56 protein-coding genes, 3 tRNA genes and 1 pseudogene (1 of these 60 only partly in view) are annotated in these 56802 nt (G+C 54.1%); 31 read left to right on the top strand and 29 right to left on the bottom strand.

Features of this window, described 5'->3' with window-relative positions:
- The 3 genes from ACMZ66_RS22430 to ACMZ66_RS22420 all read right to left on the bottom strand — a co-directional run.
- Positions 1 to 20, bottom strand: the 5' end (the start) of a protein-coding gene (locus tag ACMZ66_RS22430) for a MipA/OmpV family protein (RefSeq protein WP_416940824.1). It extends 835 nt beyond the left edge of the window; only the first 20 of its 855 coding nucleotides appear in the window; its start codon is at positions 18 to 20; its stop codon lies off the left edge, out of view.
- A 126-nt stretch (positions 21 to 146) separates the two neighbouring features.
- Positions 147 to 1358, bottom strand: a complete 1212-nt coding sequence (locus tag ACMZ66_RS22425) for a helix-turn-helix domain-containing protein (protein WP_416940822.1) — start codon at positions 1356 to 1358, stop codon at positions 147 to 149.
- A gap of 30 nt (positions 1359 to 1388) precedes the next feature.
- Complete coding sequence (locus tag ACMZ66_RS22420; RefSeq protein WP_416940820.1) at positions 1389 to 2591, bottom strand: helix-turn-helix domain-containing protein; 1203 nt, start codon at positions 2589 to 2591, stop codon at positions 1389 to 1391.
- 488 nt (positions 2592 to 3079) lie between these two features.
- Here ACMZ66_RS22420 and ACMZ66_RS22415 point away from each other — a divergent pair, with 488 nt between their 5' ends.
- From ACMZ66_RS22415 to ACMZ66_RS22390, 6 genes and pseudogenes are all read left to right on the top strand, one after another.
- Positions 3080 to 4714 (top strand): peptide ABC transporter substrate-binding protein, encoded by a 1635-nt coding sequence (locus ACMZ66_RS22415; protein WP_416940819.1) that lies wholly within the window; start codon positions 3080 to 3082, stop codon positions 4712 to 4714.
- Between the two features lie 80 nt (positions 4715 to 4794).
- On the top strand, positions 4795 to 5718 hold the full coding sequence (gene oppB / locus ACMZ66_RS22410; protein ID WP_416940818.1) for an oligopeptide ABC transporter permease OppB: 924 nt from the start codon (positions 4795 to 4797) through the stop codon (positions 5716 to 5718).
- Between the two features lie 25 nt (positions 5719 to 5743).
- On the top strand, positions 5744 to 6625 hold the full coding sequence (gene oppC / locus ACMZ66_RS22405) for an oligopeptide ABC transporter permease OppC (RefSeq protein WP_416940841.1): 882 nt from the start codon (positions 5744 to 5746) through the stop codon (positions 6623 to 6625).
- A gap of 20 nt (positions 6626 to 6645) precedes the next feature.
- A pseudogene (locus tag ACMZ66_RS22400) lies at positions 6646 to 7443 on the top strand (ABC transporter ATP-binding protein); the annotation flags it as partial.
- Complete coding sequence (locus tag ACMZ66_RS22395) at positions 7442 to 7621, top strand: oligopeptide/dipeptide ABC transporter ATP-binding protein (protein ID WP_416940816.1); 180 nt, start codon at positions 7442 to 7444, stop codon at positions 7619 to 7621. The pseudogene ACMZ66_RS22400 and the gene ACMZ66_RS22395, both read left to right, overlap by 2 nt.
- Positions 7618 to 8634, top strand: coding sequence for an ABC transporter ATP-binding protein (locus ACMZ66_RS22390; protein WP_416940814.1), 1017 nt, complete (start codon positions 7618 to 7620; stop codon positions 8632 to 8634). The genes ACMZ66_RS22395 and ACMZ66_RS22390 overlap by 4 nt, the downstream gene beginning before the upstream one ends.
- Positions 8635 to 8719: 85 nt before the next feature.
- Here ACMZ66_RS22390 and ACMZ66_RS22385 read toward each other — a convergent pair whose 3' ends face one another.
- A complete protein-coding gene (locus ACMZ66_RS22385) occupies positions 8720 to 10438 on the bottom strand; it encodes an HD domain-containing phosphohydrolase (protein ID WP_416940812.1) in 1719 nt (572 codons plus the stop codon).
- A 324-nt stretch (positions 10439 to 10762) separates the two neighbouring features.
- On the opposite strand from ACMZ66_RS22385, the gene purB reads away from it, so the two are divergent.
- The gene (gene purB / locus ACMZ66_RS22380; RefSeq protein ID WP_416940810.1) at positions 10763 to 12073 is read left to right on the top strand and encodes an adenylosuccinate lyase; all 1311 of its coding nucleotides are present in this window, start codon (positions 10763 to 10765) and stop codon (positions 12071 to 12073) included.
- Between the two features lie 60 nt (positions 12074 to 12133).
- Here the strand turns inward: purB and ACMZ66_RS22375 are convergent, their stop codons facing one another.
- A complete protein-coding gene (locus tag ACMZ66_RS22375) occupies positions 12134 to 13042 on the bottom strand; it encodes a LysR substrate-binding domain-containing protein (protein ID WP_416940808.1) in 909 nt (302 codons plus the stop codon).
- Between the two features lie 99 nt (positions 13043 to 13141).
- Between ACMZ66_RS22375 and ACMZ66_RS22370 the strand changes: the two genes are divergently transcribed.
- Positions 13142 to 14059: a DMT family transporter gene (locus tag ACMZ66_RS22370; protein ID WP_416940806.1), complete on the top strand. Its 918-nt coding sequence runs from the start codon at positions 13142 to 13144 to the stop codon at positions 14057 to 14059.
- A 92-nt stretch (positions 14060 to 14151) separates the two neighbouring features.
- Here ACMZ66_RS22370 and ACMZ66_RS22365 read toward each other — a convergent pair whose 3' ends face one another.
- The 4 genes from ACMZ66_RS22365 to ACMZ66_RS22350 form a co-directional block, all read right to left on the bottom strand.
- Positions 14152 to 14862 carry a glutamine amidotransferase-related protein gene (locus tag ACMZ66_RS22365; protein WP_416940804.1) on the bottom strand — a complete coding sequence of 237 codons (711 nt, stop codon included), beginning with the start codon at positions 14860 to 14862 and terminating at the stop codon, positions 14152 to 14154.
- Between the two features lie 120 nt (positions 14863 to 14982).
- Positions 14983 to 15315 carry a response regulator transcription factor gene (locus ACMZ66_RS22360; protein WP_416940802.1) on the bottom strand — a complete coding sequence of 111 codons (333 nt, stop codon included), beginning with the start codon at positions 15313 to 15315 and terminating at the stop codon, positions 14983 to 14985.
- Between the two features lie 117 nt (positions 15316 to 15432).
- The gene (locus ACMZ66_RS22355) at positions 15433 to 15660 is read right to left on the bottom strand and encodes a response regulator (RefSeq protein ID WP_416940800.1); all 228 of its coding nucleotides are present in this window, start codon (positions 15658 to 15660) and stop codon (positions 15433 to 15435) included.
- Positions 15661 to 15834: 174 nt separating this feature from the next.
- Positions 15835 to 16152, bottom strand: coding sequence for a DUF1476 domain-containing protein (locus tag ACMZ66_RS22350; RefSeq protein WP_416940798.1), 318 nt, complete (start codon positions 16150 to 16152; stop codon positions 15835 to 15837).
- Between the two features lie 164 nt (positions 16153 to 16316).
- On the opposite strand from ACMZ66_RS22350, the gene ACMZ66_RS22345 reads away from it, so the two are divergent.
- From ACMZ66_RS22345 to purL, 5 genes are all read left to right on the top strand, one after another.
- Entirely contained in the window at positions 16317 to 17096 is a 780-nt protein-coding gene (locus ACMZ66_RS22345; RefSeq protein ID WP_416940796.1) for an NRDE family protein, read from the top strand.
- Between the two features lie 222 nt (positions 17097 to 17318).
- Positions 17319 to 18083, top strand: coding sequence for a phosphoribosylaminoimidazolesuccinocarboxamide synthase (gene purC, locus ACMZ66_RS22340; RefSeq protein WP_416940794.1), 765 nt, complete (start codon positions 17319 to 17321; stop codon positions 18081 to 18083).
- 124 nt (positions 18084 to 18207) lie between these two features.
- Positions 18208 to 18447, top strand: a complete 240-nt coding sequence (purS, locus tag ACMZ66_RS22335) for a phosphoribosylformylglycinamidine synthase subunit PurS (RefSeq protein WP_008891731.1) — start codon at positions 18208 to 18210, stop codon at positions 18445 to 18447.
- Positions 18448 to 18528: 81 nt separating this feature from the next.
- Positions 18529 to 19218, top strand: a complete 690-nt coding sequence (purQ, locus tag ACMZ66_RS22330; protein ID WP_416940791.1) for a phosphoribosylformylglycinamidine synthase subunit PurQ — start codon at positions 18529 to 18531, stop codon at positions 19216 to 19218.
- On the top strand, positions 19212 to 21428 hold the full coding sequence (gene purL, locus ACMZ66_RS22325) for a phosphoribosylformylglycinamidine synthase subunit PurL (RefSeq protein WP_416940840.1): 2217 nt from the start codon (positions 19212 to 19214) through the stop codon (positions 21426 to 21428). The genes purQ and purL overlap by 7 nt, the downstream gene beginning before the upstream one ends.
- A gap of 55 nt (positions 21429 to 21483) precedes the next feature.
- Here the strand turns inward: purL and ACMZ66_RS22320 are convergent, their stop codons facing one another.
- Positions 21484 to 22284, bottom strand: a complete 801-nt coding sequence (locus ACMZ66_RS22320; RefSeq protein ID WP_416940789.1) for a helix-turn-helix domain-containing protein — start codon at positions 22282 to 22284, stop codon at positions 21484 to 21486.
- Between the two features lie 135 nt (positions 22285 to 22419).
- Here ACMZ66_RS22320 and ACMZ66_RS22315 point away from each other — a divergent pair, with 135 nt between their 5' ends.
- Complete coding sequence (locus ACMZ66_RS22315) at positions 22420 to 22824, top strand: hypothetical protein (RefSeq protein ID WP_416940787.1); 405 nt, start codon at positions 22420 to 22422, stop codon at positions 22822 to 22824.
- 57 nt (positions 22825 to 22881) lie between these two features.
- Here ACMZ66_RS22315 and ACMZ66_RS22310 read toward each other — a convergent pair whose 3' ends face one another.
- Positions 22882 to 24057 carry an Mrp/NBP35 family ATP-binding protein gene (locus ACMZ66_RS22310; RefSeq protein WP_416940785.1) on the bottom strand — a complete coding sequence of 392 codons (1176 nt, stop codon included), beginning with the start codon at positions 24055 to 24057 and terminating at the stop codon, positions 22882 to 22884.
- Between the two features lie 402 nt (positions 24058 to 24459).
- Here ACMZ66_RS22310 and hflK point away from each other — a divergent pair, with 402 nt between their 5' ends.
- From hflK to ACMZ66_RS22290, 4 genes are all read left to right on the top strand, one after another.
- Positions 24460 to 25593: an FtsH protease activity modulator HflK gene (hflK, locus tag ACMZ66_RS22305; RefSeq protein WP_416940783.1), complete on the top strand. Its 1134-nt coding sequence runs from the start codon at positions 24460 to 24462 to the stop codon at positions 25591 to 25593.
- Positions 25593 to 26465, top strand: a complete 873-nt coding sequence (gene hflC / locus ACMZ66_RS22300) for a protease modulator HflC (protein WP_416940781.1) — start codon at positions 25593 to 25595, stop codon at positions 26463 to 26465. The genes hflK and hflC overlap by 1 nt, the downstream gene beginning before the upstream one ends.
- Before the next feature lie 116 nt (positions 26466 to 26581).
- Positions 26582 to 26773, top strand: coding sequence for a DUF2065 domain-containing protein (locus ACMZ66_RS22295; protein ID WP_416940779.1), 192 nt, complete (start codon positions 26582 to 26584; stop codon positions 26771 to 26773).
- Between the two features lie 199 nt (positions 26774 to 26972).
- The gene (locus ACMZ66_RS22290) at positions 26973 to 28466 is read left to right on the top strand and encodes a DegQ family serine endoprotease (RefSeq protein WP_416940777.1); all 1494 of its coding nucleotides are present in this window, start codon (positions 26973 to 26975) and stop codon (positions 28464 to 28466) included.
- A 71-nt stretch (positions 28467 to 28537) separates the two neighbouring features.
- On the opposite strand, the gene serB is transcribed toward ACMZ66_RS22290, so the two are convergent.
- On the bottom strand, positions 28538 to 29428 hold the full coding sequence (gene serB, locus ACMZ66_RS22285; protein ID WP_416940775.1) for a phosphoserine phosphatase SerB: 891 nt from the start codon (positions 29426 to 29428) through the stop codon (positions 28538 to 28540).
- A 206-nt stretch (positions 29429 to 29634) separates the two neighbouring features.
- Here serB and miaA point away from each other — a divergent pair, with 206 nt between their 5' ends.
- The 4 genes from miaA to ilvC all read left to right on the top strand — a co-directional run bounded on the left by miaA (position 29635) and on the right by ilvC (position 34270).
- Positions 29635 to 30603 (top strand): tRNA (adenosine(37)-N6)-dimethylallyltransferase MiaA, encoded by a 969-nt coding sequence (gene miaA, locus ACMZ66_RS22280; protein ID WP_416940773.1) that lies wholly within the window; start codon positions 29635 to 29637, stop codon positions 30601 to 30603.
- A 152-nt stretch (positions 30604 to 30755) separates the two neighbouring features.
- Positions 30756 to 32519: an acetolactate synthase 3 large subunit gene (locus ACMZ66_RS22275; RefSeq protein ID WP_416940771.1), complete on the top strand. Its 1764-nt coding sequence runs from the start codon at positions 30756 to 30758 to the stop codon at positions 32517 to 32519.
- Between the two features lie 104 nt (positions 32520 to 32623).
- Positions 32624 to 33133 (top strand): acetolactate synthase small subunit, encoded by a 510-nt coding sequence (gene ilvN, locus ACMZ66_RS22270; protein WP_416940769.1) that lies wholly within the window; start codon positions 32624 to 32626, stop codon positions 33131 to 33133.
- A gap of 117 nt (positions 33134 to 33250) precedes the next feature.
- Positions 33251 to 34270, top strand: coding sequence for a ketol-acid reductoisomerase (gene ilvC / locus ACMZ66_RS22265; protein WP_416940767.1), 1020 nt, complete (start codon positions 33251 to 33253; stop codon positions 34268 to 34270).
- An 82-nt stretch (positions 34271 to 34352) separates the two neighbouring features.
- Here ilvC and ACMZ66_RS22260 read toward each other — a convergent pair whose 3' ends face one another.
- Positions 34353 to 35576, bottom strand: a complete 1224-nt coding sequence (locus tag ACMZ66_RS22260) for an MFS transporter (RefSeq protein WP_416940766.1) — start codon at positions 35574 to 35576, stop codon at positions 34353 to 34355.
- A 201-nt stretch (positions 35577 to 35777) separates the two neighbouring features.
- Here ACMZ66_RS22260 and ACMZ66_RS22255 point away from each other — a divergent pair, with 201 nt between their 5' ends.
- A complete protein-coding gene (locus tag ACMZ66_RS22255; RefSeq protein ID WP_416940764.1) occupies positions 35778 to 36686 on the top strand; it encodes a pseudouridine-5'-phosphate glycosidase in 909 nt (302 codons plus the stop codon).
- Positions 36687 to 36756: 70 nt separating this feature from the next.
- Here the strand turns inward: ACMZ66_RS22255 and ACMZ66_RS22250 are convergent, their stop codons facing one another.
- Positions 36757 to 37431, bottom strand: a complete 675-nt coding sequence (locus ACMZ66_RS22250; protein ID WP_416940762.1) for a pyridoxamine 5'-phosphate oxidase family protein — start codon at positions 37429 to 37431, stop codon at positions 36757 to 36759.
- Positions 37432 to 37558: 127 nt separating this feature from the next.
- Here ACMZ66_RS22250 and ACMZ66_RS22245 point away from each other — a divergent pair, with 127 nt between their 5' ends.
- Together ACMZ66_RS22245 and ACMZ66_RS22240 are read left to right on the top strand one after the other, a co-directional pair.
- A complete protein-coding gene (locus ACMZ66_RS22245) occupies positions 37559 to 39073 on the top strand; it encodes a PLP-dependent aminotransferase family protein (protein WP_416940760.1) in 1515 nt (504 codons plus the stop codon).
- Positions 39074 to 39202: 129 nt separating this feature from the next.
- The gene (locus tag ACMZ66_RS22240) at positions 39203 to 40675 is read left to right on the top strand and encodes a cryptochrome/photolyase family protein (protein ID WP_416940758.1); all 1473 of its coding nucleotides are present in this window, start codon (positions 39203 to 39205) and stop codon (positions 40673 to 40675) included.
- 23 nt (positions 40676 to 40698) lie between these two features.
- Here ACMZ66_RS22240 and ACMZ66_RS22235 read toward each other — a convergent pair whose 3' ends face one another.
- On the bottom strand, positions 40699 to 42246 hold the full coding sequence (locus tag ACMZ66_RS22235; RefSeq protein WP_416940756.1) for a CHAD domain-containing protein: 1548 nt from the start codon (positions 42244 to 42246) through the stop codon (positions 40699 to 40701).
- A gap of 400 nt (positions 42247 to 42646) precedes the next feature.
- Here ACMZ66_RS22235 and ACMZ66_RS22230 point away from each other — a divergent pair, with 400 nt between their 5' ends.
- Positions 42647 to 43087, top strand: a complete 441-nt coding sequence (locus ACMZ66_RS22230; protein WP_416940754.1) for a hypothetical protein — start codon at positions 42647 to 42649, stop codon at positions 43085 to 43087.
- 71 nt (positions 43088 to 43158) lie between these two features.
- Here ACMZ66_RS22230 and ACMZ66_RS22225 read toward each other — a convergent pair.
- The 5 genes from ACMZ66_RS22225 to infA form a co-directional block, all read right to left on the bottom strand.
- A tRNA-Phe gene (locus tag ACMZ66_RS22225) sits at positions 43159 to 43234 on the bottom strand.
- A gap of 117 nt (positions 43235 to 43351) precedes the next feature.
- Positions 43352 to 43552: a DNA gyrase inhibitor YacG gene (locus tag ACMZ66_RS22220; protein ID WP_416940752.1), complete on the bottom strand. Its 201-nt coding sequence runs from the start codon at positions 43550 to 43552 to the stop codon at positions 43352 to 43354.
- A gap of 1 nt (position 43553) precedes the next feature.
- Complete coding sequence (locus ACMZ66_RS22215; protein ID WP_416940750.1) at positions 43554 to 44969, bottom strand: ribonuclease E/G; 1416 nt, start codon at positions 44967 to 44969, stop codon at positions 43554 to 43556.
- A 2-nt stretch (positions 44970 to 44971) separates the two neighbouring features.
- Positions 44972 to 45553, bottom strand: a complete 582-nt coding sequence (locus ACMZ66_RS22210; protein WP_416940748.1) for a Maf family protein — start codon at positions 45551 to 45553, stop codon at positions 44972 to 44974.
- 145 nt (positions 45554 to 45698) lie between these two features.
- Complete coding sequence (gene infA / locus ACMZ66_RS22205; RefSeq protein ID WP_007092059.1) at positions 45699 to 45917, bottom strand: translation initiation factor IF-1; 219 nt, start codon at positions 45915 to 45917, stop codon at positions 45699 to 45701.
- 264 nt (positions 45918 to 46181) lie between these two features.
- On the opposite strand from infA, the gene ACMZ66_RS22200 reads away from it, so the two are divergent.
- A complete protein-coding gene (locus ACMZ66_RS22200; RefSeq protein ID WP_416940746.1) occupies positions 46182 to 46673 on the top strand; it encodes a GNAT family N-acetyltransferase in 492 nt (163 codons plus the stop codon).
- 12 nt (positions 46674 to 46685) lie between these two features.
- On the opposite strand, the gene ACMZ66_RS22195 is transcribed toward ACMZ66_RS22200, so the two are convergent.
- The 7 genes from ACMZ66_RS22195 to ACMZ66_RS22165 form a co-directional block, all read right to left on the bottom strand.
- A complete protein-coding gene (locus ACMZ66_RS22195; protein ID WP_416940744.1) occupies positions 46686 to 47132 on the bottom strand; it encodes a low molecular weight phosphatase family protein in 447 nt (148 codons plus the stop codon).
- Positions 47133 to 47138: 6 nt separating this feature from the next.
- Positions 47139 to 47615, bottom strand: a complete 477-nt coding sequence (locus tag ACMZ66_RS22190; RefSeq protein ID WP_416940742.1) for a UPF0262 family protein — start codon at positions 47613 to 47615, stop codon at positions 47139 to 47141.
- A gap of 43 nt (positions 47616 to 47658) precedes the next feature.
- Positions 47659 to 48954: a histidinol dehydrogenase gene (hisD, locus tag ACMZ66_RS22185; RefSeq protein ID WP_416940740.1), complete on the bottom strand. Its 1296-nt coding sequence runs from the start codon at positions 48952 to 48954 to the stop codon at positions 47659 to 47661.
- Positions 48944 to 49603, bottom strand: coding sequence for an ATP phosphoribosyltransferase (gene hisG / locus ACMZ66_RS22180; RefSeq protein WP_416940738.1), 660 nt, complete (start codon positions 49601 to 49603; stop codon positions 48944 to 48946). The genes hisD and hisG overlap by 11 nt, the downstream gene beginning before the upstream one ends.
- A 60-nt stretch (positions 49604 to 49663) precedes the next feature.
- Positions 49664 to 50956 (bottom strand): UDP-N-acetylglucosamine 1-carboxyvinyltransferase, encoded by a 1293-nt coding sequence (gene murA, locus ACMZ66_RS22175; protein WP_416940736.1) that lies wholly within the window; start codon positions 50954 to 50956, stop codon positions 49664 to 49666.
- An 83-nt stretch (positions 50957 to 51039) separates the two neighbouring features.
- A complete protein-coding gene (gene dcd, locus ACMZ66_RS22170; RefSeq protein WP_416940734.1) occupies positions 51040 to 51594 on the bottom strand; it encodes a dCTP deaminase in 555 nt (184 codons plus the stop codon).
- 147 nt (positions 51595 to 51741) lie between these two features.
- Complete coding sequence (locus tag ACMZ66_RS22165) at positions 51742 to 51924, bottom strand: hypothetical protein (RefSeq protein ID WP_416940732.1); 183 nt, start codon at positions 51922 to 51924, stop codon at positions 51742 to 51744.
- A gap of 201 nt (positions 51925 to 52125) precedes the next feature.
- Here ACMZ66_RS22165 and ACMZ66_RS22160 point away from each other — a divergent pair.
- Positions 52126 to 52200: transfer RNA gene (locus tag ACMZ66_RS22160), tRNA-Thr, on the top strand.
- A gap of 28 nt (positions 52201 to 52228) precedes the next feature.
- Positions 52229 to 52303: transfer RNA gene (locus tag ACMZ66_RS22155), tRNA-Thr, on the top strand.
- A gap of 98 nt (positions 52304 to 52401) precedes the next feature.
- Here the strand turns inward: ACMZ66_RS22155 and ACMZ66_RS22150 are convergent.
- Together ACMZ66_RS22150 and ACMZ66_RS22145 are read right to left on the bottom strand one after the other, a co-directional pair.
- Entirely contained in the window at positions 52402 to 53688 is a 1287-nt protein-coding gene (locus tag ACMZ66_RS22150; RefSeq protein WP_416940730.1) for an oligosaccharide flippase family protein, read from the bottom strand.
- Positions 53689 to 53694: 6 nt separating this feature from the next.
- Positions 53695 to 54726 carry an NAD-dependent epimerase gene (locus tag ACMZ66_RS22145; RefSeq protein WP_416940728.1) on the bottom strand — a complete coding sequence of 344 codons (1032 nt, stop codon included), beginning with the start codon at positions 54724 to 54726 and terminating at the stop codon, positions 53695 to 53697.
- Between the two features lie 209 nt (positions 54727 to 54935).
- On the opposite strand from ACMZ66_RS22145, the gene ACMZ66_RS22140 reads away from it, so the two are divergent.
- Together ACMZ66_RS22140 and ACMZ66_RS22135 are read left to right on the top strand one after the other, a co-directional pair.
- On the top strand, positions 54936 to 55682 hold the full coding sequence (locus ACMZ66_RS22140) for a putative metalloprotease CJM1_0395 family protein (RefSeq protein ID WP_416940726.1): 747 nt from the start codon (positions 54936 to 54938) through the stop codon (positions 55680 to 55682).
- A gap of 285 nt (positions 55683 to 55967) precedes the next feature.
- Positions 55968 to 56621: a response regulator gene (locus ACMZ66_RS22135; RefSeq protein WP_416940724.1), complete on the top strand. Its 654-nt coding sequence runs from the start codon at positions 55968 to 55970 to the stop codon at positions 56619 to 56621.
- Positions 56622 to 56802: the final 181 nt, after the last annotated feature.

Genomic DNA, 56802 nt, shown 5'->3' with positions numbered 1-56802 from the left:
AAAACGTATGAAACAGACATTTATCGAAACACCTTGAAATGATTAGGTGCGCCGAACATGCCCTGTGCCGGAATTACTGGCGTCCGGTTCTATAGTATCGAACCGATAGATCGCGCATTCGCGGTACGAATGATCATTCACACGCGCTAAGCATCTGATTTTTCTAAAAACTCATTGCGATAGACACTGGGCGTCCGACCGGTGATTTTTTTGAAAGCCAGATTGAATGTGGACTTGGAGTTAAAGCCAACACTGGTCGCGATATCCAGAATTGTCCGATCAGGTTCCTCGATCAGAAGCCGGGATGCTTCGCGTGTGCGCACTTCATTGACGAAATCAAAGAAGCTTTTGCCAAGATGCTGATTAAGAACATGCGACAACTGATTGGGTGTTGCGCCGATAGTATTGGCAAGCTTTGGCATTGATAATAGTGGATCAAACAGAATTTCGGTTTCATCCACCACCCGGTCAAGCCGTGCTGCAATCCGTTCGACATCCTCATCATCAAGGAACGCACGCGCGCCGTTTGATGGCTCCGGGCATTCCGCGTTCGTGTTGCGAACGTTCGGTTGCTCGTCCGCCTCATCCTCGGACGCCCAATCCGCCTGAACAAACAGCGCCGGATTGAGCGCCAAAAGATGCGACAGTCGGAAGAACACCAGTGCAAACGCGCCCTGAACAATCGTGGTCAGCCAGTCGCTGTCACCAATAAAGATATCAATCATCGATGTTGCGGTGAAAATCACGAAGATGAAGCTGACCCCGATCAGGATTTCACGGATCCAGCGACGCAGCGCATGTTGATCCGCCCCCAGTTGTTCGCTTGCCTGACGTAAATAGGCAATCGCCACCCGCCAAATTTTGATCATGTAGGTAATCAGCTGCGCATACATCGACACAAACACCACAAGCAACATGATGGTCAGCGGCAAATGCACGTCCAATTCGATATCAATCTCGACCGTCGAACTGGTGGCGGGGTCTGGCATGAAGTTATTCAGGATGATCCACACCGCAGCTGCACTTAAACCTGCCATCGGCACAAGAATGGCGAAATGCCAAAGCGGATGGCGCACCGGTCTATCGGCAACTTCACAGAAATACAGATAAATTGACGGCACGAAAGCGAATGTCGACAGGATGAAAAACGGGGCCAGATACAACGCCATTTGCGCACTAAGAACGACGTCAGAAATATCTTCGATAAAAGACAAACACGCCGCCCCGGCAAATACCATCAGCCACCGATTGGCGCGAAATGCCCGTTTGCCTTCGTGCCGCAACAGCAGCATCAAGAAGACAGCCTGGGCAAGGCCAACAACAGCTATGAGCAAAAGAACGATTTGGGGCGCTTCCATTCTTCATCCTGGCGGTGACGGAATTTGATTTCAGGCGGTTGTGGCAGTGCGTTGGGTAAACGTTTGGTCAGCATCAACAAATTCACCGGCCGGTGAAGTCCGATAGTTGCTGGGTGTTGTACCGGTTGCGCGCTTGAAGGCAAGATTGAATGTCGATTTTGAATTGAATCCAACTGCAATGGCAATATCAAGAATTGTACGCTCCTGATCTTCGCACAGTAACCGGGCCGCTTCGCGCACCCGCACAGTATTCACAAATTCAAAGAATGACTGCCCCAACGCATTGTTCAGCGTATGGGAAAGTTGATTGGGTGTAACGCCGATCTTTGCAGCCAGTTTCGGCATGGTCAAAAGCGGATCAAATAGGGTCGTTTTGTCTGCAACCACATCATCAAGCTTTGCGCAGATCATTGCGGATTGTTCATCCACGACAACTGACTTCGCCGGACTTGCCGAGCCGGTTGCCACTGGCTTGGCATTGCGCCCCCCCATGCGAAATGGTTGACTAGCCAAAAGGAAGCTCAGGCGTAGCAAGGTCAATACAAAGCCCGCATTGACCAGAATGTTTGACCAATGCATGTCGCTTGCCGCCATTTGCAGAACTTGCGACAGGACAAAGCCACACAAAACAACATGTAAACACAAAAGAACGCTCAGCACCCAGCGACGGCGTGCCAAGCTTTCAACATCCCCCTTTGCCCGCAAACGCCAGCAATAGACATAGGCCGTTTTGCTAAAGGCAATGTGATAGGTGATGACAAACACAAACAGGCCAAATAACAGGCCGCACGCAATCACACTAAGCGCAAAGTCGCTTTCAAACGTGATCCGCAATGGCGCACCGCCCAGCAACACGTCGCCATATTTCCAGAACACCATCGCAATCATGAACCCGGCGCAAATCACCACGCCCACGACGGGATAAAGATGACGGATCGGGTTGCGTGCCGGGTTGCCAGACATTTCGCGCAGATAAAGATAGATCGACGGACCCAGTGCGAAATAGGCAGCAAACAGAAACGGCTCGACCATCAAGGCCACCGCAGTTCCGCCAAACAACAAAATGATATCGCGCAGGAACGACAAGGATAACGCCAGCAGGAAAATGCTCATCCAGCGATTGGTTTGCCAGGCACTTACGCCTTCATTGCGCAAAACCATGAAAAGAAATGCCGCCTGCAGCAGCCCCATCACGGAAATCACCACTGAAAGCACATCGATATACTGGAACATTTTATCCGGCGCTTTTTATTCGTTAACTCCCCTAGGCAATAACCCGTAGCGCCTGAAAGCCGAATTCTCAACGGCTAATACAGAGATCCATCAAATATTAACAATCGCGATTTTGACCCCGGATTGATCTTTTCCCCGCGATCCCTTGCCGATTCGGACCAAACGCAGGATCTGCCAAACCGTTGAATGTGAACTGTTTCACAACGATCAACACAACCTCGGCGCGTCAATCCGCACAACACTTATCGCCTGCGCGCTTTTCACTGCCTCAAGATGGCGTTTTGCGCCACCCGCAGAAAATCAGACTTATTTGCTAATACTCGCAAAATTCAACCACCAATTACCCAAATTGACGCAAATTTCGACTAATTGTGTCGCTTCGGTGAAATCTGGCTTGCAGTATGCGCATGGCAGCCTCAGTATTTTTGCGTACGTACTTTCAGGGAGTGCGTCACGACAAATCATAATTGTTGAGGGAGACATCTCAAATGTCAGACAACGCGATGACCGCAAAAGGTCTCGTGAATGGACTGCTAAAGTCCTCACGTGCTTTTGTGCTTGGTACCGCCTTGATTGCCGGCTCGATGACGATGTTGTCGACCACCCATGCGCAGGCTGAAAAGATCCTGCGTATCGGTAACGACGGCGAACCGCAGTCAATGGATCCGCATTTCATCTCTACCGTTCAGACCAGCCGTATCTCCGATGATATGTCGCTGGGTCTTCTGACCTATGGCCCGGATGGCCAGCCGGTTGCCGGTGCCGCAGAAAACTGGACCGTTTCCGAAGACGGGATGACTTACACCTTCAAGATCCGCGACCATAACTGGTCGGACGGCACCCCGGTCACCGCACAAGACTTCATCGCAGGTTGGGAACGCCTTCTTGATCCGGAACTGGGTGCTGAATATGCATCCCTGCTCTACATCATCGAAGGTGCCGAGGGCGTTAACACCGGCAAAGAAGGCGCGAAACTCGCAGCCAAAGCCGTTGATGACCACACCCTTGAAGTCAAACTGACTGCACCGGCCCCTTACTTCCTGGCACAGTTGACCCACCAGACCGCTTTCGCCATTCCGCGTCACACGGTTGAAAAATACGGCAAGGATTGGGTTAAGCCGGAAAACATCGTCGTAAACGGCGCCTACAAGCTTGTTGAATGGCTGCCGAACGTCCACACCAAGCTGGTCAAGAACGAAGAGTTCTATGACGCAGCAAACGTTCCGATCGACGAAGTCATCTATTACACCTACGAAGATCGCACCGCGATGCAGAACCGTTTCCGTGCAGACGAACTTGACGTCGCGCGTGACATTGCATCCGAACAGATTTCCTGGCTGCGCGACAACCTGTCTGACAGCCTGCGCATAGCACCTTATGCCGGTATCTATTACTACACCGTGCGTACCGACAAAGATAAGTTCAAGGACGCCAATGTTCGTAAGGCTCTCTCACTTGCGATCAACCGCGAAGCCATCACCGATGCGGTTCTGAAAACCGGCGAACTTCCTGCTTATTCCTTCGTTCCGCCGGGAACCGGTAACTACACCGAACCTGCATATGTTTCCTGGAAAGACCTGTCTTACGGTGACAAGGTCGCAGAAGCCAAGAAGCTGATGGCAGCAGCCGGTTACACCGCTGACAACCCGCTGAAATTCACCCTGCGTTACAACACCTCGGAAAACCACAAGCGTATCGCAATCGCGATCCAGAACATGTGGAAACAGATCGGCGTTGAAGCAGAACTGTTTAACTCCGAAGGCAAAATCCACTATGCCGACCTCAAAGTTGGTGACTTTGAAGTCGCTCGCGCTGGCTGGATTGCCGACTATAACGACGCTCAGAACTTCCTGTTCCTGGGTGAAGAACGCACCGGTCCGCTGAACTATTCAGCGTTCGACAACCCGCGTTACAACGAACTGATGCTTGCTGCTGAAAATGAGGGCGACCTCAAGAAACGTGCAGAACTGATGCACAGCGCAGAAGCCATCATGATGGAGGCACAGTCCTACATCCCGATTTACTACTATGTCTCGAAACAGCTTGTCTCGCCGAAGATCAAGGGCTGGATCGATAACGCCCCGGATCGTCACCTGACCCGCTGGCTCGACATCGCCGAGTAAATCCTGCCTTCGTGTCGCAGGCTGTGTGGTGTTCCTCCCGCCCGCCGCCTGTGGCCACCCCGACGGGGATGAGAGAAAAAATGTTATCTTACGCCATTCGGCGCCTTCTGATCGCGATCCCGACATTGTTCATCGTGATCACAGTGGCCTTTTTCATGATGCGTATCGCACCGGGCGGCCCGTTCGATCAGGAACGCGCGTTACCGCCTGAAATCGAAAAGAACATCAAGGCAGCCTATGACCTTGATAAGCCGCTGATCGAACAATATGCGATCTATATCGGCAAGCTTTTCCAGGGCGATTTCGGTCCATCCATCAAGATCCGTGATTTTTCCGTTGCTGAACTGATCATGGCTGGCGCACCTGCCTCTATGCAGCTTGGCTTAACGGCCATAGCCATCGCACTTGTCTTCGGGGTCGGGTTTGGCACCTATGCCGCCCTTCGACAAAACAGCATGGTTGATTTTGTCGTGATGGGTGTCGCAATGATCGGCATCGCCATTCCGAACTTTGTTATGGCACCGCTGCTGTCACTGGTGTTCGGGCTTTATCTGTCGATCCTGCCAACAGCAGGTTGGGGAGATGGCGAAATCCAGTACAAAATTCTGCCGATCATTGCCCTTGCCCTGCCCCAGATCGCCTATATCGCGCGTCTGACACGTGGCTCGATGGTCGAAGTTCTTCATTCCAATTACATCCGCACCGCACGCGCAAAAGGCCTTCGTGAAACGCTTGTGGTTAATCGCCACGCGATCAAGGGCGCGTTGCTGCCGGTTGTTTCCTATCTTGGCCCGGCGACAGCGGCGGTTATGACCGGCTCGGTCGTGATTGAAAGCATCTTTGGCGTGCCCGGTATTGGCACCTACTTTGTAAAGGCCGCACTGAACCGCGACTATCCGTTGGTGATGGGTGTGGTGATTGTCTATGCCGTGATGATCATCATGCTGAATTTCCTCGTCGATATGGTCTATGGCCTTCTTGATCCCAAACTGAAGTCACGCTGATGATGAACAAATCTGAAAAACAGCTCTGCTGCAATCAGCCAGCGCGACCGAGGAAATCGAAGGTCGCAGCCTTTGGCGCGATGCCCGTATTCGCCTGTTTAGGAACAAGGCGGCCGTGGGCTCCATGATCATTCTGGGCATGATCACATTGCTTGCGGTTTTTGCCCCCTTGCTCAGCCCCTTTGCCTATGACCAGATCGACTGGGGCTACATCCAGGAAGGCCCGAACTGGGAAAACGGCCATATCTTTGGCACTGATGGCAATGGCCGTGATCTGTTTATCCGTGTGCTGTATGGCGCGCGCGTATCGCTTGCGGTTGGCCTTCTGGCAACCACGGTGTCGTTGATTATCGGTGTGACCTATGGCGCGGTTGCCGGCTATTTCGGCGGCAAGGTCGACAGCATCATGATGCGGTTTGTCGATGTGCTTTATTCCCTGCCCTTCATGTTCTTTGTCATCATGTTGATGGTGGTGTTTGGCCGAAATATCTTCCTGATCTTTGTCGCCCTTGGTGCGGTTGAATGGCTGACCATGGCGCGTATTGTTCGTGGTCAGACCCTGTCACTGCGTCGGCGCGAATTTATCGAAGCAGCCCATGCAACGGGTGTTTCGAACTTCAAGATCATTTTCCGCCACATCATTCCCAACGTTCTGGGACCGGTCATTGTCTATATGACGCTGACCATCCCGCAGGTCATCCTGACAGAAAGCTTCCTGTCCTTCCTTGGACTTGGCGTGCAGGAGCCGCTGACCAGTTGGGGCGTTCTGATTTCTGAAGGTGCCAAAGTGATCGAGGCATCGACATGGATGCTAATCTATCCGGCAGTATTCCTGGCACTCACCCTGTTCTGTTTCAACTTCATCGGTGACGGTCTGCGCGATGCGCTTGATCCGAAGGACAGGTAAGGGAAGGCAAGGAAAACATCATGACGACAAATCATATTCTGACCGTTGAAAACCTGACCACCCGCTTTCAGACCCCTGATGGCGAGGTCGAGGCCGTCAACAACGTCAATTTCCATATCGATCCGGGCGAAACGCTTGGCGTGGTGGGTGAGTCCGGTTCGGGCAAGACGCAAATCTTCCTGTCCCTGATGGGGTTGCTCGCCAAGAACGGGAAATCGACCGGGTCTGTGCGTTACAAGGATCGGGAAATCCTGAACCTTCCGGCGCGTGAGCTTAACAAGATACGTGGTGTATCGATGTCGATGATCTTTCAGGATCCGATGACATCGCTTAACCCGTATCTGAAAATCTCGCGCCAGATGACCGAGGTGCTGGTTGAACATCGCGGGATGTCCGAGGCCGATGCGCTTAAACGCGCCATCACGCTTCTGGACCGTGTGGGTATTCCCGGTGCAGCACAGCGTGTTCACATGTATCCGCATGAATTTTCCGGTGGCATGCGCCAACGCGTGATGATTGCCATGGCGCTTTTGTGCGATCCGGAAGTTCTGGTTGCCGATGAACCGACCACCGCCCTTGATGTCACCGTGCAGGCCCAGATCCTTGATCTGCTGCGCGACCTGCAAAAGGACTTCAACACTGCCACCGTCATGATCACCCATGATCTTGGCGTGGTTGCCGGTCTGTGTGATCGGGTGATGGTGATGTATGGCGGTCGTGTTGTCGAAACCGGGTCGGTGCGTGACATTTATTATGACAGCCATCATCCCTATACCGAAGGTCTTCTGAAATCGATGCCCCGCATTGATCACGCCAATGAAGAAAGCCTGTTTGCGATTTCCCGGTCAGCCGCCCAACCTGCAAAACCTGCCAAAGGGCTGTGCTTATCAGGAACGCTGCGCCTATGTGTCGGATCGTTGCTGTTTGGAAAGACCGATGCTCAAGGGTTTCGGTGACGGCCGTGCCAGCGCCTGCTTTCGGGAGGACGGGCAATGAGTGTCATGAACAACAAATCACCTAAAAAAGACAGCTCGCCAATCTTGTCGGTCCGCGACCTCAAGGTTCACTTCCCCATCCCGGCCAAGGGGCTGTTTGCCCCGGATCGCCAACTTAAGGCCGTGGATGGGGTCAATTTTGATCTTTATCCCGGCGAAACGCTTGGTGTTGTCGGCGAGTCCGGCTGTGGGAAATCCACTTTGGGCCGCGCGATCCTGCAATTGATCCCGCCATCCAGTGGACAGGTTGCATGGCTTGGCAAAAACATTGTCGGTGCCCCGCACCGGGAAATGCAGCCGCTGCGCCGTGACTTGCAGATCATTTTCCAGGATCCGCTGGCCAGCCTGAACCCGCGCATGACGATTGGCGAAATCATTGCCGAACCGCTGGTGACCCATAAACCGGAACTCGGTAACGAAGAGATCAAGGCACGTGTCAAACGGATGATGGCGCGCGTCGGTCTTCTGCCACAGATGATCAACCGCTATCCGCATGAGTTTTCCGGCGGTCAGTGCCAGCGTATCGGTATTGCGCGCGCCATGATCCTCGAACCCAAACTGATCGTTTGTGACGAGCCGGTCTCGGCCCTTGATGTGTCCATTCAGGCTCAGATCGTCAATCTGTTGCAGGAATTACAGCGTGAATTTGACCTGTCGCTGATTTTCATCAGCCATGATCTGTCGATCGTGCGTCACATCTGCCACCGCATCATGGTGCTTTATCTTGGCAATGTGATGGAACTGGCTGATCGCGACAGCATCTATGCAGCGCCCAAGCATCCCTACACCAAGGCACTGATTTCAGCCGTTCCGATCCCGGACCCGGAGATCGAACGCAACAAGGAACGCATTGTTCTGACCGGGGATTTGCCAAGTCCGCTATCCCCGCCATCGGGTTGTGTGTTCCGCACGCGCTGCCCGTTTGCCAAGGACAAATGCGCACAGGATCAACCGATGCTCGATCGGGTATCGGACAGTCAGGAAGTCGCCTGTCACTTCCATGACAGTATCTAGTTCAACAAGAGCCTCCCAATAAATTGCACCCTGAACTTGGACCGCCCTTGTGGCGGTCTTTTTTTATCAGGAGCTGGAGGCTTGGCTAGTCGCGATGGGAAATGATGAACTGTTCGATATCGACTTCATCACACTGATCGGGGCGCAGATATTTCTTGCCGTAATCAAGGTAAGTCCCCGTCACCAAGAACAGCTCAAAAAGATCATTATCAATCTGCCCCTTGTCACGCATGTCACCCAATATCGATATACATTCGGACAGAAGCTTTGGCCGTTTATAGGGGCGATCGACCGCGGTAAGTGCCTCAAAGATATCGGCGATTACCATCACCTTTTCGAGGATACCCATATCATCCCCCGTCAAACCATGCGGATAGCCTGAGCCATCCATCTTTTCATGGTGGTTGCCGGCAATGGCGGGGATGCGTTGAAGTTCACGTGGATACGGCAGTTGGGCGAGCATATCTTGCGTGATCACCACGTGATCATTGATCACTTGGCGTTCTTCCGATGTCAGGGTGCCGTGCGGGACCGAAAGATTATAAAGCTCGCCGCGGTTAAAGCCGAGATAGACGTGATCTTCGCGGTCCATCAGAACCGTCTCAACACCCGGCTCACGCAGGCTTGCCAGATCGGCATCGCTCAAGCGTTCATTTTCAGACCATGACAGCCCCAGTGTCCGGTCAAAATGGCGGGTCCATTTCAGTTCTGCGATGTCATGCAGGGCAAAGATGGTGTCGGTATCGATTTCCGCATCACCAATATTGGCGTCCGCCACCATCGCAAATTGCGCCTCAAGCTCCGCCACCTTGGCCTGAAAATCTGCTTCGCAAACATCGTGATCTTCGCCCGCCAATTTGCGTTTAAGCATCTCGATCTCGGCATCGCGCCTCAGCACTTCAAACCGTGTGCGGATTTCATGAATACGGTTATGGATGGTTTCAAGCTTGGTTGCCTTTTCCATCACATGATCGGGCGTAACGATCTTGCCGCAATCGTGAAGCCAGGCCGCCAGATCAAGCTCGTACCATTCCATATCGGTCAGATAGAAATTGGAAAACGGCCCCAATTTATCATCCACTGCAGCCTGCGCTAACATGCGGGCGATCACTGGAACGCGGGAACAATGATCAGCCGTATGCGGCGATTTGGCGTCAATCGCGTGACCCAGAACCCGAACAAAACTTTCCATCAGGTCGCGCTGGGCCACCAGCAACCGGCTGTTTTCAATCGCGACGGCCGCCTGACTGGCAAGCGCGTTAATGATCGGCTCGATTTCCTTATCAAAGGCAATCACATTGCCTTCATCATCTTGCGCATTAATCAGCTGCAAGACACCAATCACGGTACCGCGGGTGTTTTTAAGCGGGACGGTCAGGAATGATTTGGATCGATAGCCGGTTTTGGCATCAAAGGCGCGCGTGCCAGAAAAATCAAAACCCTCGGCACTATAGGCGTCTTCGATATTGATCGATTTGCCGCTGAGCGCGACATAGGTCGCAATATTGTGATAGTTCGGGCGACCTTCCACGTCATAAAGCGGTAGCGGCGGGAATGGCTTTTGCGCCTCGCGACCGGTGACAAAAAAGGTCTTGAGCGTATCGTTCATCAGGATGCGGAAATGCAGTTCGCTTTCGTCATTATTGACAAGATAAAGCGATCCACCATCGGCATTGGTGAACTTGCGCGCAGCCATCAGGATTTTCTGGTTCAGTTCTTCGCGGCCCTGTTCGGCCGAAAGCGCAATTCCCAAATCCACCAGCTGTGCGAGATAGTTCGCGTCTGTCTTATGGCTTTCGGTCACTTCTACTTGGTGACTTTTGCCCCGTCGCGTTCACGCGCCATAAAATTTCCGCCCACTCAGCAATCTGATCGTCAAGGTAACAGCAAATACGCAAAACCCATAATCAAAGCATATGCTACCTAAGTTGCTATGATTTTAACAGATCACAAGTTTTTCGTTGGTAAAATCACGCTCACAACTCTGCCATACCGCTCTGCAGGGTTGCCAACCGGCCCGGAATGGACTATCCGACGCGGTGAAAGCGTGCCGGCCCAATGATCGTGCAATTGATCACGCATTCCGATCATTCCCCGGCACCCAACCATTTTGCCCGGAGGCGACCGCATGATCCCCCGTTATTCCCGTCCGCAGATGACCTCAATCTGGGAACCGGCGAACAAATTCCGTATCTGGTTCGAAATCGAAGCGCACGCAGCTGACAAACTGGCTGAACTTGGCGTTATCCCGACTGAATCTGCCAAACTTGTTTGGGAAAAAGGCGACAAGCCCTACACCCAGGACCGTATTGACCGCATCGACACTGTCGAAGCCGAAGTCAAACACGACGTTATCGCGTTTCTGACCGAACTGGCCGAACAGGTTGGCGAAGAAGCCCGTTTCGTGCATCAGGGCATGACCAGCTCTGACGTTCTTGATACCTGCTTTAACGTGCAGCTCGCCCAGGCAACCGACATCCTGCTTGAAGACATGGACAAGCTTCTGGCTGCGCTGAAAAAGCGCGCCTATGAAACCAAAGATGTCCCTTGCATGGGCCGTTCGCACGGCATCCACGCAGAGCCGGTCACCTTCGGTCTGAAGCTTGCGACCTTCTATGCGGAATTCAAACGTAACCGTGATCGCCTTGTCGTCGCGCGTGATGAAATCGCGACCTGCGCAATTTCCGGCGCAGTTGGCACATTCGCCAACATCGATCCGAGCGTTGAAGAACATGTCGCCGCGAAACTTGGCCTGAAACCGGAACCGGTTTCGACCCAGGTTATCCCGCGTGACCGTCATGCAGCCTATTTCGCGACCCTTGGTGTGATCGCATCGTCGATCGAACATCTGGCAACCGAAATTCGCCACCTGCAGCGCACCGAAGTTCGCGAAGTTGAGGAATTCTTCTCCAAGGGGCAGAAAGGCTCCTCGGCGATGCCGCACAAGCGTAACCCGGTCCTGACCGAAAACCTGACTGGCCTTGCCCGTCTGGTACGTTCGATGGCGATCCCGGCAATGGAAAACGTTGCCCTGTGGCACGAGCGCGACATTTCGCACAGCTCGGTTGAACGTAACATCGGCCCGGATGCGACTGTAACGCTTGACTTCGCTCTGATGCGTTTGACCAACGTTGTTGATAACCTGGTCATCTATCCGGAACGTATGGATGAAATCCTTAACCAGATGGGTGGTTTGGTCTTCTCGCAGCGCGTTCTGCTGACCCTGACCCAGTATGGTGTTTCGCGCGAAGATTCGTATCGCATCGTTCAGCGTAACGCGATGAAGGTCTGGAATCGCGAAGGCGATCTTCTGTCGCTTCTGAAAACCGACGAAGACGTTACCGCGAAAATCCCGATGGATAAGCTCGAAGCGCTGTTCGACCTTGGTTATCACACCAAGCATGTCGACACGATCTTTGCCCGCGTGTTTGCTGACTAACAGCATCCCGGACCAAATGATGAAAGCCCCGGTTTTGCCGGGGCTTTTTTTGTACCGTGATCAGATTTTCTGCGTGGCGGTCAACTCGCGCGCCTCATCAAGCAGCCAGTCGCGAAACAGCTTCACTTGCCCGCGCAGTTCCCGATTTTTCGGATGTACAAGATAATATCCCAACGGCACGGTCAGAACCTGATCGGGGAACAGATGCACAAGTTTGCCTTCCTGAACGTCTTCTTCGGCCAAGAGCGGATTGGCAATCACCACCCCCTGATCATGAATGGCGGCCTCGATCACCATGGCAGTCTGATCAATATCGATATGCTTGATTGCTTGGGCATCAGATCGGCTCATTGTGGCAAACCGCTCCAACCAATCAACCCACCAGTGATGTTTGGTGTCATTGATCAGTGTCGCCCGCACAAGATCACTTGGGTGTTTCAGGCCCAACGCATCGCGATAGCTTGGCGCGCAAAATACAGCCGCCTGCCCGCGATAGAGCAACACAGCCTCAAGATTTTCGTCATTGCCATTGAAATAGCGCACCGCGATATCAAGGCCATTTTGATCAAAGTTCGGTTTTTCCTCGGTCGAGCCGACATGAAGCGCCGTTGTCGGATGCTTGATCAAAAACCGCGCCATACGTGGCGAAAACCATTTGGCGGCAAAGCTTGGCGGCATCACGAAATGAACCGAATGATCATTACGTCGGCGCAGATGCGCGCTGGCATCGGCAATTTGTTGCAAGGCCGGGGCGATGCGCGCGGCATAGGCCAATCCATCTGCTGTTGGATAAACCTGGCGAACGGTGCGGACAAACAATTCCGCACCCAGCCATTCTTCAAGCTTGCGGATCTGCTGCCCCACCGCACCGGGCGTGACATTCAATTCATCTGCCGCCAACGAGAAACTGTTCAGCCGTAAGGCAGCCTCGAACGCGGGCAGTGATTTTAACGGCGGATAAGATACCATAATGCAGTTTTTCTATATCATGATCCAGATAGCATGATTTGTAGACTACCCTGAAAATACTTAAAAGTCGCTGATACATCTTGTTTCGGATTTTCCGCCATGCAGAAGAACGTCTATATCGTATTTGGATTTCTCGCCCTGGTTTGGGGCATGACTTTCCTGTTCAACAAAGCCGCCAGTTCGCTGATCACGCCTGAACAGATCGTGGTTGCCCGCGTTGTCATGGGCTTCATCCCGGTCTTCATCGTGGCAGTGGTTCGAGGCAAACTGCATTGGGCGCACCTGCGCTATACGCACCACTTCATTGTCATGTCGCTGCTGGCTGCATCGGTCTATTACATTGGCTTTGCGCGCGGTATTGCGCTTCTGCCCTCCAGCGTCGCCGGGATGCTATCAGGTGCCATTCCGATGTTTTCCTTTGTCGCCGCCGCCATTTTCCTGCGCAATGAGCCGATCAATCGCCGCTCCATCGGTGGGCTTTTATTCGGCTTTGCCGGTGTGACCCTGATTGCGCAGCCCTGGAACAGCAATGTCGTGGTCGCTGACTTGGCCGGTATTGGCTATATCGCCCTTGGATCAGGCTGCGTTGGTTTGTCATTTGTCTATGCCCGCCGGTTCCTGAGCCCGCTTGGCATTTCGCCATTGGCACTGTGCACCTATCAGCTTGGCATTGCTTCAATCACGATGCTGACTGTGACTGACATGACAAATGCGGAGGCCATCTTTACCGATCCGATGATTGCTGCTGGATTGATCCTTGGCCTTGGGCTGTTTGGCACCGGGATCGCCTATATCTGCTATTACTATGTCGTGGAAAAACTGGGCGCGGTCAAAGCCGCCAGCGCGACCTATATCCCGCCTGTCATCGGCCTTCTAACCGGAAGCCTGATCCTGGGTGAAACGGTCACGCCCCTTCATCTGATTGCGATGGTGATCATTTTAGGGGGCGTCCTGATCATGCAATCGGGACGCACCGCCGCCCCGACCACATCATCTCAGATCAAGGCCCCCTGCTGACAATAGATTTTCGGGCTCACAACCAGCCCGAATGCCTGAGAGCTCACTGTCTCGAGGGTTGCGCCCCCGAAACCGGGGCGCTTTTTTATCTGCTATTTGCCCGCATATGTCGCGGCGGCTGCGACAAAGGCCGTGATCAGCGGATGGTTTTCATCCCGAAGGGCAGAGCGTTCTGGCTGAAACGCGGTGCCGATAAAGAACGGATGACCGGAAAGCTCCACCGCGCGCGGGTCGCCATCCATATCCCAAGCTGAAATCGACAGATCGCGATCGTCAAGAATACCGGCATATTCCCGGTTAAACCCATAGCTGCAGCGATAAGTTTCGTTGATGCGACCCACCGCATAATGGGACCGGATTTGACTGCCTTCTGACAGTTTAATCCCGCCATCCTGATCAATCAGGGCGCAAACAAGCGGGGCGATCAGGGGTATTTCCGCATCCGGGTCCACTTCGGCATTGGCCGCATTGGCAAGACCAAGTTCGTTGCGGGCATATTCCAGTACCGCATGCTGATATCCGCCGCAGGTTCCCAGGAACGGGACACCATTTTTGCGTGCAGCCCCGATTGCAGAAACCGCCCCTTCAAGGCTTTGATAAGGGCTTGCCGGAACACACCAGACACCGTGATAACCATCCAATACCGTCATGGCATCGACATCATCAAACGACGGCGTGGCGATCCAGTCATAGGCAATGTTTTCGCCAAGCTGTTTTGCGGCAAGTTCAAGGGCGGGTGGAATGGCCTGATGGGCGGTGACATTGGGGTTAAAGTCGCCGACAAGTGCAATTCGAATAAACATGAGGATTCCTCGCTTAAGGTGACATTACGAGGGAAAGCAGTAGGTTAGCACAACAAAAAACGGCCCGTGAAATCACGAGCCGGGATTTGAGCGTAAACAGAGCTGCCTTTGACGAACGTACTACAAAGTTCCGGTACGCGCCATATCTTCCAGCGCCATTTTTACCGCCTGTGCACGGTTTGACACATTCAGTTTACGATAGATGTTTTTCAGATGGTATTTGACGGTGATTTCCCGAAGATCAAGGTGACGGGCAATATCCTTGTTCGGACGCCCTTCTGACAGCAATGCCAGAACTTCACGTTCACGCGGGGTCAGACGACCAAAGTCGCCCTCATTACCAAAACCACCAGCCATGCGGCTGTCGCCGTCACCACCACCGACAAGACCGTCGCTCAGGTCACTCAGGATGGAAGACGGAAGATATTTTTCCCCGGCAAGAACCAGTTGCACGGCATTCGCCAATGCCTGACCACGCAGGGTTTTGGGGATAAAGCCGTGTGCGCCTGCCTCGATGGCATGGCGAACATCTTCACTGCGATACGCCCCGGAAAGCAGAACAACAAAGGTCTAAGACGCGACTTTCTCCAGTGCGCGCTTAAGCCCCTCAAGACCGTTCATACCGGGCATCCGCAGATCAAGCAGAACCAAATCGAACGTATTGTTCTCTGTAATCAGATCAAGTGCTGGCTCCAATGCTCCTGCCTCGGCAACTTCGCAATCTTCGAAATATTGCTGAAACAACAGTGAAATAGCCTCACGAACCAAATCGTGATCGTCCGCCAAAAGGATACGCAAAGCTCTTGCCCTTCTTCTACCTACTGGGACCGTGCCCCATGGTCCATCACCTACCTGTGAAGGATACCACACCAAAAGGTTGCACCCACTCTTTTCTTTTCGGGATGCAGGATACGAGACCACCTAGTGGTTTGCAAACTAGAAGTTTTTCCCAAGAGCGATGATCAAAACCGGTCACGACAGAACTTCAGCACGGGCAATCGGACGCAACTCTTCGAGCTTGGCATTCAGGGCCGATACGGTGACATCGATATTCTTTCGACCAAAATCTGCCAACAGCAGGGCAACAACCCCGTTTTCACGCGGATTGGCAACCACTTCACCGATCACTTTACGCGTGTAGTCTTCGCATTCATGCTGGCTCATCCCCATTTTTTCGCCAGCCCAGGTGATCAGCATTTTGTATAAATGGGTCTCAACACGAAAATCCTGTTCAAGATCAAAGGTGTATTTCGCCTCAAAGCCACGCTCACGCTCGTTAAAGCTGCTCATACTGTTCCCTCCTGAAATTGGATCGCCCTCATCACCAGGGCTCTAAAGCTACGTCTTGTTGCTCGACACTCTTTTTATTTGAGAACAATCGACGCCGTTTTCACCCCTTTGATCGACACTTTTGAATTTGACAAATTGCGTGGCAACACGCTTTGATCTGGCTCATGTGTACAGTCATTATTCTCCGCCGCCCCGACCATGACTGGCCGGTGATCATCGGCGCCAATCGCGACGAAATGAACAATCGCCCCTGGAAGCCCCCCGCACGCCATTGGGAGGACCGACCAGACGTGATCGCAGGTCTTGATGAAACGGCAGGCGGCACGTGGCTTGGCGTTAATGAAGACGGTGTTGTCGCGGCCGTTCTGAACCGGTTTGGCACGCTCGGCCCGGCCGATGGCAAACGATCGCGTGGTGAATTACCGCTCGAAGCATTGGATCACGCGGACGCCATTGATGCTGCTCAGGCCTTGGCCGAGCTTGATGGCGACGCCTATCGCCCGTTTAACATGGTGATTGCCGATAACCGCGATGCCTATTGGCTGGCCAACCGTGGTACGGGAAAAATCGAGATTACCGAAATACCCGAAGGCCTGTCGATCCTGACCGCCCATGATCTCAATGATGTCAGCAAAAGTGCGCGCACACGTCGCAATCTGCCGCGTTTTGTCAGTGCGCCTGCACCCAACCCCGAAGCAGATGACTGGTTTGCATGGCAGGCATTGATGGCCGATACCGGCATTGAGGCCCCCGATCCCGAACATCACGACATCCGCGCAGATGCAATGTTGGTTCGCAGCAATATCGGATTTGAGACGGTTTGCTCATCGCTGATCGGATTGCCGGCGATTCCCACCTCCGAACATGAATTGCCGCGTCGTCCGGTGTGGTTATTTGCCGAAGGCCAACCTGATAAAACCCCTTACCACCCGGTCAATGTCTGATCAGGCCCAATCGGGAAAATGGTGCAACGCCAGATAGTTGACCCTGAATTCCGTCACGGGTTGAAAGCGATCTGTGACGGTTGCAATTTTTGATTATCAAGATTGCGTAAATAGAGCTTAAGCGACAATTGAGTTTCTCGCCAAGCACTGCTATACGGGGGGCGCGAATTTCAGGGTGCCTGCCCATACAAGCAGCAGGCCTAGATGTGAAAGATCCCGCCAATGTCCAGAAAGCAGCCCATTTACGAGGGTAAAGCCAAGGTTCTTTACGAAGGTTCTGAGCCGGGTACGATCATTCAGTATTTCAAGGATGACGCCACTGCGTTTAACGCTCAGAAGCGCGGCACCATTGCCGGCAAGGGCGTCCTGAACAACATGATCACCGAATTCGTCATGACCCGTCTGAGCGAAATCGGTATCCCGACCCACTTCATTCGCCGTCTGAACATGCGCGAACAGCTTTGCAAGAAATGCGAAATTGTTCCGATCGAAGTCGTGGTCCGTAACATCGTTGCCGGTTCCATGGCAAAGCGTCTTGGCCTTGAAGAAGGCGAACGCCTGCCGCGCCCGATCGTCGAGTTCTATTATAAGGACGACGCACTGGGTGATCCGCTGGTTTCTGACGAACATATCCTCGCTCTGGGTTGGGCTAGCTCCGAAGAGCTTGAGGAAATCGTTGGCATGACCCTCCGCGTGAATGACTACCTGTGCGGTCTGATGCGCGGTATCGGTCTGAAACTGGTTGATTTCAAACTTGAGTTCGGACGCGTTTGGGAAGGTGACTTCCCGCAGCTGGTTCTGGCTGATGAATTCAGCCCGGACAACTGCCGTCTCTGGGATGCCATCACCAACGAAAAGATGGATAAGGACCGCTTCCGTCGCGACATGGGCGGCGTCGAAGAGGCCTATCAGGAAGTCGCACGCCGTCTTGGTGTCCTCCCTGAGTCCGCCGAGATAAAGTCGCTGAACAAAGACGCGACCAAATAACACCCCAAGGCCGCGCTCGCGCGGCCTTTTCTTATGGCTGGCCGATGCCCATTCCGTCGGTCAGCGCTTTGTTTGCAAACAAAATAGCGCGAGCCCCGCGCCTGCGAACTTAAAGGAGCTTCTCGTGAAAGCACGTGTTCATGTCACCCTGAAGAACGGCGTTCTTGACCCGCAGGGTAAAGCCGTTCACCACGCCTTGCAGGGCCTGGGTTTTGATGGCGTCAACGACGTCCGTCAGGGCAAATTCATCGAACTCGAACTGGATGGCACCGATGCCGCCAAGGCCGAAGCCGAGGTCAAGGAAATGTGCGAGAAGCTTCTCGCAAATACCGTGATCGAAGATTACAGCATCGAGCTGGCCTAATCGCCAAGGCGGGGCCATGCGAACGCACGGCCTTTGTCTATCGGGATTTAGTAACGGACACTAATCGAGAGACGGTATTTCATGAAATCCGCTGTCATCCTCTTCCCCGGCATCAACCGGGAGAATGACGCCATTGCAGCACTTGAGCAGGCCACCGGCACCAAGCCGACGCTGGTCTGGCATGGCGAAACCGACCTTCCGCAAAGCGACATCATCATGGTCCCGGGCGGGTTTTCCTATGGTGACTATCTGCGTTGTGGCGCCATGGCTGCAAAATCACCGATCATGCGCGCAGTTGCTGACCGCGCCAAACAGGGTGTGACCATCCTTGGCGTTTGCAACGGCTTCCAGATCCTGACCGAAGCCGGTCTTCTGCCGGGTGCGCTGATGCGCAATGCCAGCCTGAAATTCATCTGCAAGAACACGCATCTGAAGATCGAAAATACCGATAACCGCTTCACCAACCTGTATTCTGCAGGCGACGTTGTCGATTATCCGGTTGCCCACCATGACGGCAACTATTTCGCAGACAGCAACACGCTTGACCGCCTTGAAGGCGAAGGTCGCGTGATCCTGCGTTATTGCGATGCCGATGGTGTTGTTGATCCGAAGACCAACCTCAATGGTTCGCAGCGTAACATTGCCGGTATCATCAACGAGGCGGGCAACGTTCTTGGCATGATGCCCCATCCGGAGAATGCGATTGATCCGCTGCATGGCGGTACCGATGGTCGCAATCTGTTTAAAAGCATGGTGGAGGCCGTATCGTGAGCGCGAACGATTTCAACAGCACCCCGATTACGCCGGAACTCGTCAAGGAACACGGCCTGAACGAGGAAGAGTACAAACTCGTTCTCGAAATCATGGGTCGCGAACCGAACATCAACGAACTGGGCATCTTCTCGGTTATGTGGTCTGAGCACTGCTCCTACAAATCGTCGAAGAAATGGCTCAAAACCCTTCCGACCAAGGCTGACTGGGTCATTCAGGGTCCGGGTGAAAACGCTGGTGTCATTGACATTGGCGATGGTCAGGCAGCCGTCTTCAAGATGGAAAGCCACAACCACCCGTCCTTTATTGAACCCTACCAGGGAGCTGCAACTGGCGTTGGCGGCATCATGCGTGACGTCTTCACCATGGGTGCACGTCCGGTTGCCAACCTGAACGCGCTTCGTTTTGGCGAACCTGACCATCCGAAAACCCGCCATCTTCTGAGCGGTGTGGTCGAGGGTATCGGCGGTTATGGCAACTGCATGGGCGTTCCGACCATCGGTGGCGAAACCAACTTCCACGCATCTTACAACGGCAACATCCTGGTCAATGCGATGACCGTGGGTCTGGCCGATGCGGATAACATCTTCTATTCGGCTGCTGCGGGTATTGGTAACCCGGTTGTCTATGTCGGTTCGAAAACCGGCCGTGACGGCATCCATGGTGCGACCATGGCGTCTGCTGAATTTGATGATGACAGCGAAGAAAAGCGTCCTACCGTTCAGGTCGGTGACCCGTTCACTGAGAAGCTTCTGCTGGAAGCCTGCCTTGAACTGATGGCAACCGACATGATCGTTGCTATTCAGGACATGGGCGCTGCTGGCCTGACCTCGTCCTCGTTCGAAATGGCGTCCAAGGGCGGCGTTGGTGTTGAACTGTGGCTTGATAAAGTTCCGATGCGCGAAGAAGGCATGACGCCGTATGAGCTGATGCTTTCAGAGTCGCAGGAACGCATGCTGATGGTTCTGAAACCTGGTTGCGAAGATGCCGCGAAGGCAATCTTTGACAAGTGGGAACTGGACTTTGCCGTCATCGGTACCCTTACCGATACCAAGCGCATGGTTCTGAAATGGCATGGTGAAGTTGCTGGCGATCTGCCGATTGATCCGCTGGCCGAAGCATCGCCGGAATATGACCGTCCGTGGGAACCGACCCCGAAACAGGATCGCATCGATCCGAACAGCATTTCGGCAAAGGTAAGCCATGTTGACGCGCTCAAAACCCTGATCGCATCGCCCGATCTCGCATCGCGTCGCTGGATCTGGGAACAGTATGACCACCTTGTCATGGGCAACACGATTGTCCGTCCGGGTGGTGATGCCGGTGTTGTCCGTGTCATGGGCACCAACAAGGGTATTGCAGCGACCACCGATTGCACCCCGCGTTACGTTCTTGCCGATCCGGTCGAAGGCGGCAAACAGGCCGTGGCCGAAGCATATCGCAATCTGGTTGCAACCGGTGCCAAGCCGCTTGCCATTACGGACAACATGAACTTCGGCAACCCGGAGCGTCCGCGCATCATGGGTCAGTTCGTTGGCGCATGTCAGGGTATTGGCGAAGCTTGTATCGCACTGGAATTCCCGGTCGTTTCGGGCAACGTGTCGCTTTACAACGAAACCAACGGCGTTGGCATCATGCCGACCCCGGCAATTGGTGGCGTTGGTGTGATTTCCGATCTTGGTCACCATGCAACGATTGGTATCAAACGCGATGACAGTGCGCTGATCATGCTGGGTGCTGCAACTGGTGAACTTGGCCAGTCGCTGTATCTCAAGACCATCGAAGGTCGCGAAGAAGGTGCACCGCCGCCGGTCGATCTGAATGCTGAAAAACGTACCGGTACGCTGGTCCGTGAGCTGATCGAACTTGGTCTGGTCCGTACCTGCCACGATATCGCTGATGGCGGTCTTCTGGTCACTGTTGCCGAGATGTGCCTTGCGGGCAATATCGGTGCTGACCTGCACCTGCCGGAAGCTGGTAGCGAAGTCGCATGGCTGTTTGGCGAAGATCAGGGCCGTTACGTGATCGCAACCCGCGACCCGGACAAGGTTCTGAATGCCGCAAGCAGCTCGAACGTTGCTGCTGTCATCATCGGTCAGGCTGGCGGCAACGCTGTCAGCATCGACGGCGATGCCAAGGTAACGCTGGCTGAGCTGCGCGAACTGAACGAAGGCTGGATGCCGTCCTTCATGGCAGAAGCCGTTCAGTAAGCTGACCTGATTTAGTTATCAAAACCCCGCCAGAGCAATCAGGCGGGGTTTTGTTTTATAGGCCTTCTGCCAATGTACTAAGCGCCTGTGCCGTTGCCTCATCGGCGGGTAGCAGCGTTTCAATCGCAAGCTCGGACAGCGTGACTTCGACAGGTGTTCCAAACACCGTGGTCGTGCTGATGAAACGCAGCATCCCTGCATCAGTCTTTAGGACCAAGGGCACGATCAGACTGTTGATCGCGTCATCCCCGTTATCCTCGATCACGGTCAATTTTTCCGGTGGGTGATATCGCTTGGCCTCGTCAAACAGCGCAATCAATTCCGGATCGGCAGTAACTTCAATCTGACGACGCAACCGATCGAGCAAATGATCCCGCCATTGGGTGAAGTTTGCCACGCGCGGTGCCAAGCCCCTTGGATGCAGGCTCAGCCGCAGCAGATTGATTGGTGGCTGTAGCAGGTCGGCATCAATCCCGCCTAACATCAGCGGCACAATCCGGTTCGCGGCCACCATGTTCCAATGCCGGTCCATCGCCAGCGCCGGGTACGGCTCATGGGCGGACAATATCTGATCCACCGCCGTGCGAATGGCAGATGCCCCCTCACCCGCAAAATCCTGTTCGGCATAGATCGGCGCAAACCCGCCAGAGACCAAAAGACCGTTGCGTTCACGAAGCGGCACATCAAGGCATTCCGCCAGATGCAGGATCATGTCGCGGCTGGGTTTGGATCGCCCGGTTTCAAGGAAACTGAGATGCCGGGTCGAGATATCGGCATCGCCCGCAAGATCAAGCTGGCTCAGCCTGCGTTGTTTGCGCCAGGCTTTCAGGGTGTTTCCAAACGAATCATGGGGCATGCGCGCTATCCTTTGGTGATGGCAACAAAAGCCTATCACCAAAGAAAAAGATTAAACATTACCTCTGAGGTAATCGTATTCATTCCCTGATCGAGGCAAGGTCAGCGCATCACAACAACCTGAAAGGTTAGATCGATGTCTGCATCCTCAAATGTGAAGCTTCTGAAAACTGTTTTGATGGTTGATGCCTTAACCTGCCTTGGCTTTGGCATCTTGCTAACCGCTGCGGCAGGGCTTCTGGCAAACTGGCTTGGCCTGCCATCAAGCCTTTTGTTTTATGCGGGCGTGATCCTATTTCCCTGTGCAGCACTGATGGCCATCACTGGCCGACAGCCAACACCCAGTGCCGGACTGGTTTGGCTGATAATTGTCGGCAATCTTGGCTGGGTCGTTGCCAGTATTGGCATCCTGATGCTGCCATCCATCGCCCCGACCCTGCTTGGTTATGCTTTTGTGATTGTTCAGGCAGTTGCGGTTTGCGGGCTTGCCGCGTTTGAATATCGCATGTTGGGCCAATCACAAAGCTTGGCCACTGCATGATTGGCAATCCTCAGACAAATAAAAAAGGCCGCAGAATGTGCGGCCTTTTTTGTATGATTATTTAAAGCTGATCTTGGGGAACAGGCCCTTTTTCTTGGGCGCCTCGGCCGGACCGACCTGTTCATCAATCGCCGCTGCAATCTTTTCCGCAATTGCGCCATAGGCCTTGGCATGCGCGCCATCAGGCTCGCTCTGAACAATCGGTTTGCCTTCATCCGCACCCAGACGGATTTTAAGATCCAGCGGAATTTCGCCTAGGAACGGCACACCCAGTTCATCAGCCGCCTTACGCGCGCCGCCATGATCAAACACATGGTCCACATGACCGCATTCCGGGCATTTGTAATAGGACATGTTTTCGATCAGGCCAAAGACCGGCACATTGACCTTGCGGAACATGTTAAGCCCCTTGCGCGCATCCAGAAGGGCAATGTCCTGCGGGGTGGAGACGATAACGGCGCCAGTGACCGGTACACGCTGCGCCATGGAAAGCTGGATATCACCTGTACCCGGCGGCATATCAACCACCAGCACATCAAGATCACCCCAATCGGTATCGCGCAGAAGCTGTTCAAGTGCGCCCATCGCCATCGGGCCGCGCCAGATCACCGGCTGATCTTCATCGATCATAAAGCCAATCGACATGATCCGCATGCCAAAGGCCGATGGCGGGATCATTTTGCCTTGGTGTTCGGACGAAGGCGTCGGCTTGGCATCGCGAAGCCCCATCATGCGCGGCAGACTCGGGCCATAAATATCCGCATCAAGAAGACCAACCTTAAGCCCCTTGGCCACAAGCGACAGGGTCAGGTTGACCGAGGTCGTGGATTTACCAACGCCCCCCTTGCCCGATGCGACGGTGACGATGCTGCGCACGGTTGGCAGTTCAAGCGGCTTTTGCGCCCCACCTTGCGGGCGTTGTCCGGGCTGCGGCGCACGTGCAGCCGCAGATTGTTGTGGGGCAGACTGACTTGCACCCTGTGGTCGTTCCGCTGTCAGTGCCACACGGGCAGTTGTGACCCCGTTCACAGATGCCACAGCCTTTTCAGCGGCTTGGCGCAGATCTTCGAGTGCGGGACCGCGGCTTGGATCCACGGCGATCATCACATTCACGGCTTCGTTATTAATATCAATACCTTGCACCATGTCCTTGGCTGTGATTGATTTGCCATCGACCGGGTCGATTACGCTGTCGAGTGCGGCGATAATCTGTTCACGGTTGGGCGAGGTCATATTGCGGTCTCCAAATTTTGGCTTAAGTCCGTGATCACACAGAACTTGCAGGCGCGTAACATTGTTTTGCAAGGCAAGCTGTCATATAAGGCCTAAGGGCATGCTCCGTCCAACAAGATTTAGCGAGTTTGCTTTGGCCTGCAATCGGTTGCACCACGATTTGACGCATGAACCTGACGTCATGTCGCGGTCAACAAGGACTGATCGCTCGATAGTCTGACCGGTTTCACCAGTCATGATCGTGCGAAATGTCAATTCGGCTTAATCACGGCTGTGGCCTGTTAGAGGTTCTGGCCCAACTGGCAAACTGGATCTTGTTGGACGGAGCATGCATTGGGGGTAACGTCCCCAAGCTCGGTAAACAACGATAAACACCGAACGGCAAGAAGAGGAAAACACTCGATGCCTTGGAATTCACAAGGGGGCGGCGGCCCCTGGGGCGGCGGCGGAAACAACGGCGGCGGTCAGAACCCGTGGGGACAACGTCCTTCGGGTGGTGGCGGCGGTGGTGGTGGAAACACGCCCCCTGATTTTGATGAAATGATTCGTAAAGGCCAGGAACGCCTGAAACGGCTGTTCCCCGGTGGTGGCGGTTACAAGGGCTTTGTCCTGATCGGTATCGCTGTGATCGGGTTGTGGCTACTGACCGGCTTCTATCGTGTGCAGCCGGGCGAACAGGGTGTCACACTTCTGTTTGGCAAATGGGTTGGCACGACTGGCCCTGGTCTGAACTACTTCCTTCCGGCCCCGATTGGCGAGGTGATCAAACCAAACGTCGAGCGGACCAACCAGATCGAAGTCGGCTATCGCGGTGCAGGTACTGTGACCTCGAACGGGTCACGTGATGTTCCGGAAGAAAGCCTGATGCTGACCGGCGATCAGAACATCATCGACATCGATTATGTTGTTCAGTGGCGTATCAGCGACGCTGGCGCATATCTGTTTAATGTTCGTGATCCGGAAAACACCATCAAGCTCGCATCTGAAAGTGCGATGCGTGAGGTGATCGGTAAAACCAATCTGGAAGAGGCCCTGACAGTTGGCCGTGTCCGGGTCGAGGAACAGACCCGTACCCTGCTTCAGGAAATCATGGATGGTTATGAATCCGGTATTTTCATTGCAGAAGTGAAAATGCAGAAGGTGGACCCGCCGCGTGACGTTATTGACGCCTTTAACGATGTGCAGCGTGCCCGTCAGGACCGTGATCGTTCCCAGAACGAAGCACTTGCATACCGCAACGACATCATCCCGCGCGCAAAGGGTGAAGCAGAACGTCAGGTTCTTCAGGCCCGCGCATACAAGGATCGCGTCACCAAGGAAGCAGAGGGTGAAGCAGAACGCTTTAACTCGATCTACAATTCCTTCCTGACGGCCAAGGATGTGACGACCCGTCGTCTGTATCTGGAAACCATGCAGGAGATCTTGAGCAAGTCTGACAAGATCATTATGGAACAGAACGGTGAAGGTAACGGCGTTGTCCCGTATCTTCCGCTTCCGGAAGTTCAGAAACGCGCGAATGCAGGAGGCAACAACTAATGGCAAGTCCTAAACTTATTGCCGCTGGCGTCGTGCTGGTTATTGCTGCTGTCGTTGGTTCGATGTGTGTCTTTACGGTTCGTCAGGACCAACAGGCACTTGTTCTTCAGTTCGGTAATCCGGTTCATGCCGTATCCGAGCCGGGTCTGCATTTCAAACTGCCGATCCAGAACGTCGAATATTACGAGCGTCGTATTCTTGAACTTGATCCGCCGGTTCAGCAGGTTCTTTTGTCTGACCAGAAGCGTGTCAATGTTGACAGCTTTGCGCGTTGGAGAATCACCGACCCGCTGACCTTCCGCCAGCGTGCAACCAACTCTGCCAACTTCGTGCAGCTGTTTGGTCAGCGTCTGAACTCGGTTATCCGTGGTGAACTGGCACAGGCTCCGCTTGTGTCCATGCTTTCGGACAACCGTGCGCAGATCATGGAAAAGATCCAGGCAACGCTCGTTGAGCCCGCCAAGGAATTTGGCGTTGAGCTGATTGATGTCCGTATCGGTCGTACCGATCTTCCGCAGGAAACCTCGCAGGCGGTGTATAACCGTATGCGTTCTTCCCGTATTGCCGAAGCTGCACAGCTTCGCGCAGAGGGTGAAGAGCTCAAGGCGAAAATCCAGGCAGAAGCAGATCGTGAACGTATCGGCATCATCGCCGAAGCCAACCGTCAGGCCGAAGTCCTGCGCGGTGAAGGCGATGGTCAGCGTAACGTGATCCTGGGTAAAGCGTATGGCAAGGACGCGGAATTCTTTGAATTCTATCGTTCGCTCGAAGCCTACAAAATCGCGCTTGATAATGGCTCGACCATGGTGCTTTCACCAGACAGCGAGTTTTTCCAGTACTTTAATAAGTCTGGTCCAGCGACAAGCCGCTAGACAAAACATAAGGGCGACCGGCATATTAGTCAGGTCGCCCTTTTTGTTTTTATAATTATGTCTTGCTAGAGCATCGCTTTAAGCAGGCACAAAGAAACGCCGGAACGTCCGCACCCATGAAGGAACTTGCTACAGCCATACTTCTGGCAATCGCGCTGGAAGGCATGTTTTATTCGCTGTTCCCGGGCGGCGCCAAAAGGGTGATGGAACTGGTTCAGGAAATCCCTAAATCACAGTTGCGCATTGGTGGATTGGTTGCAGCAATCGTCGCAATTGGTGCAATTTGGGCAGTCCGGGTCTGGCTTTAAGCCCCAAAGCACCTGGCAATAGGCGCCTGCGCCACGATATTGTGCCGAGAATTCCTTTTTTTTCCAAAGGGTCGCCCAATTTCTGACAAAGTCGGGGTTAATTTGATTACTTAAGCGACGGGTGAAATACAGTCCCGCCGTGCGCTGCTAAAACAGAATTACAAATACCGTGAACGCGGCAACGAACAGGATCAGACACATGCTACAAGCATTTTACAACCCGGTGCGAGCAAAGGTAAGCGCAGCACTGGTGATTGTTCTCCTTGGCGTGACCAGTGTTTCGCAAATCGCGAATGCCCGCCCCGCTCCTGATAGTTTCGCAGACCTGGCAGAAAAGCTTCTGCCCAGCGTCGTGAACATCTCTACCAGCCAGATGGTCGCTGAACGTCAGGGACCGGATTTCCAGTTCCCTCCGGGTTCCCCGTTTGAAGACCTTTTCCGTGACTTCATGGATCGCAATGGCCAAGGCGGCCAGGGTGGTCAGGCCCCGCAACAGCGTCGTGCAACTGCACTTGGTTCGGGCTTCATCATCTCGCCGGATGGCTACATTGTCACCAACAACCACGTGATTGATGGCGCAGACGAAATCACCGTGCGTCTTCATGATGGTGACACCCTTGAAGCCGAATTGATCGGTCGTGACCCGAAAACCGACGTCGCCCTTCTGAAAGTCGAACCCAAAGACGATCTTCCGTTCGTCAAATGGGGGGATTCGGACAGTGCGCGTATTGGTGACTGGGCGATGGCGATCGGTAACCCGTTCGGCCTTGGTGGTACGGTAACCGCGGGCATCATTTCCGCGCGCAACCGCGACATCAACCAGGGTCCGTATGATGACTTCATCCAGACCGATGCATCGATCAACCGTGGTAACTCTGGCGGTCCGCTGTTTAACCTTGAAGGCGACGTGATCGGTATTAACAGCGCGATCTATTCCCCGTCAGGTGGTTCGGTCGGTATCGGCTTTGCCATTCCTTCTGCCATCGCACAAAGCGTTGTCGACCAGCTCAAGGAATATGGTCGTACCCGTCGTGGCTGGCTTGGTGTTCACATTCAGACCGTAACCGAAGACATTGCTAACTCGGTCGGCCTTGATGATGCAACCGGTGCCATGGTTGCCGGTGTATCGGATGAAAGCCCGGCCAAGGCTTCTGGCATCAAACAGGGTGACGTCATCCTGAAGTTTGATGGCAAAGATGTCGAAAGCATGCGTCGCCTGCCGCGTATCGTTGCAGAAACCAAAATCGGCAAGGATGTCGATGTGGTGATCTGGCGCGATGGCAAGAAGCAGACCGTTCAGGTCGAGCTTGGCGAACTTGAAGAAGAAGTCGTTGCTGCAAGTGCCACCCCGTCCGAAGGACAGGAAGCACCGGCGATTGCCGAAGCCGACATTACCGAACTTGGTATCAAGGTTGCCAATGTCGATGATGCGCTGCGTCAGCGTTACAACCTTGCCGAAGGCACCGAAGGCGTGATCGTTACCGAAGTTTCTGGTGACAGCTATGCCGCGGAAAAAGGTGTGCGTCCGGGTGACATCATCATCGAAGCATCGCACAGCTCGGTCTCAAATGTTGAAGATGTCACCAATGCGGTCAAAGCCGCCCTTGATGACGACAAACGCACCATCCTGATGTTGATCGAAACATCTGCTGGCCCGCGTTACTTCGGCCTGACACTGGCTGAGGCTGAATAAGCCAACGGCTTTAAACACAAAAAGGGCGGCCTGATGAACAGGCCGCCCTTTTTCTCTGCGATCTTTCCCGATCAGGAAACGAAATCAGATTTGGCGTAGCCCTGCATATAAAGAAGGGCCGTTAGATCACCATGATTGATGCAGATGCGTGCCTGTTCCTGAACCGACGGCTTAGCATGGAAAGCAACACCGGCCCCTGCCAACGAGATCATCTGAAGATCATTGGCACCATCGCCAACCGCAATCGCATCATCAACGGTGATGCCCTGCTGGGCTGACAGGTTTTCAAGCGCATCAACCTTTGCCTGACGATCAAGAACCGGCTTTTTGACCTTGCCGGTCAGCTTGCCGCCCTCTTCGATCAAAACGTTGGCCTGATCATAATCAAAGCCAAGCTCGGCACGAACCGCACCGGTAAAGAAATCAAACCCGCCGGAAACGAGGGCTGCGAACGCGCCATTGGCTTTCATCGTCGCGACAAGGGTTTTGGCCCCGCCGGTATATTCAACCGTCTTCCAGGCTTCTTTAAGCATCTCGGTCGACATGCCTTCCAGAAGGCTGACACGTTCATCAAGGGCTTCTTCGAAATCAAGTTCACCATTCATCGCGCGCGCAGTGATCGCAGCAACCCGGTCCTTCACACCGGCAAACTCGGCCAGCTCGTCCAAGGTTTCGCCCGTAACCATGGTGCTGTCCATATCCGCAATCAGAAGCTTCTTGCGGCGCGTGGCAATTTTCTGGGTAACCGCATCAACCGACAGCTCCGCCTCGGCCAAGGTGGTGTCCGCAACATCAAGGGTGATGCCATCAAAAACAAGATCGCATGCTTCGCCGTCGGCCAGCCACACAACTTCACCCACCAAGGCACCGGCACCGGTCAGTGCGATCGATGCCTGATTGATGACAGCATCGGTCAGTGCATTCGAATTCGGGGCGGCAATCAGGGTCAGTACCAATTTCATGGTCTGCGGGCTCCTTGCGGGAAAAGGCATTAAACAGATTTGTCGTCTTTATCCGAGTTGCGCCCCCGTCTGACAAGAGAACTTTCGCACGAGCTGCCATGCTTACGGGTTTTTTGCCAATAGGCGCATGACCAAAGCCCTATGCCTTTGTCCATGAAGACAATAGACTGTCCGGCCCAAAAACAACCGAACCTGAAAGTGCCTTTATGTCGGCCATCACCGCCAACAGCTCCTTTGCCCCCGTCCTGATCGTTGCTGGCCCGACTGCCAGCGGCAAATCCGCACTTGCCCTTGATCTGGCCGATGCGTTTGACGGGGTGGTGATCAATGCCGACAGCATGCAGGTTTATGAAGAACTGCGCGTTCTTTCCGCCCGCCCCGATGAGAGCGAAACCGCGCGCGCGCCACACCGTCTTTATGGTGTGCTTTCCGGGCGCGAAGCATGTTCAGCCGGGAAATGGCGTGAAATGGCAATGGCCGAGATTGCTGATTGCCACGCCAAGGGCAAACTTCCGATCATCACGGGTGGAACGGGCATGTATCTGAATGCCCTGACCGAGGGGATTGCACCGATCCCGGATGTCCCCGCGCGGATTCGCGAAAATGTGACGGCCGAGCTCGACAATCTGGGTCATGAGGCATTTTTTGAGAAGCTCAAACGTGATGATCCCGAAACGGCGGCAACATTGGATGGCACCAACACCCAAAGACTGATTCGCGCAGCCGAAGTTTTTGCCCATACCGGGCGAGGATTGACCAGTTGGCATAAAGAACCGGTGATCACGCCGCCCGAAAACATGAAATTCAAGAAACTTTGTTACATGCCGCCGCGAGACATTCTGTATGACCGTTGCAATCGGCGTTTTGATCTGATGATTGAACTGGGTGCAATTGACGAGGTCCGCGACCTGATTGCGCTGGATTTACCTGAAACAGCCCCGGTTATGAAGGCTGTAGGCGTTCGTGAGCTTGGCGCATATCTGGCAGGCGAGATTGATCTTGAGACGGCAAAAGAGAAATCCCAGCGCGAAACCAGACGCTATGCAAAGCGTCAATTAACGTGGTTCAGGCACCAAATGACCGACAAGGAAATCATCGACGCGCAATATTCGGAAAGTTTAGCTGCAAAAATGCGTCATGATGTTAACCAATTTCTGTTGACCACGCCAAAGTGAGGCGATAGGTTGGCGCTTCTCCCGCCGAAATGGCGGAAAACCGCCGTTTAGGCGGATTTTTCAACTCCAATTCGAGGATAATTGGATCATGTTTCAATCACGCGGTTATCACGCGACACGTTGTTGTCGCTAAGTAAAGAGGCTCGAAAATCATGGCAGAACGTATTTTAAGCGGTTCGGAAGTAGTGTTGCAGGCCCTTGCTGATCAGGGTGTGGAAGTCGTGTTCGGCTATCCCGGCGGCGCTGTCCTACCGCTATATGACGAGATATTTAAACAAAACCGGATTCGTCACGTTCTAGTGCGCCATGAACAGGCTGCTGTCCACGCTGCTGAAGGTTACGCCCGCTCGACCGGTAAGGTCGGCGTTGTGCTGGTGACCTCGGGACCGGGTGCGACAAACGCTGTTACGGGCCTTACCGACGCGTTGATGGATTCTATTCCAGTTGTCTGCCTGACGGGTCAGGTTCCGACTCACTTGATCGGGAATGATGCGTTCCAGGAAGCCGACACCACAGGCATTACCCGCCCGTGCACCAAGCATAACTATCTGGTGAAAAATCCGGACAAGCTTGCACGCACGATGCACGAAGCTTTCCATGTCGCATCCAGCGGCCGTCCGGGTCCGGTTGTTATCGACCTTCCCAAGGACATTCTGGTTGGCAAGGCTCCGTATCTGGAACCGGCACAGGTTCAGCACCGCACCTATAACCCGGTGGTCAAGGGCGAACGAAGCCAGATCGAAGAAGCCATGGAAATGCTGGCATCGGCCAAGAAGCCGATCCTGTATTGCGGCGGCGGCGTTATCAACTCCGGCACGCAGGCTTGCAAGCTTCTGACCGAGTTCACCCGTATGACCGGTGCTCCGATCACGCTTACCCTGATGGGTCTTGGCGCATACCCGGCATCGGACAAACAGTATCTCGGTATGGTCGGGATGCACGGCACCTATGAATCGAACATGTCGATGCATGATTGCGACGTTATGGTCGCAATCGGCGCGCGCTTCGATGACCGTGTGACCGGCAACCTCGATTTCTTTGCGCCGAACTCGCAGAAAATCCAGATCGACATTGATCAGAGCTCGATCAACAAAAACGTTCCGGTAGATATCGGCATCGTTGGCGATGTTGGTCATGTTCTTGAAGACATGATCAAGATCTGGAAAGCCAAGCAGTACAAAGTCGAAGCCGCAGCCCTTGATAGCTGGTGGAAAGAGATTGAAGGATGGCGTGGCAAGCACTGCCTGTCCTACAAACAGCCGACCGACGTTATCAAGCCGCAGCACGTTATTCGTCGTGTTCATGCGCTGACCCGTGATCGCAAGACCTACATCACCACTGACGTTGGTCAGCACCAGATGTGGGCCGCCCAGCATTTCGGGTTCGAGCATCCTTATGAATGGATGACGTCCGGTGGTCTTGGCACCATGGGCTATGGCATGCCAGCAGCTCTTGGCGTTCAGGTTGCCCATCCGGATGCGACGGTTGTGTGCTTTACCGGTGATGCGTCGATCATGATGAACATTCAGGAATGCGCGACGATGACGCAGTATCGTCTGCCGATCAAAACCGTGATCCTGAATAACCGTTACATGGGCATGGTCCGCCAGTGGCAGCAGCTTCTGCACGGTTCGCGCTATTCCGAAAGCTATAGCGAAACCCTGCCCGACTTCGTCAAATTGTCCGAGGCCTTCGGCTTTACCGGCATGACCTGCGACAAACCGGCTGATCTTGATGATGCCATCAAGAAGATGCTGGAAATTGATGGTCCGGTAATTCTTGATGTCGCCGTTGATGACAAGGAAAACTGCTATCCGATGATTCCGTCGGGCAAGCCGCATAACGAAATGCTGCTTGGGCAGGATACCGACGGCAATGAAGCCATCGATTCCGACGAAGGGATGGTTCTGGTCTGATCTGCACACCAAACTGTGCGATAAGATATCATCAAAACCATAATGAAAAGGCCGGCTCGGGCGGCACGCAGATGCCCCCGACCGAGCCCTAGCGGAGCGAAACCGTGAAAGAAACCGAAATTTCGAAACACACCATATCCGTTCTGGTGGACAACGAATCTGGCGTTCTGGCCCGTGTTATTGGCCTGTTTTCCGGCCGTGGCTACAACATTGAAAGCCTGACCGTTGCCGAAGTCGATGCCAACGCCCACCAGTCCCGTATCACTGTTGTCACCTCGGGCACGCCGATGGTGATTGAACAGATCAAAGCACAGCTGTCGCGCCTGGTCCCGGTTCACAAGGTCAGCGATTTGACCCTGGCTGGTCCGAGTGTCGAGCGTGAACTTGCCTTGGTCAAAGTGATCGCAACGGGTGAAAAGCGTGTTGAATCCCTGCGCATTGCCGACATCTTCAAGGCGCGCGCAGTCGATGCGACCAACAATTCCTTCGTTTATGAAATCATCGGCAGCCCTGAAAAGATTGATGCCTTCATCAAATTGATGGAGCCGCTTGGGCTTTCGGAAATTTCGCGTACCGGTGTGGCTGCGATTTCGCGCGGCACACTAACGATGTGAGTTTGCCCTGCCTGGTGATCCGCATCGGGCAAGGCATTGGGGTCTGTCCCCGAATTAATTATTACCATCCACCACGCATAAAAATCAGCGTGGTCCAACGTCCAGAGGTATCGAAAGATGCGTGTTTATTACGACCGCGATGCAGATGTTAATCTGATCAAAACCAAAAAAGTTGCCATCATCGGTTACGGTTCGCAGGGCCATGCCCATGCGCTGAACCTCCATGACTCCGGCGTTAAAGACGTTGTTGTCGGCCTTCGTGAAGGCTCCGCTTCGCGCAAGAAAGCTGAAAACGCTGGCCTGAAAACGATGACCCCGGCAGAAGCTGCTGCTTGGGCAGACGTTGTCATGATCCTGACCCCGGACGAACACCAGGCAGCGATCTATGCAAACGAACTGCGCGACAACCTGAAACAGGGTGCAGCCCTTCTGTTCGCACACGGCCTGAACGTTCACTTCGGCCTGATCGAGCCGCGCGCTGACCTTGACGTCATGATGATCGCACCGAAGGGCCCGGGCCACACGGTTCGTTCCGAATACAAGCGTGGCGGCGGTGTTCCGTGCCTCGTTGCGATCGAACAGAACGCTTCTGGCAATGCGCTTGAAGTTGCACTGTCTTATGCATCGGCAATCGGTGGCGGCCGTTCGGGCGTTATCGAAACCACCTTCCGTGAAGAGTGCGAAACCGACCTGTTCGGCGAGCAGGCAGTTCTTTGTGGCGGCCTGACCCAGCTGATCAAATACGGCTTCGAGACCCTGACCGAAGCTGGTTATGCTCCGGAAATGGCATATTTCGAGTGCTTGCACGAAGTTAAGCTGATCGTTGACCTGATGTATGAAGGCGGCATGGCCAACATGCGTTACTCGATCTCCAACACTGCTGAATACGGCGACTATGTCACCGGCCCGCGTGTGATCGATCCGTCTGTTAAAGACCGCATGAAAGAAGTTCTTGCTGACATTCAGGAAGGCAAATTCGTTCGTGACTTCGTTCAGGAAATGCATTGCGGCCAGCCGATGTTCAAGGCAACCCGCCGTCTGAACGCAGAACACCCGATCGAAGAAGTTGGCACCAAACTGCGCGCTATGATGCCGTGGATTGCTGCAAACCAGCTCGTCGACAAAGAAAAGAACTAAGCACAGCTTAGATCGTTCTTACGCAAACGGCCGTCCCGATGGGGCGGCCGTTTTGCATTGGGGATTTGGGAATGGCTGCTTCTTATGCGCCGCGCTTCATTTGTCTTACCGGGAACCGCAATTCGGTCATCCCCCAAATGACGACACACAGGATCGATACCGCCGATCCAAGTGTTACCACAGCGGGCCATCCCCCCATGCCATAGGCCACAGCCGAGCTTGCCGACCCGCAAGCACCACCAAGGAAGTAACTTGCCATATAGCCCGTTGTCAGGCGGCTGCGTGCTTCGGGGTTCAGGCGATAGACTTCGCTTTGGTTAGAGATGTGCGCGCCCTGGATACCCAGATCAAGCAACACGACACCCACCGCAAACGCCACCAGCGACCATTGCCCCCAATACAGCAACACCCAGCTTGAAACCGTTGTCATCAAAAACCCGCCGGTACTAAGCCGTGCCCAGCCTTTATCAGCAAGCTTTCCGGCAATCCGCGCGGCCAGAATGCCGATCGCACCGATCAGGCCATAAAGGCCAATCATGGCTTCGGACATGTCATATTGGCGCACCAGCATGAAGGCCATCGACGTCCAGAAAATGCCAAACACGGCATATTGCAACCCACCAATCAGGCTTCGGCGGCGCAGAACAGCCTCATCGCGAAACAGATGCAGGATCGATGCATAAAGTGCGCGATAGCTTGTATGGGATGTCGGCGGGATATGCGGAATGATTCGGTAACAGGCAATCGAATAAAACGCCATTAACACCGATGCGACGATAAAGACAGATCGCCAACCGGCAAGTTCCGCCATGATGCCCGAAAAAGTCCGGGCCAGAAGAATGCCCAGCAACAGGCCGCTCATCACCGCACCAACGGCTGAGCCGCGTTTGTCATCACTTGCAAGGTGGGCCGCCAAGGGCACTAGTATCTGTGCGGTCACACAGGTAATCCCCACCGTGATGCTAAAGGCGACAAGCATCAGAAATGATGGCGCCAACCCCATGGCAAGCAGGCCCAATGCCGTCAAGGCCGAGGTGATTGTCAGAAGCTTGCGCCGTTCGTGATGATCACCAAGCGGGACGACCGCAATCAAGCCGGTCAGATAGCCAAGCTGTGCAACCGTCACCAAAAGCCCGGCACTGGTTTCACTTAGCCCATATTCGCGCGCAAGCAGTTCCAAAAGCGGCTGGACATAATAAAGGCTTGCGACAGACAGGCCGCTTCCGACCGCCATAAAGGCCAGAAGTCCGCGCGTCAGGGTGGGCTTGGCTTGCATGTGGGATGCACTTTCATCGATGGGTGACATTCACAAGATACCCAGCAAATCAGCCACTTACAATGAAGTCGCTGGCACAAGTGCGGTGATGGGATCGCAACGATGATGCCCCGATGCGCAAGGCAGCTATTCCCAAAGCTTGATAATCATGGGGTCTTTGGGCTGGATTTACCGGGGCGATCTGTTTAATTCTGGCCTTTAAAACTTTAAACCAGATATGAGCATATCGGAATGTCGGACTATATTGATATCGCCCCCGAGGTCGCCGAAGCCCTTGCCGCTGGCAAGCCTGTTGTGGCCCTTGAATCAACCATCATTTCCCATGGCATGCCTTATCCGCAGAACCTTGAGACAGCGCAGGCTGTTGAGCAGGATGTGCGCGATAACGGTGCTGTTCCTGCCACCATCGCCGTAATTGGCGGTCGTTGCAAAATCGGCCTGTCACCCGAAGAACTGGAATATTTCGCCAAGGGTTCGGACATCCTGAAACTGTCGCGTCGCGATATCCCCTATTGCATCGCCAAAAAGCGCGATGGCGCGACCACGGTTTCAGCAACCATGATCCTGGCTGAAAAAGCTGGTATCCGGGTCTTTGCAACGGGTGGCATTGGTGGTGTTCACCGCGATCTTGCCGGCAATTTCGATGTTTCAGCCGATCTGACCGAGCTTGGCAAAACCAGCGTTGCTGTTGTTTGTGCCGGTGCCAAGGCCATCCTTGATATCCCCAAAACGCTTGAGCATCTTGAAACGCTTGGCGTTCCGGTTATTGCCTATGGCACCGACGAATTCCCGGCATTCTATTCGGTTGAAAGCGGTCACAAAGCCCCGCTTCGCCTTGATAGCCCGGAAGACATGGCAGCGTTTCTGAAGTCCAAATGGGAATTTGGTCTTGATGGTGGTGTCGTAATCGGCAACCCGCCAGAAGCAGACAAGGCCCTTGCGCGCGAAGCCATCGAAGGTGCGATTGACGACGCATTGGCAGAGGCAAAGCAACAAAACATCCTCGGCCGTGATGTCACCCCATTCCTTCTGGCCCGGGTGACCAAACTGACCGAAGGCAAAAGCCTTGAAGCCAATATTGCACTTGTGCGTAACAATGCGCGCCTTGGCGCAAAGATCGCGCTCGCAATGGCGGGTTAACACCTGACCAAACGCCGAAATCAAAAACAGGCTGGCAGTTATCTGCCAGCCTGTTTTGCGTTTAGCACGACTAGCGCGACAAAATGCCTTTGCCTTCAAAGCCCGGCTTGATCTTGGTGTCGTCAATCGGGGTCTGCCATTGGGTCACACACGGGATGACCCCGGCCCAGACATCAAGATCATAATCCTCGTCATCATCAACCGGATCGCCGGTTCTGACTTTGGCTGAAACCTCAGCAAGATCAAAGCCAAGGAACATGGTGGCTTTGAGTTCCTGTTTGTTTGGCACGCGGATTTGTCCCCAGCGGCCCGGTTCAAGCTTTTCAACAAACAGGCGCGAATGTTCCATCTTGCCTTCTTCGTCATCGACAATCTCGCCCTTGCCGTAAATCACGACCGAACGATAGTTGGCGGAATGATGGAATGCGGAGCGTGCCATGACCAAGCCATCCAGATGGGTAATGCACAGGCAGGCCTCGGCACCTTCGGCGATGGATGCCAATATCCGGTTTTTTGATGCACCGTGGATATAGATCCGCTCGTTAACCCGCCAATGGGCGGTCGGGATCATGGCGGGGCGGCCATTAACCACCGTACCAACATGGCAAATCAGCGCATCGTCAATGATGCCATGGACCAATTCGCGGTCATAGGATGCGCGTTTGGGGCCACGCACGACCTTGGTGTGTGGATGAACTTCATATTCACTAGATGACGTGTTGGGCGGATCAATCACTTCTGACATGGCTTGGCCTCGTTCTTAATATCTTGCTGGTGGCGTTCGGGGAGGCTCATCATCGCCAGAATTGGACTTTTAAAAAGGTCCATTGTAATAAAATTGATAGAGCCAATTTAAACAGACATACCCCGCCATGCCGCGCAGTGATTACAGTTGGATTTATCCAAGCCAGACCAATGGTAGTGATAAGGGCGAAGCATCGACCGCCTATCGCCGTCTTTATCATGGTATCCGCACCGCCATTCTTGATGGGCGGCTTCATCCCGGTGAACGGCTTCCGGCCAGTCGTGATCTGGCCAAATCGCTTGGCATTTCGCGCAATACGGTCGTGACCAGTTTTGATCTTCTGACGTCCGAGGGATATCTGGAAACCCGGATTGGTGCCGGAAGCTTCGTCGCCCGGTCCCTGCCCGACCGGGAAATGGAAGCCGGGCGCAAGGACAAATCCGAAACGAGCCAAACATCCAAGGAACGCGCACCAAGGCTTAGTCAAAGTGCCAAACGCATGCTGGCCTATCAGCGGCGTTTCCCGCGTTTTCGCGTCGCCCGCCCGTTTAGCCCTGCAACCCCGGACCTTGATGGATTTCCATTTGATTTGTGGGCGCGGTTGTTGCGTCGATCCTGGCGGGCACCCGATATTGATCTGACCATTCCTGATGATCCGCTTGGCCTTCCGCTTTTGCGCGATGAAATTGCCAAATGGCTGCGTCAGTCGCGCGGGGTCAATTGTCATGCAGATCAGGTCATGATCGTGTCTGGCGCGCAGCAGGCGTTGGACCTGGTCGCGCGTGCACTTGTTGATCCGGGCGATGTCATTGCGACCGAGGATCCGGGATATGAAGGCATCCGTGGTGTGTTGGCATCCAGCGGTGCGGTCGTGCATCCGATTGCGGTCGATCAGGACGGGCTTCGTGTTGATGGATTATCTGAAACACCGACACCGGCGCGCATCATTGTCGCCACCCCATCGCGCAACTATCCGCTGGGTACCACCCTGTCGCTCGCACGCCGTCTCGCCCTTTTGAACTGGGCGGAGGATCATGACGCCTGGATTGTCGAAGACGATTACGACAGTGATTATCGCTATGATGGCCCGCCCCTATCATCGCTTCAGGGGTTGGATACCAATAATCGGGTGATTTATGTCGGCACGTTTTCGCGCGTGATGTTTCCCGGTATCCGGCTTGGCTATCTTGTTCTGCCCCCGGCATTGATTTCGACATTTCGCGGCATTCGCGGCTTTGCCGATGGCGTACCAGCACCGACCACACAGGCCGCATTGGGCGCGTTTTTTGCCGAGGGACACTTTGGCAGCCACGTGCGCAAGATGCGCATGCGCTATGGCGAAAGGCGCGCACATTTACTGGATCTGATCAATCAATCTGCATCGGATCTTTTGGAAGTCATGCCGTCGGATGGAGGATTACATATCTGCGCGCGCCTGATTGCCGGGCATGACGATATTTTTGTTCAGGAAAAAATGGTCGAAGCCCAACTCGATTGCCGGGCCCTTTCATCCTATTACCATGATAAGTCGGAAGAAAATCGCGTTTCATATCCGCAAGGACTGGTTCTTGGTTTTGCCGCGTGGAAAAAAAGTGATCTTTCTCAAAGTTTCGGTGAACTGATCGAGATTTCTCAAGCGTAACGGTTAATGTACCCCGAGCCAGAGAGAGCGCCACGACATCCCCTCTATATGCTGTCACAGTCGAGACGCTCTCTCCCCTCCGGCGACCAAATCTTCCAGAAACGTGCCCAAACAAGGTCAGGAAACCCGATGACTGAACGCCCGATTGCACTCATGTGGTTTCGAAATGATCTTCGGCTGTCCGATAACCCGGCCCTTCTCGCGGCAATCAAATGGGCCGATCAAAACGACGGCGTCGTCCTTCCGGTCTTTATCCTTGATCCTGTAATTTCGGCGCAGCTGGGTGGCGCCACCAAATGGTGGCTTGAGAAAAGCCTGAGCGCGCTTGATACAAGCCTTTCAAAACTTGGCAATGCACAAGGTGGCCTTCGTCTGTTTACGGGCGATGCTGGCCCGATCCTTGAAAACATTGCCGATGCCAAGCCAATCAAGTCCGTGTTCTGGAACCGGCTTTATGACAAACCATCGACCGCGCGCGATACCGAAATCAAGGCAACGCTTCAGGACCACGGCCTGACGTGCGAGAGTTTTAAGGCCAACCTTCTGTTTGAGCCGTGGGAAGTCAAAACCGGTGGCGGTACAGACTTCAAAGTCTATAGCCCGTTCTGGCGCGCCTGCAAGAAATTCCCGCCCCCGCGCGAGCCGATGAAGGCACCTGAAGGCATCACACTGTTTGAAGGTGGGATTGAGAATGAAGTCGATCTCGCGGCCTTTGATCTTGGCCCCAAACCGTTTGACTGGGCCGGTGGCTTTTCCGAGCGTTTCACACCGGGCGAACAGGGTGCGAAGGATCAGCTGTTTGATTTTATCGACGAGCGGCTTGTCGATTATGCCGATATGCGTGATCGGCCCGATCATCGGGTGACCTCGGAACTTTCCCCGCATCTAAGATTTGGTGAAATCAGTCCTTATCAGATCTGGCACACGGCAAACCATTTTGCCGATGCCAATCCGGGCAAGGGCAAGACCGCGTCCAAATTCATCTCTGAACTGGGCTGGCGCGAATTCGCCCATCACATCCTGTTTCATGCGACTGATTTGCGGTCTGTACCGCTTCAGGGCCAGTTCAGGCATTTCCCATGGTCAGACGCGCCAGAAGCCCTGACACGCTGGCAGAAGGGCAAAACCGGCTATCCGATTGTCGATGCCGGCATGCGCGAGCTTTGGCACACGGGCTATATGCATAACCGGGTGCGGATGATTGTTGGATCGATCCTGGTCAAACATCTTTTGATCCATTGGCGTGATGGTCTGGCATGGTTTGATGACACGCTTGTCGATGCCTGCCCGGCCAATAATGCGTTTTCATGGCAATGGATTGGCGGATGCGGTGCCGATGCCGCGCCTTATTTCCGGATATTCAACCCGGTCCTTCAGGGCGAAAAGTTTGATCCCAAGGGCGAATATGTCCGCCAGTGGGTGCCAGAACTTCGCGACATGCCCGAACGATATATCCACAAACCGTGGGAGGCCTCCCCACTGATCCTGAAGGCTGCTGGGGTGACGTTGGGCAAGACGTATCCAGAACCACTCATCGGCCTTAAAGAAGGCCGTGAGCGCGCACTGAGCGCCTATCAGGATATGAAACAGGCAGTGGCCTAAGCACAGCCTGTATTCACCAAGACTTACTTCCAGAAGGTTTTCTGTTCTGCGAATTGCTTGGCCGCCTCGGTCAAGCCTTCAAGCTTATGGTCCGCGCGCGCACCAAACCAGCCCGACACCAGACCAACCGCGATCATGCCGTCTTTGGTAAGCGACGGCGACAGTGCCAACAAGCGCGCTTCGGCCACGGCGGCATCTTGAAGCTGGCCAAGGATTTCCTGCATCGTTGTCAGCTTGGAGCGGAACTTTTTGACTTTTTTGGCCGGATAAACCGCGCCAAAGAATTCCGTACCATAACGCATCTGCTTGATATCAAGACGCAGCGCATGAAGCTGCGGAACACTCAGCCCTCCGACATCATCACCGCGTTTGAGAACGCGTTTATAGGCTCGCTCCAACAGTGGTTCGGCCATTTCGGTCACCGGGGCTGCCATCGCCTTCATCTGGGTCGCACTGGCCCCGGATGCCCAACGCGAATAGGTCGCCCAAGCACCAAGGATGATCAGAAGCTGACCATATTCCGGCTGATCCAGCATCGTGCGCGCAGCCGTTAGTGCCTTCGCACGCTGCATCTGTGCCGCCTTGCGCAATTCAGCAACACCCGAATGATCAGGGAAGCGTTCCTCGATCATGGGAAGGGTTTCACCAAGAAACACATCCCAGTCACGCAGGCCATCAAGCCCCTTGCTGCACGTCTTTAACAAGCGGCGCAGCAAGACGGCTTCGCCCGCCGGAAGGTTCTTTTTAAACAGGTTCAGCGCCACACGAAGACGGCGCATGCCAACCCGCATCTGATGGCAGCCTTCAACATCAAGGTCTTGTCGCACGCAGACTTCGTTACTCAGAATCATACGAAGACCCTGGGCAAGGACTGAACGAAACGCAGTTTCCGCCGACATATCAGATGTCAGTTCAACCGGGGCAGCGCGATAGGCCCCCGGACCCTTGCCAAGATAAAGATCACGCCCGCGCGATGCTTTTGTCCTCATGCTCAAAAGCAGTGGCACAGTGCGTTGCAGTTCAAGCGCCAGATCAAACAGAGCTGCGGGATGACCCTTTTTAAGTTCGAACTCGACTTCAGAAATCGGAACTTCCTTCTCGCCGGATCGCACAACGCCCTGATCAATGGCAAGCTCCATGACCGCATCGCGATAGGTCAGATCAACTGCACTTCGTTTCAGATCGCTTTCAAAGATGCGGTCGATCTTCTTTTTCTTGGCGAATTTGTTCAGAAGTTTTTTGACGTCCTTGTCGGTAAAGAGATCAAGGTTCAGCGCACCGTCTTCAAGCTCAACGGTCCATTCATGGCGCGATGGCAATGCTTCGCGCAGGCCATTGGACGTTTTGACGGTTTGCTCCCAGCCCTTGGTGCCCTTCTTACGCACGCGAATGGCAAGGCCCTTTGAGGCGAGGGAAAGCTTCGGGGTGTCGTGATAGATGGATACAAGATGGGTCGTCATCAAACGACGACCTTCCTTGACTTCACGCAGGACCGGCGCGTTTTTTAAACGCGCAACATGCTTGGGATCGATGCGAAGTTTAAGTTCGATCTCGATCTGTTTCTCGGCCATCTATGTCCCCTAGGCGTCTTGTTTTTGTGGTGCGGATACCAACCAATTACCTGAAAACCTGATCCGAATATGCTGTCAAACAGCACTGCCGGAAAGGGTAGCGGAATGTAAAATTTCCGCAACAAAAGGCTGAAACGTCATTGAAATCAAGCTTTAAACGGGCAATGTCCGCTTTGCTCAGGCACCTGTTTTCATTTGAAAACGAATTGTTCAACCAGCGTTCATTTACCCCGGTTTGGAGCGATAAAATTGCTGATCACGGACAATCACGCATTTGGCGATGATCACGCTGTGCTACGCGATTTACCGACGCATGATCAAAAAGCCCCTTCCCTCGAACGGACAACTTGCGCATTACCCGTCGGGCGTTAAAGTCATGGAACCAATGCCGGATTTGAGGATGAAGATGCGTCTGTTCCCCCTGATCACCGCCATCAGCCTGAGCGCCACTTTGTTGATCAGTGGCTGCGCGAACAGGCCCAATATCACCTATGACGGCTGGAAAGCGCGGCAAACACCACCGCGCATGGACTATACCCATAACGAGATCGTCAAAATCAATTTGAACTGGTCACGGATTGGTCCGTTTTCGCGCTATGACACCTGGCTTCGATCCAACGTGTTTGGCGGTCAGATTGATGTTTACGGGGCACAGACCTGTCTTGGAAAATTTGTCCGTAACGACGGCATGCTGCCAGCCAATGGCTGGTGGGAAATTGTCTGCCCGGATGACAGCTATGCTGCGGGCAACTTCCGCCTGACCGAGCTTGGCAATATCAAGGGAACGGGTGCTGATATTAATGGCGAGCAAGTCAGCTTTGATCTGCCAATCCCGAACTGACCTTTTGGATATCAGGGGCCAGAAACAAAAAAACCCAGCCACAAGGCTGGGTCTTTTTTGGCTACCGAAAGTGGTGCCCAGGGGCGGACTCGAACCACCGACACGCGGATTTTCAGTCCACTGCTCTACCAACTGAGCTACCTGGGCAAATCCGACTTTCGTCTCCGTCTCCGGAGTGTTCCCTGCGGAACGAGCGGGGTTATACAAACTCCTTTGGGGCTTGTCTAGCCTCAAATCGCATTTTTTTTGACAAACATGTTCGGACTAAAATTCTTCTTCATCTTCAAGGTCTTCGAGATACTCTGGCGGCTCACTTGCGGGAATTGCGTAGCTCTCATTCAACCATTTTCCAAGGTCAAGATCAGCACAGCGCTTGGAGCAGAACGGCTTGTATTTTTCCTCGGCCGGTTTGCCGCAAACCACGCAGTCGGAGCTGACTGTTTTCGTTGTCTTTTTTTCGGTCATTCTATTTCTTCTCCAACCGGTAGGCATCTTCATCAAGGGTGGGATCAGCGACAATTTCCGGTGCGACCCCGAATTCTTTGCCCAGTATCTGGATGGCATCAGCGTGATCCGCAAGCATTTTGGCCATGCGTGGTGCAACTGCCAGCCTCAACGCCCCTGCCATGCCATTGCGGGCCTCGGCAATTGCCGCCCTTACAATCGTATTCAGGGCCGACTGTGCGTTCAAACGGACATTATCTGGCTTTGAGACGATTTGGGCGGCAAGCGATTTGCCAGCGCGCTGACGGCTGAATTCATAAAGACCCAGCCGCGTAAAGCCACCGATCTGAACCGCACCATCAAGTTCCGCGCCAAAGGCCTGCTTGATGGCCTCATCAATCTTGTCCCGCCCGGCTTTTGATTTCATGCGAAGCGGGTCGATCACGACCAGACCACCAATATTACGCAAGCGAATCTGATGGATGATCTCGGCCGCTGCCCGCAGGTTCAAATCAATCGCACGTGCCTCTGCCTCGCGCCCGGCATCTGATCCACCAGCATTCACATCAATCGCGCAAAGTGCTGTTGCCTGATCAATGGCGATCCAGCCACCACCCACCAGATTAACGCGCGGGTTCAGCACATCAGACAAGGCTGCCTCGACATCCTGATCATCAAATAGAAGCCGTGTGCCCGTGTGGCGCATCAAGTTGGTATCAGAACATCCACGCGCCTTTAGCTCGCCGCGAAGACGCACGAATTCATCCGTGCCATCCACAATACACTCCCCGCCTGCCATCAGGTGGCGTTCGATCATCTGATCAAGATCGGATTGCGCCTTACACACCAACAATGGTTTGGTCGGGTTGGCAAAAGCAGCTTGTGCCTTTTGCCATTGGGATTTCAGAAGTTTGTATTCGCCCTCAATCGCGGGTGCATCCCATTCAAGGGCGATGCTTCGCAGCATCAAGCCGTCATCATCTGCCTGAATGGATTTCAAAAGCGCTGCCAGTTCGGCGCGTTTGGCATCATCTTTAAGCTTGCGCGGAAGTTCGATCACCCGACCACCGGGGCGCAGGATCATGCCCGCCCCTTCAATAGCGATCCGCCCGGTTAGCTTCACACCTTTGTCTTCGAACCCAAGACGGGAAATTTGCACCAGAACCCACTGCCCTTCATGGAGCGGGCCGGATGCACGATCAAGCGGCAGCATGCCATCAGATATGCCATCAAGGGCAACCATCGCAGCAGAGAGTTCCCGCAGGACCTCGGTGATACGCCCAAGATGCACATCAAAGCGCGCCGGACCACCACGGTCAATCCAGACCCGGCTTAGGCGCTCAGTATCCTGATCGGGATTTTCAAGAAGTGCGACCCTGCGTTCAAGCGCAACGGCGTCAATCAGCAGGCGGTGTTTATGGGTTCCGCCAGCTAACATTTTCAGACCTCTTTGGGTTGGTAGCCAAGACCACGTAGCAGGCCATCCACTTCGCACAGCGACAAGCCAACCACGTTGGAATAAGAACCGGAAATCGCCTTCACAAAGGTCGCCGCATGGCCCTGAATTGCATATGCGCCAGCCTTGCCCTGCCATTCGTCATGTGACAGATAGCGGTTCAGGTCCTCGGTCCCGAGGGTTCTGAACTTGACCTGCGTTTCGATCACGCGCGACCGTTCGGTCCCGTCAGGCGCAATCAGGCACATGCCGCCATATACGCGATGGCGACGACCAGACAGCAGGGTCAGGAATTTGCGGGCCTCGGCCACGTCTTCGGCTTTGCCTATTGCCCGGTTGCCGCAGGCCACAACCGTGTCCGCAGCAAGCACAAAAGCCCCGCCATTGCTTTTGGCAACGGCACGGGCTTTTTCTTCGGCAAGACGCAATGCAAGTCGGCGTGGACTTTCATCGCGCATTGGCGTTTCGTCGATATCAGCCGGGGCAACCTGATCTGGCACAATGCCGATCTGCGCAAGCAGCTCGAGACGGCGCGGCGATGCAGATGCCAGTATCAGTTTCGACAAGACGCGGCTCCCGGATATCGGTTCTCAAACCATGGGACAAGGTGCACTATTGGCATCTGCCCTTAAAACAGCAAATCAGTCCTTGGGCGCAAAAGTAAACCGCACGCCAGACAAGGTCAATTTGCCGCTTTTTGGTGGTTTCAGATTACTTGAAACGGAAGGTGATACGACCTTTGGTCAGGTCATAAGGGGTCATTTCGACGCTGACACGGTCACCAGCGAGAACGCGAATACGGTTCTTGCGCATTTTGCCCGAGGTGTGAGCAAGGATTTCGTGGTCATTGTCCAGCTTCACGCGAAACATCGCATTGGGCAGAAGTTCAACGACAGTGCCCTGAAACTCGATAACGTCTTCTTTAGCCATGTGTCTCGTAGCTTTCGTATTGCAATATCAAAATACCGGTGGGGCGCAAACTGCTCTGAACCGGGCAAAAGGTCAAGTCCTTTCACGCGGGGCTCACGGCGTCCCAGCACTGCATCAACGGCATGGCAGCCCCATTTCACAGCGTAAATCCAGTCATTCGGATGAAAAGACACGCTATTTGGCACCGAAAACCTTGTCGCTTGGTGTATTGGATGCCTATTGTTTGGCAAAACGCGCAACAATTGCCGATCAGGAAGGCCTTAAATGTCTGCCACCCGCCTGCCCCACATCCGTCTGGCTGAAATCAATGACGCACCGGCCATCCACGCCATGTTGCTTGGTATTGCCAAGGCAACCGGATGCGAAGACAAGTTCAAAAGCAGCCCCAATGATTTAGCCCGTGACGGGTTTGGCGCAAAGCCTGCGTTTGAAGCCTTGATCGCCATGGACGGTGAAACGCCTGTAGCCGTGTGCCTTTACTTCCCAAGCTATTCAACATTTCGCGGCAAGTCCGGGCTATATATTCAGGACCTTTATGTCGCGCCAACCCATCGCGGCGGCGGGTTTGCCCGCCAGATGGTTGCAGCCGTTGCCAAACGCGCATTTGACACCGGCAAAGCCTATATCCGGCTTTCGGTTGATGCAGAAAATGTGATCGGGCAGCGGTTCTATGAAAAGCTTGGCATGCGCCACGCCGAGGATGAGAAGATTTTCGTACTCGATGGTGCCGCGTTTGAAAGCCTTGCCCAGTCCTAAGGCCATTGCGGCCTAAACTTTGGGTGCTGGCCCCAACGGGAAGCGTTCAAGGATGCGATTTTTGATCTGATCGCGCACCTGACGGTAGGCTTCCAACCTGGCTTCGCGTGATCCTTCGATCATGGTCGCGTCAAAGGTATTCCAGAATTCGACATCACAGGCCATCGTGCGGGTCATTTCAACCGCACGGTGCTGGGCTTCTGGTGACATGGTGATGATCAAATCAAAGAAGCCATCTTCAAGCTGATCGAATGTCTTGGAGGTATAAGTCGAAATATCGAGCCCGATTTCATCCATCACGGCGATGGCAAAACCATCCTCGTCGCCTGCGCGCACACCGCAACTTTCAACATAGATGCGCGTTCCATGATAATGGCGCATCAATGCAGCCGCCATCACGGAGCGAACGGCATTGTAGCTGCAGGCAAAAAGAACCGAGCCGGGAAGTTCTTCTGCCACCGTGCCTTAACCCCGAATGTGAAGGACACAAATCAGCGTAAACAGGCGACGCGCGGTATTTTCGTCAATCGTCACCTTGTCGGTCAGAAGTTCGCGAAGCTGTTCTGACCCTTCGTTATGAAGACCACGCCGTGCCATATCGATGGTTTCAATCTGGGCGGCACTCGCCTTCTTGATCGCGTCGTAATAGCTTTCGCAGATCATGAAATAGTCTTTGACGATCCGACGAAACGGCGACAGCGGAACCGGAATGGTTGTCAGGTTTTCGCTGTCATCATCACCGCGCACATCCATGTAGATGCGGTTGTCTTCGATGCGCATATGCACAGAATAAGGGCCTTCGAACCCGCCAGCAGGTTCAAAATGGTTTTCTTCAAGCAGGTCATAGATCGCGACCGCCTGTTCGTGTTCGACCTCAGGACGACGACGTATCGTGTACTTTTCGTCCAGATAGATACCGGCAATACATTGATTTGGTGCCATGGCTCTCTCCCTGCGGTCCCCTTACTCGCTGCACTGCAACAGCTTACATCTGGTTTGACCGGATCGCTACCGAAAGTCCATGTGCCTGCAAACCTTCGCTTTCGGCAAGTGCGATTGCGGCGGGTCCGATCTTGGCCAGGCTTTCGGGTGTGCACTTGATCAGCGATGAACGCTTGATGAAGTCCAAAACCCCCAGACCAGACGAGAACCTTGCAGAACGCGCGGTCGGCAGGACGTGGTTCGGCCCGGCGACATAGTCACCAATGGCTTCTGGGGTGTAACGACCAAGGAAAATCGCACCGGCATGATGAATTTCTTCTGCCAATGCATCCGGGTCATCGACCGCCAGCTCAAGATGTTCCGGTGCGATCCGATCCACAAGGGCCGGAGCCTGCGACAGATTTTCGACCAAAACAATTGCACCAAAGTCGCGCCAGCTTGCCCCTGCGATTTCCGCACGCCGCAACGTTTCCAGATGCTTATCAATGGCATCCTGCACACGATCGGCAAAATCGGCATCATCGGTAATCAGGATCGACTGCGCGACCGGGTCATGTTCGGCCTGCGACAAAAGGTCTGCTGCCACCCAGCTTGGATCGTTGCTGCCATCGGCAACCACGAGGATTTCCGACGGGCCAGCAATCATATCAATGCCAACCTGACCAAACACGCGGCGTTTAGCTGCGGCAACGAATGCATTGCCAGGACCAACGATCTTATCGACCGGTTTGATGGTTTCCGTGCCATAGGCAAGGGCTGCTACCGCCTGCGCACCGCCAATACGATAAATTTCGTCGACACCTGCGATGCGGGCCGCGGCCAGAACCAGCGGGTTCATTTTATTGTCCGGGGTCGGAACCACCATGACAAGACGCTCAACACCGGCAACCTTGGCCGGGATCGCATTCATCAGAACCGATGACGGATAAGACGCCAGACCACCGGGCACATAGAGGCCCGCCGCCGTCACCGGACGCCAGCGCCAACCAAGCTCGACACCGGTCGCGTCAGTGTAGCGTTCATCAGCCGGCATTTGCTTGGCGTGATAGGACCCAATGCGTTCGGCTGCCAGTTCAAGAGATTTCAGAAGGTCTGCGTCAATCTCCTTGATCGCGGCGTCAACCTCTTCCTTGGTCACAACCATGCCCTTGGCATCGATGTTCAGACGATCAAAGCGGTTGGTGTATTCGCAAACGGCTTCGTCGCCGCGTGCACGGACATCGGCGATAATATCGGCAACAGCTGCATCAACATCGGCATCCGATTCGCGTTTCATGCCCAGAAGCTTGACGAACTCTTCTTCAAAGCCTGCGTCAGTGTTGGAAAGCTTAAGCGGCATTGAGCACCTCGGAGAAACGGTCGATCCAAGGCTGAATATCGGTCGGGCGGGTTTTAAGCGCTGCACGATTGACGATCAGGCGCGACGTGACGTCAGCGACATGTTCAATCTCGCGCAGGCCATTGGCCTTAAGCGTATTGCCCGTGGAAACCAGATCAACAATGCGACGGCATAAACCAAGGGTCGGTGCCAGTTCCATCGCGCCATTCAGTTTGATGCATTCGGCCTGAACGCCGCGCTTGGCGAAATGGGTGCGGGTGATGTTCGGGTATTTGGTGGCAACGCGCACATGCGACCAACGCGACGGATCGTCGCCATCAATCATTTCTTCAGGCTCGGCAACTGCGATGCGGCAATGACCAATATTAAGATCGAGCGGTGCATAGATATCCGGATAGTCAAATTCCATCAGGACATCATTGCCGCACACCCCGATATGGGCCGCGCCAAAGGCAACGAAAGTTGCAACGTCAAAGCTGCGCACGCGAATAATATCGATATGCGGATGGTTGGTGGAGAACCGAAGAGCACGGGATTTCGGATCGTCAAATGCCGCTTCCGGTTCGATCCCGGCGGATCGTACCAGTGGCATCACCTCGTCAAGAATGCGCCCCTTTGGCAGGGCAAGCACCAGCTTTTCGTCACTCATAAATCAGTCGCCTTACGCGTTGTCTGTTGTCCGGACCGCCAAACAATCAGGTTTTGCCAATCAGGCCGGAACCCGGACACGTTCAATCTGCGCCCCGCAGGCCGCAAGTTTCTCTTCAAGTCGCTCATAGCCGCGATCAAGATGATAGACACGGTTAATAACCGTCTCACCCTCGGCTGCCAAGCCTGCAAGCACCATGGATACCGATGCACGAAGATCGGTTGCCATCACTTCGGCCCCCGAAAGCTTCGCACTGCCACGCACAATCGCCGAACGGCCATGCACGTTGACATCAGCGCCCATACGGCTGAGCTCTGGGACATGCATGAAGCGGTTTTCAAAAATGGTTTCCGTGATCATGGATGCGCCATTGGCCACCGACATCAGGGCCATGAACTGCGCCTGCATATCGGTCGGGAAACCCGGATAAGGTTCGGTCATCACATCAACGCCCTTAAGCGTCGCGCGGTTACCACGCACCATCAGACCATCTTCGGTTTCTTCGACTTCAACACCGGCTTCGCGCATCGCATCAACCAGGCTGTCGATCAGCTCCATGCGCGTACCCGTCAGCTCGATCTCACCACCGGTGATGGCGGCAGCAATCGCATAGGTGCCGGTTTCAATACGATCCGGGACAACCGAATATTCCGCACCATGCAGGCGTGGCTTGCCGGTAACTTTAAGCGTATCGGTCCCGATCCCTTCGATCTCGGCCCCCATCGCAACAAGGCAATGCGCAAGATCGGAAACTTCTGGTTCACGGGCGGCATTGGCGATCGTGACAACACCATCGGCAAGCGATGCCGCCATCAGGGCATTCTCCGTTGCACCGACCGAGACCTGCGGGAACAGGATGTGTCCGCCTTTAAGGCCTTCTGGTGCACGGGCTTCGATATAGCCTTCTGCCAGATGGATTTCCGCCCCCATGGCTTCCAGCGCCTTGAGATGCAGGTCAACCGGACGGTTACCAATCGCGCAACCACCAGGCAGCGACACACGGGCGATGCCACAACGCGCGACAATCGGACCCAGCACCAAAACCGATGCACGCATCTTGCGGACCAGATCATAAGGTGCCGTGGTGGATGTGATTTCCTTGGCGGTCATTTCCAGAACGCGGCCGGTGTGGCCACCATTGGGTGCATGCCCGTTCAGATGCAACGCCGCACCGTGCTGAGCCAGAAGATTGGCCATCGATGTGATATCTGCCAAATGCGGCAGGTTCGAAAGGGTCAGCGTTTCATCTGTCAGCAGGGCTGCTGCCATCAGCGGCAGTGCCGCGTTTTTGGCACCGCCAATTGCAATTTTGCCCTGCAACCGGCGACCACCGGAAATCTTGATCTTGTCCATTCAATCCTCTTTGTGCTGCGCGCAGTGGCACAGCAAACGCGTGTCTTGGCACATCCATGCCAGATATTGTTGCCAAGCCTTTATCACAGGCGCGGCAATGTGACACCTTTTTGGCCCATATATTTCCCTGCGCGATCCGCATAGGAGGTATCGCACTCGCTTTCGGCTTTCAGGAAAATGAACTGGCAGGCCCCTTCATTGGCATAAATACGTGCTGGAAGCGGTGTCGTGTTTGAAAATTCCAGCGTCACATGCCCTTCCCACTCTGGCTCAAGCGGGGTGACATTGACGATGATGCCACAACGGGCATAGGTCGATTTCCCAAGACAGATCACCAGCGTGTCGCGCGGAATGCGGAAATATTCCACAGTGCGCGCCAGGGCAAAACTGTTAGGCGGGATCACGCAAACATCGGTTTGGCGGTTAACGAACCCGTCATCGGAAAATTCCTTGGGATCGACGATGGCCGAGTTGACATTGGTAAAAATCTTGAACTCGTCGGCAACACGGGCGTCATAGCCATAAGAGCTGACACCATAGGAAATCACGCCATCACGCTTGAAACCGTCGACAAACGGCTCAATCATGCCTTTTTCCTGCGCCATCTGGCGTATCCAGTGATCCGGTCTTACCGACATTGTGCCACCCCTGTTGTTACGAAAACGACTTCACGTTTTTGGCCTCTTCGGTTTTACCCGTGCGACGCCCATCAGATCAACCAAACGATACGCATATGCCGACTTTCTAAGGGTTAGTGCGAAGTCGTCTGCAAGGCATACTTCGAACTAAGCCTCCCTTACGTCCGGCTGTTCCTCGGACTTGGAGTCCTGGGCAGAATTGTAAGTCGTGCTTTTACGCGATCTTTGTTGCTGTTTGCGCTTGGCCAGATTGGCGCGCAAAGCTTCGGCTTCACGTTGAAGACGCTCTTCATTCACGGCCGGTCGGATATCAGATTTTTTGGCTGTCATGGTCGATTGGGCTTTGTTGGTGCAAATACGGGTTCATTCCTTGGGCCTGTTATAAAACAGCAGGCGAAAAATTACAGCCGATCTTGACGAAAACAGGGCGAAAAGCCCCTAAGTGCGAACAATCGAAAAACTTCGCATAATTCAGGCTTGACCAATTACTGATACGTGGCCTATAACCCGCCCGCACCGCAAAGGGCATACGCTGCTGTAGCTCAGGGGTAGAGCACTCCCTTGGTAAGGGAGAGGCCGGGAGTTCAAATCTCCCCAGCAGCACCATTTGCCCATAGGTCGGCCTGATTATCGGGCTGCTGTAGCTCAGGGGTAGAGCACTCCCTTGGTAAGGGAGAGGCCGGGAGTTCAAATCTCCCCAGCAGCACCATTTTCCCAAAGAAAATTGATGTAAACTTAGACTGGCACTCATGGTGCTAGGCCTTAGCGATGCTTGTGCCGTCTGTTAGCGTAAGACGGCAACACCGATCAGTGCCTTTGAAGCAAGAAACGCAATGAGAAAACTGTTGGGTCAACGCCAAGTGTTTTGTGGCACAGCACAGCCAAGATCACTGGATAACCTGCAACAGATATCGCGGCGACAACAATGCCCCCCATCATTCCAATCTGGCTCATTCCAATCACAAGGCCAGCAATGGTGATAATCGTCCACGCAGTGACGATTTTGGTCATCGCGCGATGAATACCGGTCATATTGAGCAATGCAACGCTCGGCCCGCACGCAGCCTGGGCAGCATATGCCAGAAGCATCAGACGCAGGTAAGGTACAGCAGCAGCGTAATCATCACCGAACAGCGACAGAAGCTCCGGCGCGAAGATGAAAAAACCACCGCAGACCGGAACAGCCACAAGCAGTGAAAATCCGGTCGCGCGGGTCACAAGCGATTGCAGCTCCCACTTGTCCTCTTTCGACATGGCCTTGGACAGGAACGGTGACACCACGGAGTTCACGGCAGTGAGTGCGAACGCGACAAGCATCGACAAGCGGATGACAGCGCCCAATTCACCTGCATCAAACGCCGATAGCAGCACACCAGCCAAGATAACGGGTGACTGGTTGAGCAGCGCAATTGATAGCTGTGAAAATAGAACATTCAGCCCCAGCTGCAGCCAAAGCCTGACGTCCGACATTCTTGGATGAAAGGCGCCCAACCAGTTGATGTGGCGCCCCTGAAACACAAGCACCAGCGTTGCGAACATCGCAGCAGCCAACGACACAGCATAGGCTCCGACAATGCTTAGCAGCGACAGCTCACCATAGATCACGAAATACAGGCTCAGCAGGCAAACCGCAAAGACGAGCGGCCTGACAACAGCTTCACCGACGACCGCGCGTGACACATTTGCATCCGCACGAATTGCTGCCTGTAAAACGGTCAAAATGACTGAGAGTGGTAAGCAGATACCTGCGGCAAAACCGATTTCGAAGCTGTAGTTTCTAAGACTGATCAGAACGGTCGCAAGCACGCCCCCACCAATAACTGACAAGATCGCAGCGAACAGCAGAACAAAGCGCTGCATACCGCTGACAAGCTGCTTTTGGCCTTCTTCGCGATATTTGGGCAAGAAACGGACAATTGCCGTTTCCATGCCAAACGTCACGATAGGTGCGGCTGAGATAATCAACCCAAGTATGACCGAGAAGAAGCCAAACAGATCCTTGCCGCCATAGCGCGAGATAAACACGCTGGCCAGAAACATCATGCCTGCCGAGAACGCATTGGCGAACAGCACGAATATCGCGGCAAATTTCAAATCAGCTTATCCGTAAAAGGATCGGTACCATTCAACGAAGTTGCCGATCCCGGTTTCGATAGAAGTTGCAGGTTTGAACCCGACAGCATCGGTCAGGGCTTCGACATCCGCATAAGTCGCCGGGACGTCACCATCCTGCATTGGCAACATGTTCTTTTCTGCGGTCTTGCCAAGCGCCTTCTCGATCGTCTCGATCATATACATCAGCTCAACCGGGCTGTTATTGCCGATATTAAACACGCGATATGGCGCGGAACTGGTGGCAGGATCAGGTTTTGCCGAATTCCAGTCAGGATTTGGTTCTGCAACCGTTGAAATGCAACGATACACGCCTTCGACAATATCGTCGATATAGGTGAAATCGCGGCGCATTTTGCCCTGATTGAAGACATTGATCGGTTTGCCTTCAAGGATCGCCTTGGTGAACAGGAATAGCGCCATGTCCGGGCGGCCCCAGGGACCATAAACTGTGAAGAAGCGAAGGCCCGTCGTCGGCAAGCGATAAAGATGGCTATAGGTATGTGCCATCAGTTCGTTGGCTTTTTTCGACGCGGCGTAAAGGCTGATCGGGTGATCGACATTGTGGTGCACTGAGAACGGCATTTCGGTGTTCATGCCATAGACCGAGCTGCTCGATGCATACACCAGATGCTTCACGCCATTGTGGCGGCACCCTTCAAGGATATTCATGAACCCGACAAGATTGGCGTCAACATAGGCATGCGGGTTTTCAATTGAATAACGCACGCCAGCCTGGGCCGCCAGATTAACCACATAGGTCGGCTTTTCTGTCGCGAAGAGATCGGCAATACCATCGCGATCTTCCAGGTCCATCTTAACAAACTTGTATCCAGGCTTGCCTTCGAGGCGCACAAGACGTGCTTCTTTCAGATTGACGTCATAATAGTCATTGACGTTATCAAGCCCGATTACGGTCGATCCCTGTTCCAGTAGTTTGAGGCAAAGATGCGATCCAATAAAACCGGCAGCACCGGTGACCAGCACCTTCTCATTGGCAGGGATAACAAAGTCGGGCATAGGCGTCTGAATTCCTGATTGAAATGCAATGGGCGTTCATCAATGTGACGCCGGAATTTGGCATTTCTGATACCAGCATGGATTGCAATGCGCAAGCCACGAGCCGCAACGATTTCGCGCAAAAAGGCAACGCGAGACTCGCAACTCATATTCTGCTATCTTAAATACCTGTAAGGCGTGTTCTGTGAACTGGGAAAACAGACAAAGAGATGATCTCTGCTGGTCAAACCATAGCTAACCCAAATAGCGGTGGCTTGGGCGTTATCCTGAATGTTCGGGAAATCGCGCAAACTGCTGACGGGCGCGTTTTGGCTGAGTATGAAGCAGTCGAAGTTCAACGCCAAACATCAAACGGCCCTTCCGTTTCACCCTATTCCGTTGCGGGTCAAGGCTCGGACGCAGCCCGAACCCGGATTGTTGATCCACGTACCCTGACCGAAGCACAAGCAGTTGCCGGTGGCATCAGCCGCGCAGAATACCGTGAAGCACGTGAGAACAACGAAGATAGCGGGAATGCAGCAGGCTCTGCGTCAGCGGGCAACAACTTGGATCCGGCTGAACAGGCTGTTGTCAATCAGCTTCGCGCCCGGGATTTTGCCGTACGTCAGGAAGAAGAAGCCCATGCGGCGGCCGCTGGCCCGTATGGCTCTGCCCCGCAATACACCTATCAGATCGGCCCGGATGGGAACGCTTACGCGATTGGGGGGCATGTTGATGTCAGTGTTTCGATGTCAGGCAGTGCAGCGGATCGTGATCGTGCCCTTGCAACGCTTCAAAATGCGGCACTTGCACCCAACGCGCCATCAGGTGCCGACATGGCGGCATTCCGTCAAGCGAGCATGCTGCGTGCGACCAGCAATGATGATGCTGGCGCCTTCGATCCCAACAAAGAATCCGTGACCAAAACCGCGTCAGGACAAAACGACGCGCAGCAACGTATCTCGATTGCCGTGTAGGTTGCCCCTCGCGGAACCTCCTGAGAGCTCTTATATACTATGCAACATGCGAGAAAAGTCTTACTCTTGCATGGACATACCTATGCGATGGAATAGTTGCAGCTATCAGAAACTATCCTGCCGTTTGACAGGGCCCCGGTTTTGTTGAATGCTGCGCTCGCGTCCGGGGGGACGCTTGGATTGACAAACTAATATCACGCGAAACCGTGTCTTGATTGCGGGGCGCGTTTCCGAGGCCAATCACCAGATGTTAGAGCTTCGGACAAGAACGGGTACGGCATAAAAATGAACATCCTGCTAGCAGACGACCACGACCTCGTCAGAGACGGGATCACTTCCTTCCTCAAACTCGCAGCGCCGGAAGTTGAAGTCGCACAGGCGAAAGACTTCGCAGAGGCACTTGCCGTCGTAGACGGTGAAACCCCGGTAGAATTGACCATCCTTGATCTGAACATGCCTGGCATGAACGGACTTTCTGGTCTGACGGTTATGCGTCAGAAGCATCCGGAAATACCGGTTGTGATCCTGTCAGGATCGGTCAAGCGCAGCGACGTTTTGAATGCTTTGGAACATGGTGCGTCGGGCTATCTGCCCAAGACCCTCTCGGGCAAGTCGCTGATCAATGCGCTTCGCCTGATCCTGTCTGGTGAAAAATACATTCCGTCTGCCCTTCTTGAAGATGACGGATCGCAAATCCGCCCAGGCGAAATTGATCTGGATGGTTTGGCACCTGATAACCCCCTTCGCCAGCTCACCAACCGTGAGCGCGAGGTACTGGGTCTTCTGACCAAGGGTCTTTCCAACAAGGAAATCGCCAAGCAGCTGACCGTTCGTGAAATCACCGTCAAAGTTCACCTGACGGGTATCTTCAAGAAGCTTGGCGCAGCGAACCGCACGCAGGCCGTGAAGATCGCTATGCAATTGGGCTGGGAAGCCTGATTGGCCGCATCCTTGTACCGATACGACAAAGCCCGGCAATGCCGGGCTTTTTTGTTTTCAGCCGCTCCAACCTTTACTGCACGCAGACCTCAGTGAGTTCATCAAGGATCGCCAGCAATTCCTTAAGGTTCAAAGGCTTCGACATCACCATCACGGGTGCATCTGCGCCGTCATCATCCTC

The organism is Thalassospira sp. (assembly GCF_048059015.1).
Taxonomy (GTDB): Bacteria; Pseudomonadota; Alphaproteobacteria; order Rhodospirillales; family Thalassospiraceae; genus Thalassospira.
The sequence above is the reverse complement of the archived record's forward strand: the minus strand, read 5'-3'. Positions and strand labels throughout refer to the sequence as shown.

Excerpts from the sequence above, each read along its gene's own strand:
- ACMZ66_RS22425 (WP_416940822.1), bottom strand. The coding sequence starts at position 1,358 with ATGGAAGCGCCCCAAATCGTTCTTTTGCTCATAGCTGTTGTTGGCCTT.
- ACMZ66_RS22420 (WP_416940820.1), bottom strand. The coding sequence starts at position 2,591 with ATGTTCCAGTATATCGATGTGCTTTCAGTGGTGATTTCCGTGATGGGG.
- ACMZ66_RS22415 (WP_416940819.1), top strand. The coding sequence starts at position 3,080 with ATGTCAGACAACGCGATGACCGCAAAAGGTCTCGTGAATGGACTGCTA.
- oppB (WP_416940818.1), top strand. The coding sequence starts at position 4,795 with ATGTTATCTTACGCCATTCGGCGCCTTCTGATCGCGATCCCGACATTG.
- ACMZ66_RS22395 (WP_416940816.1), top strand. The coding sequence starts at position 7,442 with ATGAAGAAAGCCTGTTTGCGATTTCCCGGTCAGCCGCCCAACCTGCAA.
- ACMZ66_RS22390 (WP_416940814.1), top strand. The coding sequence starts at position 7,618 with ATGAGTGTCATGAACAACAAATCACCTAAAAAAGACAGCTCGCCAATC.
- purB (WP_416940810.1), top strand. The coding sequence starts at position 10,763 with ATGATCCCCCGTTATTCCCGTCCGCAGATGACCTCAATCTGGGAACCG.
- ACMZ66_RS22375 (WP_416940808.1), bottom strand. The coding sequence starts at position 13,042 with ATGGTATCTTATCCGCCGTTAAAATCACTGCCCGCGTTCGAGGCTGCC.
- ACMZ66_RS22370 (WP_416940806.1), top strand. The coding sequence starts at position 13,142 with ATGCAGAAGAACGTCTATATCGTATTTGGATTTCTCGCCCTGGTTTGG.
- ACMZ66_RS22365 (WP_416940804.1), bottom strand. The coding sequence starts at position 14,862 with ATGTTTATTCGAATTGCACTTGTCGGCGACTTTAACCCCAATGTCACC.
- ACMZ66_RS22350 (WP_416940798.1), bottom strand. The coding sequence starts at position 16,152 with ATGAGCAGCTTTAACGAGCGTGAGCGTGGCTTTGAGGCGAAATACACC.
- ACMZ66_RS22345 (WP_416940796.1), top strand. The coding sequence starts at position 16,317 with ATGTGTACAGTCATTATTCTCCGCCGCCCCGACCATGACTGGCCGGTG.
- purC (WP_416940794.1), top strand. The coding sequence starts at position 17,319 with ATGTCCAGAAAGCAGCCCATTTACGAGGGTAAAGCCAAGGTTCTTTAC.
- purQ (WP_416940791.1), top strand. The coding sequence starts at position 18,529 with ATGAAATCCGCTGTCATCCTCTTCCCCGGCATCAACCGGGAGAATGAC.
- ACMZ66_RS22320 (WP_416940789.1), bottom strand. The coding sequence starts at position 22,284 with ATGCCCCATGATTCGTTTGGAAACACCCTGAAAGCCTGGCGCAAACAA.
- ACMZ66_RS22315 (WP_416940787.1), top strand. The coding sequence starts at position 22,420 with ATGTCTGCATCCTCAAATGTGAAGCTTCTGAAAACTGTTTTGATGGTT.
- ACMZ66_RS22310 (WP_416940785.1), bottom strand. The coding sequence starts at position 24,057 with ATGACCTCGCCCAACCGTGAACAGATTATCGCCGCACTCGACAGCGTA.
- hflK (WP_416940783.1), top strand. The coding sequence starts at position 24,460 with ATGCCTTGGAATTCACAAGGGGGCGGCGGCCCCTGGGGCGGCGGCGGA.
- hflC (WP_416940781.1), top strand. The coding sequence starts at position 25,593 with ATGGCAAGTCCTAAACTTATTGCCGCTGGCGTCGTGCTGGTTATTGCT.
- ACMZ66_RS22295 (WP_416940779.1), top strand. The coding sequence starts at position 26,582 with ATGAAGGAACTTGCTACAGCCATACTTCTGGCAATCGCGCTGGAAGGC.
- ACMZ66_RS22290 (WP_416940777.1), top strand. The coding sequence starts at position 26,973 with ATGCTACAAGCATTTTACAACCCGGTGCGAGCAAAGGTAAGCGCAGCA.
- serB (WP_416940775.1), bottom strand. The coding sequence starts at position 29,428 with ATGAAATTGGTACTGACCCTGATTGCCGCCCCGAATTCGAATGCACTG.
- miaA (WP_416940773.1), top strand. The coding sequence starts at position 29,635 with ATGTCGGCCATCACCGCCAACAGCTCCTTTGCCCCCGTCCTGATCGTT.
- ACMZ66_RS22275 (WP_416940771.1), top strand. The coding sequence starts at position 30,756 with ATGGCAGAACGTATTTTAAGCGGTTCGGAAGTAGTGTTGCAGGCCCTT.
- ilvC (WP_416940767.1), top strand. The coding sequence starts at position 33,251 with ATGCGTGTTTATTACGACCGCGATGCAGATGTTAATCTGATCAAAACC.
- ACMZ66_RS22260 (WP_416940766.1), bottom strand. The coding sequence starts at position 35,576 with ATGTCACCCATCGATGAAAGTGCATCCCACATGCAAGCCAAGCCCACC.
- ACMZ66_RS22255 (WP_416940764.1), top strand. The coding sequence starts at position 35,778 with ATGTCGGACTATATTGATATCGCCCCCGAGGTCGCCGAAGCCCTTGCC.
- ACMZ66_RS22250 (WP_416940762.1), bottom strand. The coding sequence starts at position 37,431 with ATGTCAGAAGTGATTGATCCGCCCAACACGTCATCTAGTGAATATGAA.
- ACMZ66_RS22245 (WP_416940760.1), top strand. The coding sequence starts at position 37,559 with ATGCCGCGCAGTGATTACAGTTGGATTTATCCAAGCCAGACCAATGGT.
- ACMZ66_RS22240 (WP_416940758.1), top strand. The coding sequence starts at position 39,203 with ATGACTGAACGCCCGATTGCACTCATGTGGTTTCGAAATGATCTTCGG.
- ACMZ66_RS22235 (WP_416940756.1), bottom strand. The coding sequence starts at position 42,246 with ATGGCCGAGAAACAGATCGAGATCGAACTTAAACTTCGCATCGATCCC.
- ACMZ66_RS22230 (WP_416940754.1), top strand. The coding sequence starts at position 42,647 with ATGAAGATGCGTCTGTTCCCCCTGATCACCGCCATCAGCCTGAGCGCC.
- ACMZ66_RS22220 (WP_416940752.1), bottom strand. The coding sequence starts at position 43,552 with ATGACCGAAAAAAAGACAACGAAAACAGTCAGCTCCGACTGCGTGGTT.
- ACMZ66_RS22215 (WP_416940750.1), bottom strand. The coding sequence starts at position 44,969 with ATGTTAGCTGGCGGAACCCATAAACACCGCCTGCTGATTGACGCCGTT.
- infA (WP_007092059.1), bottom strand. The coding sequence starts at position 45,917 with ATGGCTAAAGAAGACGTTATCGAGTTTCAGGGCACTGTCGTTGAACTT.
- ACMZ66_RS22200 (WP_416940746.1), top strand. The coding sequence starts at position 46,182 with ATGTCTGCCACCCGCCTGCCCCACATCCGTCTGGCTGAAATCAATGAC.
- ACMZ66_RS22190 (WP_416940742.1), bottom strand. The coding sequence starts at position 47,615 with ATGGCACCAAATCAATGTATTGCCGGTATCTATCTGGACGAAAAGTAC.
- hisD (WP_416940740.1), bottom strand. The coding sequence starts at position 48,954 with ATGCCGCTTAAGCTTTCCAACACTGACGCAGGCTTTGAAGAAGAGTTC.
- hisG (WP_416940738.1), bottom strand. The coding sequence starts at position 49,603 with ATGAGTGACGAAAAGCTGGTGCTTGCCCTGCCAAAGGGGCGCATTCTT.
- murA (WP_416940736.1), bottom strand. The coding sequence starts at position 50,956 with ATGGACAAGATCAAGATTTCCGGTGGTCGCCGGTTGCAGGGCAAAATT.
- dcd (WP_416940734.1), bottom strand. The coding sequence starts at position 51,594 with ATGTCGGTAAGACCGGATCACTGGATACGCCAGATGGCGCAGGAAAAA.
- ACMZ66_RS22165 (WP_416940732.1), bottom strand. The coding sequence starts at position 51,924 with ATGACAGCCAAAAAATCTGATATCCGACCGGCCGTGAATGAAGAGCGT.
- ACMZ66_RS22145 (WP_416940728.1), bottom strand. The coding sequence starts at position 54,726 with ATGCCCGACTTTGTTATCCCTGCCAATGAGAAGGTGCTGGTCACCGGT.
- ACMZ66_RS22140 (WP_416940726.1), top strand. The coding sequence starts at position 54,936 with ATGATCTCTGCTGGTCAAACCATAGCTAACCCAAATAGCGGTGGCTTG.
- ACMZ66_RS22135 (WP_416940724.1), top strand. The coding sequence starts at position 55,968 with ATGAACATCCTGCTAGCAGACGACCACGACCTCGTCAGAGACGGGATC.